Origin of the sequence: Pseudomonas sp. NIBRBAC000502773 (assembly GCF_006517195.1) — a bacterium.
GTDB lineage: Bacteria > Pseudomonadota > Gammaproteobacteria > Pseudomonadales > Pseudomonadaceae > Aquipseudomonas > Aquipseudomonas marginalis.
Genome location: NZ_CP041189.1, coordinates 4,262,227 through 4,319,897, shown reverse-complemented (window position 1 = coordinate 4,319,897; position 57,671 = coordinate 4,262,227). Strand labels below are relative to the sequence as shown.

General features: G+C 60.7%; 48 protein-coding genes and 1 pseudogene (2 of these 49 only partly in view). 23 read left to right on the top strand and 26 right to left on the bottom strand.

Annotation, left to right across the window (positions count from 1 at the left end):
* Both NIBR502773_RS19860 and kdgD read right to left on the bottom strand, forming a co-directional pair.
* Positions 1-1,183: the 5' portion of an aldehyde dehydrogenase family protein gene (locus tag NIBR502773_RS19860; protein WP_027604836.1), read on the bottom strand. The gene continues 263 nt to the left of window position 1, outside the view; only the first 1,183 of its 1,446 coding nucleotides appear in the window; the start codon lies at positions 1,181-1,183; the stop codon falls past the left edge of the window.
* Positions 1,184-1,237: 54 nt separating this feature from the next.
* A complete protein-coding gene (gene kdgD / locus NIBR502773_RS19855) occupies positions 1,238-2,149 on the bottom strand; it encodes a 5-dehydro-4-deoxyglucarate dehydratase (protein WP_027604837.1) in 912 nt (303 codons plus the stop codon).
* Positions 2,150-2,391: 242 nt separating this feature from the next.
* Between kdgD and NIBR502773_RS19850 the strand changes: the two genes are divergently transcribed.
* Both NIBR502773_RS19850 and NIBR502773_RS19845 read left to right on the top strand, forming a co-directional pair.
* On the top strand, positions 2,392-3,546 hold the full coding sequence (locus tag NIBR502773_RS19850) for a phospholipase (RefSeq protein WP_141156748.1): 1,155 nt from the start codon (positions 2,392-2,394) through the stop codon (positions 3,544-3,546).
* 134 nt (positions 3,547-3,680) lie between these two features.
* Positions 3,681-4,055, top strand: coding sequence for a hypothetical protein (locus tag NIBR502773_RS19845; RefSeq protein ID WP_141156747.1), 375 nt, complete (start codon positions 3,681-3,683; stop codon positions 4,053-4,055).
* A 1-nt stretch (position 4,056) separates the two neighbouring features.
* Here the strand turns inward: NIBR502773_RS19845 and NIBR502773_RS19840 are convergent, their stop codons facing one another.
* The gene (locus NIBR502773_RS19840; RefSeq protein ID WP_053131606.1) at positions 4,057-4,806 is read right to left on the bottom strand and encodes a FadR/GntR family transcriptional regulator; all 750 of its coding nucleotides are present in this window, start codon (positions 4,804-4,806) and stop codon (positions 4,057-4,059) included.
* Between the two features lie 520 nt (positions 4,807-5,326).
* On the opposite strand from NIBR502773_RS19840, the gene NIBR502773_RS19835 reads away from it, so the two are divergent.
* A complete protein-coding gene (locus tag NIBR502773_RS19835) occupies positions 5,327-6,673 on the top strand; it encodes a glucan 1,4-alpha-maltotetraohydrolase domain-containing protein (RefSeq protein WP_257228019.1) in 1,347 nt (448 codons plus the stop codon).
* A 61-nt stretch (positions 6,674-6,734) separates the two neighbouring features.
* Here the strand turns inward: NIBR502773_RS19835 and NIBR502773_RS19830 are convergent, their stop codons facing one another.
* From NIBR502773_RS19830 to rplM, 7 genes are all read right to left on the bottom strand, one after another.
* Positions 6,735-7,154, bottom strand: coding sequence for a ClpXP protease specificity-enhancing factor (locus tag NIBR502773_RS19830; RefSeq protein ID WP_065938513.1), 420 nt, complete (start codon positions 7,152-7,154; stop codon positions 6,735-6,737).
* Positions 7,155-7,171: 17 nt separating this feature from the next.
* The gene (locus tag NIBR502773_RS19825) at positions 7,172-7,789 is read right to left on the bottom strand and encodes a glutathione S-transferase N-terminal domain-containing protein (RefSeq protein ID WP_049710008.1); all 618 of its coding nucleotides are present in this window, start codon (positions 7,787-7,789) and stop codon (positions 7,172-7,174) included.
* A gap of 148 nt (positions 7,790-7,937) precedes the next feature.
* Complete coding sequence (locus NIBR502773_RS19820) at positions 7,938-8,717, bottom strand: cytochrome c1 (RefSeq protein ID WP_027604842.1); 780 nt, start codon at positions 8,715-8,717, stop codon at positions 7,938-7,940.
* On the bottom strand, positions 8,717-9,928 hold the full coding sequence (locus NIBR502773_RS19815; protein ID WP_003171746.1) for a cytochrome bc complex cytochrome b subunit: 1,212 nt from the start codon (positions 9,926-9,928) through the stop codon (positions 8,717-8,719). Before NIBR502773_RS19815 ends, NIBR502773_RS19820 begins: the two co-directional genes overlap by 1 nt.
* Positions 9,928-10,521, bottom strand: coding sequence for a ubiquinol-cytochrome c reductase iron-sulfur subunit (petA, locus tag NIBR502773_RS19810; RefSeq protein WP_027604843.1), 594 nt, complete (start codon positions 10,519-10,521; stop codon positions 9,928-9,930). The genes NIBR502773_RS19815 and petA overlap by 1 nt, the downstream gene beginning before the upstream one ends.
* 266 nt (positions 10,522-10,787) lie before the next feature.
* Entirely contained in the window at positions 10,788-11,180 is a 393-nt protein-coding gene (gene rpsI, locus NIBR502773_RS19805; protein ID WP_003171743.1) for a 30S ribosomal protein S9, read from the bottom strand.
* Positions 11,181-11,194: 14 nt separating this feature from the next.
* On the bottom strand, positions 11,195-11,623 hold the full coding sequence (gene rplM, locus NIBR502773_RS19800) for a 50S ribosomal protein L13 (RefSeq protein WP_003171742.1): 429 nt from the start codon (positions 11,621-11,623) through the stop codon (positions 11,195-11,197).
* Positions 11,624-11,871: 248 nt separating this feature from the next.
* On the opposite strand from rplM, the gene NIBR502773_RS19795 reads away from it, so the two are divergent.
* On the top strand, positions 11,872-12,912 hold the full coding sequence (locus NIBR502773_RS19795; RefSeq protein ID WP_141156746.1) for an NADP(H)-dependent aldo-keto reductase: 1,041 nt from the start codon (positions 11,872-11,874) through the stop codon (positions 12,910-12,912).
* A gap of 60 nt (positions 12,913-12,972) precedes the next feature.
* Here the strand turns inward: NIBR502773_RS19795 and NIBR502773_RS19790 are convergent, their stop codons facing one another.
* Positions 12,973-14,109: an acyl-CoA dehydrogenase family protein gene (locus tag NIBR502773_RS19790; protein WP_065938511.1), complete on the bottom strand. Its 1,137-nt coding sequence runs from the start codon at positions 14,107-14,109 to the stop codon at positions 12,973-12,975.
* 220 nt (positions 14,110-14,329) lie between these two features.
* On the opposite strand from NIBR502773_RS19790, the gene NIBR502773_RS19785 reads away from it, so the two are divergent.
* The gene (locus tag NIBR502773_RS19785) at positions 14,330-15,250 is read left to right on the top strand and encodes a GlxA family transcriptional regulator (RefSeq protein ID WP_177414171.1); all 921 of its coding nucleotides are present in this window, start codon (positions 14,330-14,332) and stop codon (positions 15,248-15,250) included.
* Positions 15,251-15,340: 90 nt separating this feature from the next.
* On the opposite strand, the gene zapE is transcribed toward NIBR502773_RS19785, so the two are convergent.
* The 3 genes from zapE to NIBR502773_RS19770 form a co-directional block, all read right to left on the bottom strand.
* Positions 15,341-16,435, bottom strand: a complete 1,095-nt coding sequence (gene zapE, locus NIBR502773_RS19780; RefSeq protein WP_027604847.1) for a cell division protein ZapE — start codon at positions 16,433-16,435, stop codon at positions 15,341-15,343.
* 79 nt (positions 16,436-16,514) lie between these two features.
* Positions 16,515-17,870, bottom strand: a complete 1,356-nt coding sequence (locus NIBR502773_RS19775; protein WP_141156744.1) for a tryptophan--tRNA ligase — start codon at positions 17,868-17,870, stop codon at positions 16,515-16,517.
* Between the two features lie 24 nt (positions 17,871-17,894).
* Positions 17,895-18,524: an alpha/beta hydrolase gene (locus NIBR502773_RS19770; protein WP_065924314.1), complete on the bottom strand. Its 630-nt coding sequence runs from the start codon at positions 18,522-18,524 to the stop codon at positions 17,895-17,897.
* 147 nt (positions 18,525-18,671) lie between these two features.
* Here NIBR502773_RS19770 and NIBR502773_RS19765 point away from each other — a divergent pair.
* Positions 18,672-19,108: pseudogene (locus NIBR502773_RS19765) on the top strand (YhcB family protein).
* Between the two features lie 84 nt (positions 19,109-19,192).
* Here the strand turns inward: NIBR502773_RS19765 and NIBR502773_RS19760 are convergent.
* The 3 genes from NIBR502773_RS19760 to NIBR502773_RS19750 all read right to left on the bottom strand — a co-directional run bounded on the left by NIBR502773_RS19760 (position 19,193) and on the right by NIBR502773_RS19750 (position 22,830).
* Positions 19,193-20,917 carry an ABC transporter ATP-binding protein/permease gene (locus NIBR502773_RS19760; RefSeq protein ID WP_115486623.1) on the bottom strand — a complete coding sequence of 575 codons (1,725 nt, stop codon included), beginning with the start codon at positions 20,915-20,917 and terminating at the stop codon, positions 19,193-19,195.
* A 97-nt stretch (positions 20,918-21,014) separates the two neighbouring features.
* The gene (locus NIBR502773_RS19755) at positions 21,015-21,575 is read right to left on the bottom strand and encodes a response regulator transcription factor (protein ID WP_010565532.1); all 561 of its coding nucleotides are present in this window, start codon (positions 21,573-21,575) and stop codon (positions 21,015-21,017) included.
* Positions 21,568-22,830 (bottom strand): ATP-binding protein, encoded by a 1,263-nt coding sequence (locus tag NIBR502773_RS19750; RefSeq protein ID WP_065938508.1) that lies wholly within the window; start codon positions 22,828-22,830, stop codon positions 21,568-21,570. Before NIBR502773_RS19750 ends, NIBR502773_RS19755 begins: the two co-directional genes overlap by 8 nt.
* Before the next feature lie 204 nt (positions 22,831-23,034).
* Here NIBR502773_RS19750 and NIBR502773_RS19745 point away from each other — a divergent pair, with 204 nt between their 5' ends.
* From NIBR502773_RS19745 to NIBR502773_RS19700, 10 genes are all read left to right on the top strand, one after another.
* Positions 23,035-23,748, top strand: coding sequence for an SIMPL domain-containing protein (locus NIBR502773_RS19745; protein WP_027604852.1), 714 nt, complete (start codon positions 23,035-23,037; stop codon positions 23,746-23,748).
* Positions 23,749-23,840: 92 nt separating this feature from the next.
* Complete coding sequence (locus NIBR502773_RS19740; RefSeq protein WP_141156743.1) at positions 23,841-25,442, top strand: ABC transporter substrate-binding protein; 1,602 nt, start codon at positions 23,841-23,843, stop codon at positions 25,440-25,442.
* Between the two features lie 258 nt (positions 25,443-25,700).
* Positions 25,701-27,329: an ABC transporter substrate-binding protein gene (locus tag NIBR502773_RS19735; RefSeq protein WP_141156742.1), complete on the top strand. Its 1,629-nt coding sequence runs from the start codon at positions 25,701-25,703 to the stop codon at positions 27,327-27,329.
* Between the two features lie 364 nt (positions 27,330-27,693).
* On the top strand, positions 27,694-29,238 hold the full coding sequence (locus NIBR502773_RS19730) for an ABC transporter substrate-binding protein (RefSeq protein ID WP_373682394.1): 1,545 nt from the start codon (positions 27,694-27,696) through the stop codon (positions 29,236-29,238).
* Between the two features lie 171 nt (positions 29,239-29,409).
* Positions 29,410-30,807 (top strand): OprD family porin, encoded by a 1,398-nt coding sequence (locus NIBR502773_RS19725; RefSeq protein WP_027604856.1) that lies wholly within the window; start codon positions 29,410-29,412, stop codon positions 30,805-30,807.
* Between the two features lie 80 nt (positions 30,808-30,887).
* A complete protein-coding gene (locus NIBR502773_RS19720; protein ID WP_027604857.1) occupies positions 30,888-32,483 on the top strand; it encodes an ABC transporter substrate-binding protein in 1,596 nt (531 codons plus the stop codon).
* A gap of 76 nt (positions 32,484-32,559) precedes the next feature.
* Entirely contained in the window at positions 32,560-33,570 is a 1,011-nt protein-coding gene (locus tag NIBR502773_RS19715; RefSeq protein WP_003215992.1) for an ABC transporter permease subunit, read from the top strand.
* A 10-nt stretch (positions 33,571-33,580) separates the two neighbouring features.
* On the top strand, positions 33,581-34,492 hold the full coding sequence (locus NIBR502773_RS19710; RefSeq protein WP_027604858.1) for an ABC transporter permease subunit: 912 nt from the start codon (positions 33,581-33,583) through the stop codon (positions 34,490-34,492).
* Positions 34,493-34,502: 10 nt separating this feature from the next.
* On the top strand, positions 34,503-35,471 hold the full coding sequence (locus NIBR502773_RS19705; protein WP_065938502.1) for an ABC transporter ATP-binding protein: 969 nt from the start codon (positions 34,503-34,505) through the stop codon (positions 35,469-35,471).
* A complete protein-coding gene (locus NIBR502773_RS19700; protein WP_016971590.1) occupies positions 35,471-36,442 on the top strand; it encodes a peptide ABC transporter ATP-binding protein in 972 nt (323 codons plus the stop codon). Before NIBR502773_RS19705 ends, NIBR502773_RS19700 begins: the two co-directional genes overlap by 1 nt.
* A gap of 112 nt (positions 36,443-36,554) precedes the next feature.
* On the opposite strand, the gene NIBR502773_RS19695 is transcribed toward NIBR502773_RS19700, so the two are convergent.
* The 3 genes from NIBR502773_RS19695 to NIBR502773_RS19685 form a co-directional block, all read right to left on the bottom strand.
* Positions 36,555-36,815 (bottom strand): hypothetical protein, encoded by a 261-nt coding sequence (locus tag NIBR502773_RS19695; protein WP_092488983.1) that lies wholly within the window; start codon positions 36,813-36,815, stop codon positions 36,555-36,557.
* 97 nt (positions 36,816-36,912) lie between these two features.
* Positions 36,913-37,158: a hypothetical protein gene (locus tag NIBR502773_RS19690; protein WP_141156740.1), complete on the bottom strand. Its 246-nt coding sequence runs from the start codon at positions 37,156-37,158 to the stop codon at positions 36,913-36,915.
* A gap of 194 nt (positions 37,159-37,352) precedes the next feature.
* Entirely contained in the window at positions 37,353-38,936 is a 1,584-nt protein-coding gene (locus NIBR502773_RS19685) for a peptide chain release factor 3 (protein WP_027604861.1), read from the bottom strand.
* Positions 38,937-39,267: 331 nt separating this feature from the next.
* Between NIBR502773_RS19685 and NIBR502773_RS19680 the strand changes: the two genes are divergently transcribed.
* From NIBR502773_RS19680 to NIBR502773_RS19660, 5 genes are all read left to right on the top strand, one after another.
* A complete protein-coding gene (locus NIBR502773_RS19680) occupies positions 39,268-39,984 on the top strand; it encodes an ABC transporter permease (RefSeq protein ID WP_027604862.1) in 717 nt (238 codons plus the stop codon).
* Between the two features lie 20 nt (positions 39,985-40,004).
* Positions 40,005-40,898 carry a glycine betaine ABC transporter substrate-binding protein gene (locus tag NIBR502773_RS19675; protein WP_141156739.1) on the top strand — a complete coding sequence of 298 codons (894 nt, stop codon included), beginning with the start codon at positions 40,005-40,007 and terminating at the stop codon, positions 40,896-40,898.
* A gap of 12 nt (positions 40,899-40,910) precedes the next feature.
* Positions 40,911-41,564 (top strand): ABC transporter permease, encoded by a 654-nt coding sequence (locus NIBR502773_RS19670; protein ID WP_027604864.1) that lies wholly within the window; start codon positions 40,911-40,913, stop codon positions 41,562-41,564.
* Positions 41,561-42,718, top strand: coding sequence for a betaine/proline/choline family ABC transporter ATP-binding protein (locus NIBR502773_RS19665; RefSeq protein WP_017138294.1), 1,158 nt, complete (start codon positions 41,561-41,563; stop codon positions 42,716-42,718). The genes NIBR502773_RS19670 and NIBR502773_RS19665 overlap by 4 nt, the downstream gene beginning before the upstream one ends.
* Before the next feature lie 459 nt (positions 42,719-43,177).
* Positions 43,178-44,341 carry a type III PLP-dependent enzyme gene (locus tag NIBR502773_RS19660; RefSeq protein ID WP_014716890.1) on the top strand — a complete coding sequence of 388 codons (1,164 nt, stop codon included), beginning with the start codon at positions 43,178-43,180 and terminating at the stop codon, positions 44,339-44,341.
* A gap of 49 nt (positions 44,342-44,390) precedes the next feature.
* Here NIBR502773_RS19660 and NIBR502773_RS19655 read toward each other — a convergent pair whose 3' ends face one another.
* Together NIBR502773_RS19655 and NIBR502773_RS19650 are read right to left on the bottom strand one after the other, a co-directional pair.
* The gene (locus tag NIBR502773_RS19655) at positions 44,391-45,140 is read right to left on the bottom strand and encodes a tetratricopeptide repeat protein (protein ID WP_141156738.1); all 750 of its coding nucleotides are present in this window, start codon (positions 45,138-45,140) and stop codon (positions 44,391-44,393) included.
* A gap of 1 nt (position 45,141) precedes the next feature.
* Positions 45,142-45,822 (bottom strand): Fe2+-dependent dioxygenase, encoded by a 681-nt coding sequence (locus NIBR502773_RS19650; RefSeq protein ID WP_141156737.1) that lies wholly within the window; start codon positions 45,820-45,822, stop codon positions 45,142-45,144.
* A gap of 206 nt (positions 45,823-46,028) precedes the next feature.
* Here NIBR502773_RS19650 and NIBR502773_RS19645 point away from each other — a divergent pair, with 206 nt between their 5' ends.
* Positions 46,029-48,332, top strand: a complete 2,304-nt coding sequence (locus NIBR502773_RS19645) for a TonB-dependent siderophore receptor (RefSeq protein WP_141156736.1) — start codon at positions 46,029-46,031, stop codon at positions 48,330-48,332.
* 132 nt (positions 48,333-48,464) lie between these two features.
* Complete coding sequence (locus tag NIBR502773_RS19640; protein WP_141156735.1) at positions 48,465-50,990, top strand: sulfite reductase flavoprotein subunit alpha; 2,526 nt, start codon at positions 48,465-48,467, stop codon at positions 50,988-50,990.
* 56 nt (positions 50,991-51,046) lie between these two features.
* Here the strand turns inward: NIBR502773_RS19640 and NIBR502773_RS19635 are convergent, their stop codons facing one another.
* The 4 genes in view from NIBR502773_RS19635 to ptsP are tightly spaced (at most 44 nt apart) and all read right to left on the bottom strand, a layout consistent with a single transcriptional unit that may run on beyond the window.
* Positions 51,047-52,588 carry an alkaline phosphatase gene (locus NIBR502773_RS19635; RefSeq protein WP_141156734.1) on the bottom strand — a complete coding sequence of 514 codons (1,542 nt, stop codon included), beginning with the start codon at positions 52,586-52,588 and terminating at the stop codon, positions 51,047-51,049.
* A gap of 44 nt (positions 52,589-52,632) precedes the next feature.
* Positions 52,633-54,342: a PTS fructose-like transporter subunit IIB gene (locus tag NIBR502773_RS19630; protein WP_141156733.1), complete on the bottom strand. Its 1,710-nt coding sequence runs from the start codon at positions 54,340-54,342 to the stop codon at positions 52,633-52,635.
* An 11-nt stretch (positions 54,343-54,353) separates the two neighbouring features.
* A complete protein-coding gene (pfkB, locus tag NIBR502773_RS19625; RefSeq protein WP_027604872.1) occupies positions 54,354-55,274 on the bottom strand; it encodes a 1-phosphofructokinase in 921 nt (306 codons plus the stop codon).
* Positions 55,275-57,671, bottom strand: the 3' portion of a protein-coding gene (gene ptsP / locus NIBR502773_RS19620) for a phosphoenolpyruvate--protein phosphotransferase (protein WP_141156732.1). Its footprint extends 462 nt past the window's final position; only the last 2,397 of its 2,859 coding nucleotides appear in the window; the start codon falls outside the window, past its right edge; its stop codon occupies positions 55,275-55,277.

Below are 57,671 nucleotides of genomic sequence, written 5' to 3'. Positions count from 1 at the left end.
CCACGCGCACGACGTTGGCGACCGGGCCGAAGATCTCTTCACGGCTGATACGCATGGCGGCTTCGCTGTCGGCAAACAGCGTCGGCGCCAGGTAGTAGCCTTCGGTGTCGCAGGTGACCAGGCCGCCACCGCTCACCAGCCGCGCACCTTCGCTTTGGCCGATGTCGATGTACTTCATGTCCTGGTCCAGTTGGGCCTGGGAAACCACCGGGCCGATGTCGGTGCCGCTTTTCAGCGCGTGGCCGACCTTGATCGACTTCATGCGCTCGGCCATGGCCGCGACGAACTGGTCGTGGATACCGGCGGTGACGATCAGGCGGCTGGACGCCGTGCAACGCTGGCCGGTGGAGTAGAACGCGCTCTGTACCGACAGCTCGACGGCCTGCTTGAGGTCAGCGTCGTCAAGAATGATCTGCGGGTTCTTGCCGCCCATTTCCAACTGCACTTTGGCTTGGCGCGATACGCAGCTGACAGCGATCTGGCGACCCACACCGACGGAACCGGTGAAGCTGATGCCGTCGACTTTCGGGCTGTTGACCAGCACATCGCCCACCACACGGCCGCTGCCCATCACCAGGTTGAACACACCGGCAGGGAAGCCGGCGCGGGAGATGATCTCCGCCAGGGCCCAGGCGCAGCCCGGTACCAGTTCAGCCGGCTTGATCACCACGCAGTTGCCGTAGGCCAGGGCCGGGGCGATTTTCCAGGCTGGAATGGCGATCGGGAAGTTCCACGGGGTGATCAGGCCGACCACACCCAGGGCTTCGCGGGTGACTTCCACGTTGACGCCCGGGCGTACCGACGGCACGTAGTCGCCGGACAACCGCAGGCATTCACCGGCGAAGAACTTGAAGATGTTACCGGCGCGGGTCACTTCGCCGATGGCTTCCGGCAGGGTCTTGCCTTCTTCACGGGCCAACAGGGTGCCAAGTTCTTCGCGACGGGCGAGGATTTCACTGCCGACTTTATCCAGGGCATCGTGGCGAGCCTGGATCCCGGAAGTGGACCAGGCCGGGAATGCGGCGCGGGCGGCGTCGATGGCGGCGTTGACCTGGGTGACGTCGGCCTTGGCGTATTCACCAATGACATCGGACAACTCCGACGGGTTGAGGTTGACGCAGTAGTCGGCGCCGGCAACCCATTCACCGTTGATGTAGTTCTCAAAACGCTTTACTTGGGACACGAATCTTCTCCTGACGCAAAAGGCCGCTGATTGCTCAGCGGCCTTGTGGATAATTTATTGCGGACCTTGCTTGTCGATCAGCGCGGCCAGGGCTTCGTATTCTTCCGGCAGCAGATCGGTCAGCGGCGTGCGCACAGGGCCTGCGTCATAGCCGACGATTTTTGCACCCGCCTTGACGATGCTCACGGCATAACCGGCCTTGCGGTTACGGATGTCCAGGTACGGCAGGAAGAAGTCGTCGATGATCTTGGCGACGGTAGCGTGATCGTCCTTGGCAATGGCGTGGTAGAAATCCATCGCGGTCTTCGGGATGAAGTTGAACACCGCCGAGGAGTACACCGGTACGCCCAGGGCCTTGTAGGCAGCGGCGTAGACCTCTGCGGTCGGCAGGCCGCCGAGGTAGCTGAAACGATCGCCCAGACGACGGCGGATCGACACCATCAACTCGATGTCACCCAGGCCATCCTTGTAGCCGATCAGGTTCGGGCAGCGCTCGGCCAGGCGTTCCAGCAGTGGAGCGGTCAGGCGGCACACATTGCGGTTGTAGACCACCACACCGATCTTGACCGATTTGCACACCGCCTCAACGTGGGCGGCAACCCCGTCCTGGCTGGCTTCGGTGAGGTAGTGCGGCAGCAGCAACAGGCCTTTGGCGCCCAGGCGCTCGGCTTCTTGCGCGTACTCGATGGCCTGGCGGGTCGAACCACCGACACCGGCGAGGATCGGCACGCTGGTGGCGCAGGTATCAACGGCGGTCTTGATCACTTGGGAATATTCGCTGGCGGCGAGGGAGAAAAACTCACCAGTGCCACCCGCTGCGAACAAAGCAGTGGCGCCGTAAGGGGCCAGCCATTCCAGGCGCTTGATGTAGCCCGCTTGGTGGAAGTCACCCTGGGCGTTGAAATCGGTCACCGGGAAAGACAGCAGACCGTGGGAGAGGATGGACTTCAGTTCTTGTGGATTCATTATTCGAACACCCTGGGCGAAGACTTTCTATTGAAAGGTTGTTGGTTTTGTTGATGTCGTACGTCATCGTACAACTATAAATAATTTCGTCAACTGCAATTCATCGGCGTTGTGCACTTGAGGGCGTTGAAAGGCTTGGGCAGCGCTGTTCTTGACGTAGGAAATTATTCCTCTATGCTCGGCATAGCTGTATATACATACAGCATCCAAGGAAGATTCCTACGACATAGCAAGGAGCTAACATGTCAGGTCCTGAACTCGCAGCACCCGCAAAAAAACCGCCTACCCTGCGCTTCGAAGGCGGTGAACACACCGCCATCGGCGACGATACGCTGTTGCGCTTCAGCAAGGACGCCCCGGCAATCCCCGCGCGGCAAGTCGAACTGCACCTGCCCAACGGGCTGGCACTCACCTACGGCCAAGTGATCGCCCTGGGCGGTGACTTTTATGGCATCCCCGGCCAGCCCATCAACGAAGGCACCTCACCTGCCGATCGCATGCAACGTTTCAGCGCCGCGTTCAACTCACTGGCCGTGCTGCCAGCCTCGCGGGACGAAGCGCCGAAGATCCTGGCGGTGATGCAAAAAGAGATCAACGCGGTCAACCAGGCGATCAAGGACGGCAAGCAAGCCCATGAAGCCTATGATGCCCTGGGTGATACGTTGTCCGAGGAATGGAACCGCATCACCGGTGGCGGCAGCGCGGTGTCGGCACTGATCCCACTGGGGCGTTACCTGAAACTGGCGGCGGACAACGCCGACCACTTCGGCGAATGGGCGCTGGCGGCCTACCTGGCGGGGCATGCAGCCGCCTTGCAACAGGCTGTAGTGGCCCACCAGACCGGTACCGATCAGGCATTGGAACTGGCCTACGCCATGAACGGCTTTGCCGATCACTTCTTGACCGATCTATTTTCTGCCGGCCACCTGCGCGTGCCGCGCAAACAGCTGGCGGCGGTCGTCACACCGGGCGAACTGGGCTCGCTGATCAGCCGCTTCATGCACGATGAAGACAGCAAATTCGGGCTCAAGGTGCGCAATGCGCTGGGGGATGAGTGGCATGCCTATGGGGATAAACGCTACTTCGACGCCATTGATGCGGCAAATCGGTTGCAGGTCAAACGTGCGGTGCAGGTTTCGGCGGATGAGATCTTCGAAACCTTTATCAGCGGCGCGGCGCGCTCCCCAGCCGACTTCAAGGCGCCACTGTATGTGCCGGATCTGAATGCCGCGCAGAACCCGGCGAATAACTTTTCGCCACTGTTCAAGATGGAGGGAGACAAAGTGCTGCGTCGCAAGGAGGTCAGTGACCTGAACGACAAGCACTGGACCAATGACTGGTGGGGGTGGAGTACGTATTTGTTGCTTAAGGACTACAAGCCGAATACGCCAGCTTGATCAACGCCGTTTGTCGCGACTGTGATTTCTAACAGTTTCGGACAATGCCGTAGCGGTGGATAAGTTTGCTCAGGAGCCAGAAACACGGCTCCTGAATTGATCCGCTACTGTGTGGCAGCCACGGAGGTTTCATCATGGAAAATCCAGTCCCCGGCCTAAACATTCCTGTTACAGAGCCTTTTTACCAAGCGGAGGTTAGCCTTTCCAAATTCACAGGGCCTCTGGTAGCCAGTATTCCAAACGATGCCAAGCTCTTTCCGGAGGGCACTGTATACGCGATTCTGGGTGCAGATCCGGAAGAGCCTGCCTGGAGGGGAGCCAAAGTCAATGCAGGCAGATGGCAGGCGAGCACGGGGCAATATCAACAATCTGCGAATCTGAAAGTCGAGATTCCAAAAGAAGCCTTAGAGCGATTCACGAACCAAACCACATTGCTACGCTATCAAACCATCGGTGAATCCAGCATGTCGGTCAGCTCTGAGCCAATTTCGCTGACCATCAGCAAATAGCTCAACCGCGCTGCGCCTCCGCCTCTTCATGAGCATGGCGCAGCCGCTCACGGCTATTGGTCAGGTGCAAACGCATCGCCGCCCGCGCCGCATCCGAATCCTGGCGGGCAATCGCCTCATAAATCTCTTCGTGTTCGCGGCTCAGGCGCCCCATGTAGTGCTGGTGATCATCATGGGCCAGCCGTGCCGAGTTCAGGCGCGTACGCGGGATGATGCTGGTGCCCAGGTGGGTCATGATGTCGGTGAAATAGCGGTTGCCGGTGGACAACGCAATTTCCAGGTGGAATGCGAAGTCCGAGGCCACCGCATCACCGGCGTGCGCCGCGCTTTCATTCAGGGCATCGAGGGCCGCGCGCATGGCGGCCAGCTGTTCATCGCTACGGCGCAGTGCGGCCAGCCCGGCGGATTCCACTTCCAGGCTGATCCGCAGTTCGAGAATCGCCAGCACGTCACGCAGGGTCACTACGGTGGCCGGGTCGATGCGAAAGCCGCTCGGGCTCGGCGTGTCGAGCACAAAGGTGCCGATACCATGACGGGTTTCCACCTGCCCCGCCGCCTGCAAGCGGGAGATGGCCTCGCGGACCACGGTGCGGCTGACGCCATGGGCGTCCATGATCGCCGATTCGGTGGGCAGCTTGTCGCCACGTTTGAGTTGACCATCACGGATCTGCTCGGACAGCACCGTGACCAATTCCTGGGCAAGGCTGCGGCGCTTGCGGGGAAGACGAGGGGCGGTGCTGGCGTTTTCCATGTGGAATCATCTATCTCGGTGGACTAAAACAGCATCATAGCCCATGGCGGTTGTACGATCACCGTTTGTACCGCACTTTCATGTACAAGCGGGCAGCTTTCAGCTCCCGCCGTATAGGGCTCCCGTGAAAAGGGGGGGCAAATTCGAACATAACGCGTGGCTACTTCACGCCTGGGTCTTAGTGCCAAACGTTCTCGCCCACCTGGCAATTATGACAGCAGACAGTTTTCCATCCCCGTAGCAGATTAAAGCCTGTTCCAGCAAACAGGTGACGGGTGATGAAACGCACAGGCTGGTATTGCACAACGATTGTCTGGCTGCTGGCATGCGCCGTCCACGCTGCGTCGCCGAGTGTGCGCAATGGCGGTGGCGAAGACATCCTGCTGCAGGGTTTCCACTGGAACTCCAGCCGCAATACTCCGCAGAAATGGTATGAGGTGCTGGCACAAATGGCCCCCACTATCGGCCAGGACGGCTTCACCAAAATCTGGCTGCCGCCCGCCTGGACCGATCAATCCAGTTGGAGCGACGTGCCATCGGGAACGTCCGGGGCGGTGAAGGTTACTTCTGGAGCGACTTCGACAAGAACAGCCAATACGGCAGTGACAGCCAGCTCAAACAAGCGGTCGCTGCCTTGGCAGGTGCCGGCGTGCAAGCGATATACGACGTGGTGCCCAACCATATGAACGACAAGCTGCCAAGTAAACAGATACGCTTTCCCAGGGGGCTCAAGCTGTGGCGCGATGACTGCACAGCCCCCGCGGTCTGTGATGAGGGCGACGCGTTCATGAGCGGCTCGGCCGACCTCAACACAAGCAACTCGGAAGTCTCGCAGCGCTTCATGCAGGAATTCAGGAACCTGCGGGACAACTACAGCGCCAAAGGCTTGCGCTTCGATTTTGTGCGCGGCTACGCGCCGGAGCGGGTCGATGTGTGGATGAAAAACTTTGGTGACCAAGCGTTCTGCGTCGGCGAGCTGTGGAAAGCCCCCGGCGAGTATCCGGCGAACGACTGGCGCAGCCAGGCCAGTTGGCAGGATGCGTTGAAGGACTGGTCGGATCGGTCCCACTGCAGCGTGTTCGATTTTGCCCTCAAGGAGCGCATGCAAAATGGCAGCTTGGCCGAGTGGCGTCATGGCTTGAATGGCAATCCCGAACCGGCATGGCGGCAAATCGCGGTGACCTTTGTCGACAACCACGACACCGGTTATTCGCCAGGGCAATACGGCGGCCAGCATCATTGGCCCCTTGCCGACCCGCAACGCAATATCGCCTATGCCTATATCCTGCTGAGCCCCGGTACGCCGACTGTGTATTGGCCCGACATGTACGACTGGGGCCGCGGCGACCTGATCCGCAAGCTGATCAGCCTGCGCAAGGACGCCGGCATCAGGGCCGATTCACCCATCAGTTTCCAGACCCACTATTCCGGATTGGTGGCCACCATCCAAGGCAGCCGCAAGCGCCTGCTGATCGCCTTGGACTCCGACCTTTCCAAGGTGCCTGACGGCTTCAGCCCGGCCCTGTTTGCGGACGGGCAGCGCGTCCGCTCGTGGCAGGCCGCCCCGGCACCTTCCGACACCACGACCACCTTGCACTGCGACAACGCCAGGCAGGAGCTCGGCCAGGCAGTCTACGCAGTGGGGTCGCCTATCGAACTCGGCGCCTGGGACCCGGCCCACGCCATCCCACTGCAATCCGGCGCATCCAATCGTTGGAGCGGCACTGTCGTATGGCCGACGCAGCAAGACATCAAATGGAAATGCCTGATCCGCAGCCTGAGCAATGTCAACGAGGTCTACTGGCAAGGCGGCTCCGACAATCAGTTCACCACGGGAGCCGCCAGCGAAACAGCGGGGAGTTTTTGACAAAAAAATGCCCCGGCAGAGCCGAGGCATTTTTTAACGCAGGCCCGAAGACTTACGCATTTTACTTCACCACTTTCAGACTCGGCCGACCGCTTGGACGCGGTGGCTCGGTATCCGGTGGCGGCACATCATCGCCGTCTTCGTTTTCAATCGCTTCGTCGTCCTCGAAAGGCGACTCCAGATCGAACACCATGCCTTGGCCGTTCTCCCGGGCATAGATGCCGAGGATAGCGCCAATCGGCACGAACAGCGTATGCGGCACACCGCCGAAACGCCCTTCGAAGCTGACCGCTTCATTGTCCATGTGCAGGTGGCGCACGGCGCTGGGTGATACGTTCAACACAATCTGCCCGTCACTGGCAAAACCCTGCGGTACCTGAACCGCAGGAAATTCGGAATTGACCAGCATGTGCGGGGTGCAATCGTTATCCACAATCCACTCATAGAGCGCGCGGACCAGGTAAGGTCGACTGGAGTTCATCAACGGCTCCTTAAGCCTTAGCGCATATCGCGTTCGACACCAGACAGACTTGCCTGGAAAGCCTCACGCGCAAACTGGCGCTCCATGTAATCAAGCAACGGCTTGGCCGGCCGTGGCAGTTCAATGCCCAGAATCGGCAAGCGCCAGAGTATGGGTAATAGGCAGCAATCCACCAAGCTTTGTTCCTCACTGAGGAAAAAAGGTTTATCGGCGAACAACGGCGAAACACCGGTCAGGCTCTCGCGCAATTCCTTGCGCGCCTGCACCCGAGCGGCTTCTTTGCTGCGGGTATCCAGGATCAAATCCACCAGCCCGCACCAATCTCGCTGGATCCGATGGATCAGCAGGCGGCTGTTGGCACGGGCCACCGGATATACCGGCAACAAAGGCGGATGCGGGTAACGCTCATCCAGATATTCCATCACCACGGTTGACTCCCACAACGCCAGGTCACGATCGACCAGGGTGGGCAAGCTGCCGTAAGGGTTCACTTCGATCAGTTTCGGCGGATGACGACCCGCCTCCACACTGATGATCTCGGCGCTGACACCCTTCTCTGCGAGTACGATGCGTACTCGGTGGGAATAGTGGTCGGCGGGGTCGGAGTAACAGGCCAACCGATTGGTCACGCCCATGGCGGTCCTCCTCGCTTGTTGAAATTATGGAAAGCTCAAAAACGAGCGCGCCCAGAAAGCATCTCTGCAGCCTCTGGAAAGTCCAGGTCGCTACGGGTTAGAGATGCCGCTGGGCGCGCAAGATTAACAGCAATTGCTTACGGTTGGATCAATGCACATCCTTCCAGTATTCGCGTTTAAGCAGATAAGCGAATACGAAGAAGAAAGCCAGGTACAGCAAGACATACGTCCCGATGCGCTGGTGTTGCAGTTTGACCGGGTTGGCCGAATAGGCCAGGAAGGTCACCAGATTCTTGACCTTCTCGTCAAACTGCTCGTCAGTCAACGAACCAGGGGTTTCTATCTTCAGTTGATCGCACGCTTCATGAGTCAAAGGCGTACCGGTCAACGGATCATATTGCTTCTTGCCGTCTTCGACGACCTGAACCTGCTTGCATCCTACCACTTGCTTGCCTTGCAGGCCGACCAGAACGTTAGGCATGCCGACGTTCGGGAACACACGGTTGTTCACGCCATAAGGGCGCGCCGGGTCCTCGTAGAAGGATTTCAGGTAGCCGTAGAGCCAGTCGGTGCCGCGTACACGTGCCACCAGAGTCAGGTCAGGCGGTGCTGCACCGAACCAGGTCTTGGCGTCGGCAGGCTTCATGCCGATATTCATGTGGTCGCCGATCTTGGCACCGGTGAACACCAGCTTCTCCAGCATCATTTCATGGGGGATACCGAGGTCATCGGCCACCCGCTCGTAACGCTGGAACTTGGCACTGTGGCAGCCCATGCAGTAGTTGGCGAACGTACGCGCGCCGTCTTGCATAGCCGCCTTGTCAGACACGTCGATATCGACTTTTTCCAGTTCCGGGCCGCCGTGCTCGGCAGCGAAGGACAGTAGCGGCAGCGCCGCAAGCATCAATGCAACGAATAATTTTTTCATCAGCCAGTCACCCTTTCCGGAACCGGTTTGGTCTTCTCGAGCCGGGTGTAGAACGGCATCAGAATGAAGTAGGCGAAGTACAGGAAGGTGCAGACCTGCGACAGCAGCGTACGCTCCGGGGTCGGCGCCAATACGCCCAACACGCCCAGAATCACGAATGCAATGCAGAACACCCACAGCCAGATTTTGCTCAGCCAGCCTTTGTAGCGCATGGACTTGACCGGGCTTCGGTCGAGCCACGGCAACACGAACAGCACCGCAATGGCCGCGCCCATGGCGATGACGCCCATGAGTTTGTCGGGGATCGCCCGCAAGATCGCGTAGAACGGCGTGAAGTACCAGACCGGGGCAATGTGCTCAGGTGTCTTGAAGGCGTTCGCCTGTTCGAAGTTAGGCTTCTCGAGGAAATAACCACCCATTTCCGGGAAAAAGAACACGATCGAGCAGAACACGAAGAGGAACACGACCACGCCGACAATGTCTTTCACGGTGTAGTACGGGTGGAACGGAATGCCATCCAGCGGGATACCGTTCTCGTCCTTGTGCTTCTTGATGTCCACGCCGTCAGGGTTGTTGGACCCCACTTCGTGCAGCGCCAGGATGTGCAGCACCACCAGGCCCAGGATCACGATCGGCAGCGCCACGACGTGCAAGGCGAAGAAGCGGTTCAGGGTGATGCCGGAGATGAGGTAGTCACCGCGGATCCACTGGGTCAGGTCGTTGCCGATGACCGGGATCGCACCGAACAGCGAGATGATCACCTGGGCGCCCCAGTACGACATCTGGCCCCATGGCAGCAGGTAGCCCATGAAGGCTTCCGCCATCAGCGCCAGGTAGATCAGCATGCCGAACACCCACACCAGCTCGCGGGGCTTCTGGTACGAACCGTAGAGCAAACCACGGAACATGTGCAGGTAGACCACGATAAAGAACGCTGAAGCGCCGGTGGAGTGCAGCAGGCGCAGGATCGAGCCGTACTCGACGTCACGCATGATGTATTCGACGGAAGCAAACGCCTCTTCCGCCGACGGGGTGTAGCTCATCGTCAGCCAGACACCAGTAACGATCTGGTTGACCAGCACCAGCAGTGCCAGGGAGCCAAAGAAGTAGAAGAAGTTGAAGTTCTTCGGGGCGTAATACTTGCTGAGATGGTCTTCCCACATTTTAGTAGCAGGGAAGCGTGCATCCACCCAATCCATGAACTTGCTCATCACGCGTTCTCCTTATCGAGGCCAATGACAATGAGGTCGTCAGTTTCGTAGGTATGCGGAGGCACGGGCAGGTTCAAGGGAGCGGGCTGGGACTTGTAGACGCGTCCCGCCAAATCGTAGTGGGAGCCGTGGCAGGGGCAGAAATAACCACCGACCCAGTCTTTACCCAGATCGACTGGGGCAACTTCCGGGCGGAAAGTGGGTGAGCATCCCAAGTGGGTACACAGGCCGACCAGCAGCAGAATCTCTGGCTTGATCGAACGTGCTTCGTTTTTGGCGTAGGCGGGTTGGTCGGATTTCTCAGATTTGGGGTCAGACAACTGGCCTTCGATCTTTTTCAGATTTCCCAGGATTTCCTCCGTACGACGAACAATGAATACCGGCTGGCCGCGCCACTCAGCAATCATCTGCTGGCCTGGTTCGATCTTGCTGATATTCACCTTCACCGGTGCACCTGCGGCTTTCGCCTTGGCACTGGGAAACCATGACCCCACGAACGGGACCGCAGCCCCCACCGCTCCTGCAGCACCCACCACGGATGTGGCTGCTACCAAGAAGCGACGCCGGCCTGCATTCACGCCGTCATTGCTCATTCAGTCCTCTCCCATCAGCTTTTTGGCCTGTTAAATCAGGCGTCTACTAAGTATTAAATCTGAACTTATAAAAATTTTGCCGAATGGTAATGAAAAGCCCCACGTCTGACAAGGGAATTGCCCGGGGCTCCGCCTCCAGGCCTTGTAGTATAGGGGGTCTACGGATGTGGCAAGTTGTCACGGTGAAAAATGTGCATAAATCGCAGGCAATAAAAAACGCCCAGCTCCGTAAGGAGGCTGGGCGTTTTTGTGGAACGTAAAGCGAATTAACGCTTCGAGTACTGCGGACGCTTACGCGCTTTACGCAGACCGACTTTCTTACGTTCAACTTCACGGGCATCGCGAGTCACGAAGCCAGCTTTGCGCAGAGCGCCACGCAGGGTTTCGTCGTACTGCATCAGAGCGCGAGTGATACCGTGGCGGATTGCGCCAGCTTGACCACTTACACCGCCACCGATAACGGTGACGTAGATGTCGAACTTTTCAACAGTCTCGGTCAATTCCAGCGGCTGACGAACTACCATGCGGGCAGTTTCGCGACCGAAGAAGTTATCCAGAGTGCGGTTGTTGATCGAGATGTTGCCAGTGCCCGGACGCAGGAAAACGCGTGCGGTTGCGGTTTTGCGACGGCCAGTGCCGTAATTTTGAGTCGCCGACATAATGAACTATTCCGTTAAAACTTCAGTTCTTGGGGCTGCTGAGCAGCATGAGGGTGTACAGCGCCCGCATAGACTTTCAGCTTGCGAAACATATCGCGACCCAGTGGGCCCTTCGGCAGCATGCCTTTGACCGCGATTTCGATCGGGGCTTCAGGCTTCTTGGAGATCAGGCCTTCAAAGTTGGAAGACTTGATACCGCCTGGGAAACCGGAGTGACGGTAGTACATTTTGTCTTGCGCTTTGTTGCCGGTAACACGTACCTGCTCAGCGTTGATGATCACGATGTAGTCACCGGTGTCAACGTGAGGGGTGTACTCAGGCTTGTGCTTGCCACGCAGACGGCTGGCGACTTCAGTGGCCAGACGACCCAGGGTCTGACCAGCGGCGTCGACGACAAACCAGTCGCGCTGAACTGTTTCCGGTTTTGCAGTAAAAGTTGTCATTCTTTAATAGCCTCAGGGGCCGCCCTGTAAATTAGACGGCGGATCTTACTGAATAGTGCTTACTTTGACAAGTCAAAGGCAGCCGGATACAGACGCTATCGGGGGCTCGGGTCGGCGCGTCCGTTCAACGGCAAGATTCTTCGGCAGACGGCGCATCACTTCCACTGCAGAAAGAGGTGGGCAATTATGCAGATTGCGAAAAAAAATTCAACCTGCTTTTATGATTGTTTTCCCTGAAGGAGTACCCGATGGATTATCGACAGCTGGGCCGTACGGATCTGAACGTGAGCGCGATAGCCCTGGGCACCATGACCTGGGGCGAGCAGAACAGCGAGGCAGAGGCCTTCGCGCAGATCGAAAGGGCCAAGGCGGCGGGGATCAACTTCCTCGACACCGCAGAAATGTACCCGGTGCCGCCCAAGGCCGACACCTATGCCACCACCGAGCGTTACATCGGTAATTACTTCAAAAGCCGCGGTGACCGTGCCGACTGGATCCTTGCCAGCAAGATCGCCGGCCCCGGCAACACCATCGACTACATCCGCGACGGCCACCTGCGCCACAACCGCAAGCACATCGTCGAGGCACTGGACGCCAGCCTCAAGCGCCTGCAAACCGACTGGATCGACCTCTACCAGTTGCACTGGCCGGAGCGCAGCACCAACTTCTTCGGCCAACTGAGCTACAAGCACAAGGACGAAGACGACCTCACCCCGCTGGAGGAAACCCTCGAAGCCCTGGACGAGCAGGTCAAGGCCGGCAAGATCCGCCATATCGGCCTGTCCAATGAAACCCCGTGGGGCACCATGAAATTCCTGGCCCTGGCCGAAGCCCGTGGCTGGCCCCGCGCGGCATCGATCCAGAACCCCTACAACCTGCTAAACCGCAGCTTTGAAGTGGGCCTGGCCGAAGTGGCCATCCGTGAGCAATGCGGCCTGCTGGCTTACTCACCCCTCGCGTTCGGCATGCTCAGTGGCAAGTACGAAGGTGGCGCACGCCCGGCCAAGGCGCGCCTGACCGAGTACAGCCGCTTCAGCCGCTACTTCAACCCGCAGTCGGAGGCGGCGTGCAGCCGTTATGTGGCACTGGCGCGGGAGCATGGCCTGGATCCGGCGCAGATGGCGTTGGCGTTTGTGACCCAACAACCGTTCGTGACCAGCAACATTATTGGCGCCACGAACCTGGAGCAACTGGACAGCAACATCGCCAGTGCTGATCTGAAGCTGTCGAAGGAAGTACTGGAAGGGATTGAGGCGATTCAGAAGGATCATCCGAATCCTGCGCCTTGATTGATCTGTAGAGCGCTATCGGGGGCTTGCCCCCGATGACGCATTCAAGACCCGCAAAAATCACAGCGCCCGCGCAATGATCTCCTTCATGATCTCGTTGGTCCCCGCATAAATCCGCTGCACCCGCGCATCCGCCCACGCCCGCGCAATCGGGTATTCCCACATGAAGCCGTAGCCGCCGTGCAACTGCACGCACTCATCCAGCACCTTGCATTGCAGGTCCGTGGCCCAGTACTTGGCCATCGCGGCAGTGGGCACATCCAGCTTGCCTTCCAGGTGCAACGCCATGCATTTGTCGACGAACACGCGGCCGATCTGAATCTCCGTGGCCATCTCCGCCAGCTTGAAACGGGTGTTCTGGAAGTCGGCAATCGCCTTGCCGAACGCCTTGCGCTCACGGGTGTATTCCAAGGTCCACTGCAACGCCGCCTCGGCAGATGACAGCGCGCCAATTGCCACCGTCAGCCGCTCCTGGGGCAACTCCTGCATCAAGTAGGCGAAGCCCATACCCGCCTGGCCCAGCAGGTTTTCCTTGGGCACCCGCACGTCCTGGAAAAACAGCTCCGAGGTGTCCTGGGCCTTCATGCCGACCTTCTCCAGGCGCTTGCCCTTGGCGAAGCCGGGCGTATCGGCTTCCACCAGAAACAGGCTGGTGCCCTTGGCACCGGCCTTGGGATCGGTCTTGGCGACCACGATCACCAGCTCAGCCAGGTACCCGTTGGTGATAAAGGTCTTGGAGCCATTGATCACGTACTCATCACCGTCCAACACGGCGGTGGTCTTGACCCCTTGCAAGTCGGACCCGGCACCCGGCTCGGTCATGGCGATGGCCGTGACCATCTCACCGGAGATCAACTTGGGCAGGTACTTGTGTTTCAGCGCTTCACTGCCGTAATGCAGGATGTAGGGCGCGACTATGTCCGAATGCAGGGAAAAGCCGATGCCAGTCAGGCCCAAGCGACTGATCTCTTCGATCACTACCGCGCTGTAGAGAAAGTCCGCGCCCAGCCCGCCGTACTCCTCCGGCAGATGGGAACACAACATCCCCGCCTCCCCCGCCTTGCTCCACAGGTTACGGTCGATGTAGCCCTGTTTCTCCCATTGCCCGTGAAACGGTGCAGCGTCTTTTTCAAGAAAGGTGCGCACGCTCTGGCGGAAGAGTTCGTGCTCCGGGCTGAACAAGGTTCTCGGAATCATGGGTCACCTGCGTGGATTGTCGGACAAGGACGAGCCCACAGAGCCTATGCCCCGATGGCGTCACAGGACACTGGACACATGCGACAAAAAATAAGACGATCCAGCCGTCTGGTGACCACTTTCCCCTATAAGAATAAATGAAATTATGTCTAACCAAATCTCCACGCCGTTGCGGCGCGTCAGCATTTTGGCCATTGATCGGGTATTCGCTTCAACCCTGATGCAAGCCAAGGACTTCTTCCATCTCGCCAGCCTGCGTTATGGCAAACAGCAAGGCCTGGGCCTGACCCCAGCGTTCGAAACACGCCTGGTGAGCCCCGACGGAAAATCGGTGCGCAGCTTCAGTGATGTGATCATGCCGGTGGACGGCGGCCTGGAAGACGCCGACATCATTGTGCTTCCTGCCTTCTGGGATGACTTCGATGCCCTGTGCGCGCGCTACCCGCAAGTGCTGCCATGGCTGCGCGAACAGCATGCACGGGGCGCGGTACTCTGCGGCGAAGCCACCGGGGTGTTCTGGCTGGCTGAAGCCGGCCTGCTCGACGGCAAGGAGGCGACCACCTACTGGCGTTTCTTCAACGCCTTCAGCGAACGCTTCCCCAAGGTCCAGCTCAACCAGGACAAGCACCTCACCGACGCCGACAACCTGTATTGCGCCGGCGGCACCACCTCGGCGTGCGACCTGTATATCTACCTGATCGAACGTTTCTGCGGCGCCAACATCGCCCAGGCCGTGGCCCGCGACATCCTCTACGAAGTGCAGCGCAGCTATTCACCCGGGCGTATCGGTTTTGGCGGCCAGAAGCTGCACCAGGACGTGATCATCCTGCAGATCCAGCATTGGCTCGAGGAGCACTTCGCCGACAAATTCCGCTTCGAAGACGTCGCCCGGGAACACGGCATGAGCATCCGCAACTTCATGCGCCGCTTCCAGACCGCCACCGGCGACAAGCCGCTGCACTACCTGCAACGGCTGCGTATCGAGACGGCCAAGGGCCTGCTCTCGGGCAGCCGCAAGAGCATCAAGACCATCAGTTATGAGGTGGGTTACGACGATGCGAGTTTCTTTGCGCGGTTGTTTCGCCAACACACCGAGTTATCGCCGAACCAATACCGCCAGCAATTCCAACAGGCTGCGTAAGCAAATGTGGGAGGGGGCTTGCTCCCGATAGCGGTGGATCAGTCAGTGCATCTGTTACTGAAAGACCGCTATCGGGGACCTACATCGGTCTCAGGGTTTGTGCCCGCGCGACAGGAACTCGTGGGACTGCATTTCGAGCAAGCGGCTCAATGTCCGTTGGAATTCGAAGTTCAAGCGCCCGCCGGTGTACAGGTCCTTGAGTTCAACTTCCGCCGAGATGATCAACTTGACGTTACGGTCGTAGAACTCGTCGACCATGTTGATAAACCGTCGGGCGATGTCGTCGGTGGTGACGCTCATCTGCTCCACGCCGCTGAGGATCACCGCGTGGAAGATCTTGCCCAGTTCGATGTAGTCGTTCTGGCTGCGCGGGCCGTCGCACAGTTGGCGGAATTCGAACCAGGCCACGTCATCGCAGGTACGCAGGGCGATGATTTCGCGGTTCTCGATCATCAGCTTGTCGTTTTCCACCGCCTGGGTGCATTCCGGCGTAAGGGCGCGGAAGCTTTTGCGCAGGCTTTCATGCGCCGCTTCGTTCAGCGGGAAGTGGAACAACTCCGCTTGCTCGAGGTGACGCAGGCGGTAGTCGACGCCGCTGTCGACGTTGACGATCTCGGTGTTCTGCTTGATCAGCGCGATGGCCGGCAGGAAGCGCGCGCGCTGCAGGCCGTCCTTGTACAAGCCGTCGGGCACGATGTTCGAGGTGGCGACCAGGGTCACGCCGTTCTTGAACAACTCTTCCATCAGGGTGCCGAGGATCATGGCATCGGTGATGTCGGAGACGAAGAATTCATCGAAGCAGATCACCCGCGCTTCATCGGAAAAACGCTTGGCGATGATGGTCAGCGGGTTTTTCTCACCCGGCAGGGTCTTCATCTCTTCGTGCACGCGCTTCATGAAGCGGTGGAAGTGTGTCCGTACCTTTTCCTTGAACGGCAGCGCTTCAAAGAAGGTATCGACCAGGTAGGTCTTGCCCCGGCCTACACCGCCCCAGAAATACAGGCCCTTGACCGGCACGTGGTCTTTCTTGCCGAACAGCTTGCTGAGCATCCCCGGCTTGCTCTGTGAGGCCGCGACCAGGTCGTCGTACAGGCGCTGCAAATGACGCACCGCCGTTTCCTGGGCCGCGTCATGGAAGAATTCAGGGCGTTTCAGATCAGCTTGATATCGTTCTAGGGGCGTCATAATTTCGTTAGCAAGGCAACAAAAACGGGCCGTCACTGTAACGACGGCCCTGGATAATGGCAATCAACCCTTGGTCGGGTTAATCCTCGATTGGGGTCAACGCGATGCGCAAGGCTTCGATGGCGGCATCACGGGATGCGGCATCGGCGAACTCGGCGCTGTCGGCCACTGCGGCGCCGTCCAGCCATACGCTGAAGCTCAGGGCTTCGCTGCGTACGTCCAGCGCAGCGCCACTTTGCAGTTGCTTGGTCACCGCGCCGGCCGCCTTGCCATCGGCAAAATTGCGCGACAGCAGCAGCTGCTCGCCATCGGCGGCCAACAGGCGGAAGCGGAAGCTGCCGTCGTCTTCACGGAAGCTCACGAAACGCGCGGCTTTCGCGGCTTTCTTCTTGGTCGCAACCGGCGCCGCAGCCTGGTTGACGAACGAACGCAGGCCCACCGCTTCACGCAACTCGGCCAGGAATGGCGCGGCCACGGCACGGGCTTTCCTGGCGCCGACCTGCAACAGGTCCTCCATGTCCGACGGGCGTGACATCAACTGGTGGTAACGCTCGCGCGCTTCGCCGAGCTGACCATCAAGCAGCTGGAACAGACGGTTCTTCGCCTCGCCCCAGCCCAGGCCTTGCAGCAGGTCGACGCGGAACGCTTCTTCCTGGGTCTTGCTGGCAAACGCCTGGTAGAGGGTGAACAGGTGCGAGTTGTCCGGATCCTTGGGTTCGCCGGGCGCGCGGGAGTCGGTGACGATCCGCGAGATGGCGTCTTTCATGTCCTTGGCGCTGGTGAACAACGGGATGGTGTTGTCGTAGCTCTTGGACATCTTGCGACCATCCAGGCCCGGCAAGGTGGCAACGCTTTCCTCGATCAACGCCTCGGGCATGGTGAAGAATTCTTTACCGTTGCCGAACAGGTGGTTGAAGCGCTGGCCGATGTCGCGGGCCATTTCCACGTGCTGGATCTGGTCGCGGCCCACCGGCACCTTGTGCGCGTTGAACATCAGGATGTCCGCCGCCATCAGCACCGGGTAGCTGTACAGGCCCATGGTGATGCCCGCATCCGGGTCCTCGCCGGTCTCCACGTTCTTGTCCACCGAGGCCTTGTAGGCATGGGCGCGGTTGAGCAGGCCCTTGGCGGCGACGCAGGTCAGCAGCCAGGTCAGCTCGGGGATTTCCGGGATGTCGGACTGACGATAGAAGGTCACCCGGTTCACATCCAGGCCACCGGCCAGCCAGGTCGCCGCGATTTCCATACGCGAACGCTGGATGCGCTGCGGGTCATCGCATTTGATCAGGGCGTGGTAGTCGGCCAGGAAGTAGAAGGAATCGGCATTGGCATCCTGGCTGGCCAGGATCGCCGGGCGGATCGCACCGGCGTAGTTGCCCAGGTGCGGCGTGCCGGTGGTGGTGATGCCGGTGAGGATACGGGTACGAGTCGTCATGGGTAATCGCTTATCAGACTGCTATCAATTCGAGAGGCGCGGCAGCACCAGATCCTTGAGATCGGTGAGCTTGCCATGAAAAAAGTGCCCGCATTCTGCCACTTTCAGCAGCTCATGGGGGCGTTTCAAGGCGGCGGACCAGTCGTAGACGGTTTGCGGGTCGACCACTTCGTCGGTTTCCGGCTGGATCAAGGTCAACGGGCAGCTGTGGGGCAGCACATCGGTATCGCGCAGGCGCATCACCGCCGCCGCGACCATGAACAGGTGCGCGAGCTTTTCGCCTTTGGCTTCCAGGCGGCCGCCGAGGCTGGCCGCCACGTAGCCGCCAAAGGAAAAACCGAGCAGGGTGATCGGCAGGTCGGGGTGCTTTTCACGCAGCCAGGTGGCAGCCGCTTCGGCATCGTCCACTTCACCGGTGCTCATGTCGTGGGTGCCAGCACTCGCGCCGACGCCGCGATAATTGAAACGCAAAGTAATCAACCCGGCATCGCGAGCCGTGCGTTGCAGGGTCGAAACGACTTTATTGAGCATGGTCCCGCCCTGCACCGGATTAGGGTGGCAGATCAGCGCCAGGCCACGTGGCTCGGGGTGATCCAGGTACAGGGCTTCCAATTGGCCTACCGGGCCATCGATCAAAACGGGGGTTTCACGCATGAGCAAGGAATGAACTCCGTGACCTCTCAAAGGGTCGACTCGTCTAGCTAAAAGTCTGTGCATGGCATCATTGCGAGCTTAATCGCGGTATACAGCGCAGGTTTGAGCCGTTAACGTAAAGCAAAGCCGTTTATAGAGGAAGGACTCGTGGAACACTCGCTCTTAGTTTGGTTGTTGCCGACTCTCGCCTTGGTTGCCGGTGTCGCCATTGGATTCCTGGTTGCCCGCCTGCTGCCGAATGCCGCGCCTAACCGCACGCAGCGTCAGTTGGATGACATTCAGGAACGTTTTGACAGTTATCAGAACGAGGTTGTTACCCACTTCAACAGCACCGCGACCCTGGTCAAGAAACTCACCCAGAGCTACCAGGAAGTACAGGATCACCTCGCCGATGGCGCAAACCGCCTGGCCCTCGACGACATCACCCGCCAGCGCCTGCTGGCCGCGCTGCATTCCGATGCACCGCAAACTCCACGGGAACGCCTGACTCCCCCCGGGAAAACCAGGAGCCGCCACGGGACTACGCGCCAAAAACGCCAAACGCCCCAGGCATGCTGGATGAGCATTACGGCTTGAAGAAGTAAGTTATTTTCAAGCAATAGAAAAGCCCGGTTGATCGCTGATCAACCGGGCTTTTTGTTGGGCACCATTCTCCAGAACAAGGGGCCTCAGGCCACAGGTTGCTCTTGAAGCCACCCACCCTCGATCCGCACATGCCGCCCATGGAAGCGCTTGAGGCTGCTGCGATGGCCGACGCTGACAATGCTCAACCCCGGCAATTCATCAATCAACGCCTGATACAACGTCGCCTCATCTTCTTCATCCATCGCCGACGTCGCCTCGTCCATGTACAGCCATTGCGGCGCGAACAACAAGGCACGGGCAAAGGCCAGGCGCTGTTGCTCGCCGGGCGAGAGCATGCGTTGCCAATGGTTGGCTTCGTCCAGGCGCTCCACCAGGTGCGGCAGGCGACAGGTTTCCAGGACCTGTGCATAACGTTCTGCCGAATAGACGCTGTCGTCCTGTGGGTAACTCAACACCGCCTTGAGTGTGCCGATCGGCAGGTAAGGCTTCTGCGGCAGGAACAGGTAACGCCTGGCCGGCAGGCGGATGCTGCCGTGACCAGCCGGCCACAGATGCCCCATGGCGCGCAGCAAGGTACTTTTGCCGCTGCCGGAACGGCCGCTGAGCATGACGCGCTGGCCCGGTTCAACGATCATGTTGGCGTCGGTCAGCAGGTGGCGACCATCCACCAGGTTCAAACCCAGGCCTTGCACCACAAGACGCTCGCCTTCAGCGCTGACGTCGATGGCAGCTGGGCGCTGCTCGTTTTCACGCATGGCCTGCTGAAAACTCAGTAGACGATCGCTGGTCGCGCGCCAGCCGGCCAGGTCGGCGTACGCGCTGATAAACCAGCTGAAGTTGCCCTGCACGTTGCCGAACGCCGAGTTGATTTGCATCAGCTCGCCCAGTTCGATCTTGCCGGAAAAGTAGCGCGGGGCAGCCACGATAAACGCAAAGACGATCGCAATCTGTTCGTAGCCGGCAGTGAAGAACGTCAGGCGCTTGGACACCTTCATGATGTCCCAGTAGTTATGCCAGACCTTCCCGAACCGCGCGCTCAAACGCTGATTCTCATTGGGTTCGCCGTTGTACAGGGCGATGCTCTCGGCATTCTCCCGCACTCGTACCATGGAGAAACGCAAGTCCGCTTCGAAGCGTTGCTGCTGGTTGCTCAAGCCGATCAAACGACGACCGATCAGATGGGTCAGCCAACTGCCGACACCGGCATAGACCAATGCACACCAGAACATGTAGCCGGGGATGGTGATACCGAACACTTCAATACTGCCGGACACGCCCCACAGGATGATGGAGAACGACACCAGGCTGACCACATTGCGCAACAGCCCAAGGCCAAGACTCAGGGTGTTCAGGGTAAAGCTGTTGAGGTCTTCGGAAATCCGCTGGTCCGGGTTATCGGTGTAGCCGCCCTGCTCGAGCTGGTAGTAGTTCTTGTTGCCAAGCCAGCGGGCAAAATACTTTTCGGTGAGCCATGCACGCCAGCGAATGGTCAGCATCTGGGTGAGGTAGAGACGGTAGACCGCGCCGAGAATCGCCACCGTGGCGATACCGCAGAAGTAAACGATCTGTTGCCAGAAGGCCGCGGTGTCCTTGTTTTCCAGGGCGTTGTAGAAGTCCTTGTACCAGTGGTTGAGCCACACGGAAATGGCCACGCTGAACAGCGACAGGCCAATCACCACGGCGAGCAACAACCAGGCCTTGCCCTTCTCTTCACTTCGCCAATAAGGCGTGATCATCCCCCAGGTTCGGCGAAAAAATTGCCCACGCACAGCGTCATTGACCGCAGAGTACTCAGCGTTCTGATTCATCGTTCAGGCTCGTAGGGAGGAAGGCAGGCGTTTGAACCGATCATAGGTGATCGGTTCAGGGTTCCGTGCGGCCTGAAGCAGGCTGTTCAGCTTAGGTTCAGCGTCGTACCGGACGCTTCTGCAGCTTGCGTTGCAGGGTGCGCCGGTGCATGCCCAGGGCGCGGGCAGTGGCGGAGATATTGCCTTCGTGTTCGGTGAGGACGCGCTGGATGTGTTCCCACTGCAGGCGGTCCACCGACATCGGGTTTTCCGGCACCAGGGTGTCGAGGTCGGCGTGCTCGGACAGCAACGCAGCCAACACATCGTCGGCATCCGCCGGTTTGCACAGGTAGTTGCAGGCACCGCGCTTGATGGCTTCGACAGCCGTGGCAATGCTGGAGTAACCGGTGAGGATCACCACGCGCATTTCCGGGTCGAGTTCCAGCAGCTTGGGCAACAGCACCAGGCCGGAATCGCCGTCCATTTTCAGGTCGAGCGCGGCGTAGTCCGGCAAGTCGGCCTGGGCGATGGCCAGGCCTTCTTCGGCGGAGCCGGCGGTGCTCACGCGAAAGCCGCGACGGCTCATGGCGCGCGCCATCACGCGGGTAAACGTGGCGTCATCATCTACCAGCAACAGGTGCGGCAGTTCTTCGCCTTCGACTTGGATCTCGTCACTCATCGATATCTCCTCGTGCGACACGGGGCAGGCGCAGCTCGGTGAGCGTACCGCCTTCCTCATGACTATAGAGCTTCACTGAGCCGCCCGCGCGGGTCACGCTGGCCTTGCTCAAAAACAGGCCCAGGCCGAAGCCTTTGCCCTTGGTGGTAAAGAAAGGTTTGCCGATCTGCTCGGCGATGGCCAGCGGCACGCCTGCGCCGTGGTCGCGAATGCTGATCGTCAAGTCATCCACATCCCAATCCAGCCGGACTTCCAGGCCTTCGGGGCAGGCGTCGGCGGCGTTGTTCAGTAGATTGAGCAAGGCTTGGGTCAGGTCCGGCGGAGGCGCCAGGCGCGGCACGGCCCCCTGCCCCAGCAGATGGAAACGGTAGCTGGCTTCGGGGCGCATCAGGTGCCAGCGGTTCAGGGCTTCGTCGAGCCACTGGGTCACGTCCTGCATCTCGACCGCCAGGCGGCGATTGGCTTCAGCCGCGCGTACCAGTTGCTGCAAGGTTTGCTTGCATTGCTTGACCTGTTCGCGCAGCACGCCGAGATCCTCTTGCAGCGCCGGGTCGTGATGGTCCTGGGTCATTTCGTTGAGCAGCACGCTCATGGTCGCCAGCGGCGTGCCCAATTCGTGAGCCGCGCCGGCGGCCTGGGTGGCGACGGCGAGCAGTTGCTGGTCACGCAGGCCTTCTTCGCGGCGAATGGCGCGCAGTTCTTCCTGGCGGCGCAGCTCTTCGGCCATGCGCGCAGCAAAAAAAGTGATCACGGCGGCAGACAGGGCAAAGCTCAGCCACATCCCGTAGATCTGCAGGTTTTCGCGGGCGATGGGGAATGTCTGCAACGGATAGAACCGTGCCAGCAGCAGGGTGTACAGGGTCAGGGCGATACCCGACAGCACCACCGAGTAGCGCCACGGCAAGGTCACCGCAGCGATGGTCAGTGGCACCAGGTAATAAGACACGAACGGGTTGGTGGAACCGCCGGAGAAATACAGCAACACACTGTGGATAAACAGGTCGCAGGCCAATTGCAGGGCGTATTCCAGCTCGGTCACCGGCCAGGTGGTGCGCAACCGAATGGCGGTAAACACACACAGCACGATGGAGAAACCCAAGGTCACGCCCAATTGCAGCCACGGCAGCGGCAGCAGGTCGAACCAATAGGCGAGCCCGACCGAACCAGCCTGCGCGGCCAGTACCAGGGTACGAATGAACGTCAGGCGCCAGAGGTTCTGGCGAGTGGCGGAAGTCAGTTTTACGGCGGCGAGCATGAGCTCTCCCGATGAGCGCTGCAGGCGGATCGGCAGGAGTATAAACGAAGCGGGCACGCTGGCATGGCGCGTGTGGCTCTTTGCCGCAGGCCGGGCGAACGACCGTTCGTCGGCGGCCGCACAATGTGTAGCGAATATGTAAACCCGAAGAACCCGACACCACCGTCTACAGTCATACCGATACGAACACCCTAAGGAGCTTCCATGTCTCGTTTCACTCGCAGTGCAGTTGTTCTCACCCTCAGCGCAAGCGCCCTGGCCAGCCTTCCGGCACTGGCCGCCGATGCACTGAATTACAACCAGATTTCCCTGCGCGCCGAGGTCAGCCAGGAAGTGGCCCGCGACAAAATGATCGTCACCCTCTACACCGAGTCCCAGAACGCCGACCCGGCCAAGCTCGCCGCCGAAATCACCACCACCATGAACAAGGCCCTGGGCCAGGCGCGCGAAGTCCAAGGCGTGACTTTGCGCCAGGGCAGCCGTAACAGCTACCCGATCTACGACAACAAGAACCAGAAGATCACCGGCTGGCGCGAGCGCGCCGAACTGCGCCTGGAAAGCGCGGACTTCCCGGCGCTGTCCAAACTCACCGGCGAGTTGCTCAATACCCTGAAAATGGAAAACATGGACTTCGCCATCGCCGACACCACGCGCAAGACCAGCGAAGACGCCCTGCTCAAGGACGCGGTCGCCGCCTTTAAAGCACGCGCACAACTGGCCACCGATGCGCTGGGCGGCAAGGGTTACAAGATCGTCAACTTGAACTTCAACACCAATGGCTACCCACAACCTTATGCCCGTGGCGGAATGATGATGAAGGCGGCCATGATGGATTCAGCACCGACGCCGGAAGTGGAGGCAGGTACCAGCCAGGTCAGCATGAGCGCCGATGGGGTGATCGAAGTGCAGATGCCGTAACCCCTACCCGGCAAACCTGAACGGCGGTAACCTCGGTGACCGCCGTTTTCGTTTGGGCAGCGTTTATATGCCTGCCACTTCTAGGGGTCTCCATGGAAAGAACCACCTTCAAACCGCTCCTCCTTGCCGCAAGCCTGCTGGCCTTTATGCCGATGGCCCATGCAGCCAGCACCCTGGTCTACTGCTCCGAAGCCAGCCCCGCCGGTTTCGACCCCAGCCAGTACACCAGCGGCACCGATTTCGATGCATCCGCCGAAACCGTGTTCAACCGCTTGACCCAATTCAAGCGTGGCGGCACCGAAGTCGAACCGGGCCTGGCCACACGCTGGGAGGTGTCCAAGGATGGCCTGGCCTACACCTTCCACCTGCGCGAAGGCGTCAAGTTCCACACCACTGACTTCTTCAAACCCAGCCGCGATTTCAACGCGGATGACGTGCTGTTTACCTTCAATCGCCTGCTGGATGCCGAGAGCCCGTTCCGCAAGGCCTACCCTTCCGAATCACCGTACTTCACCGACATGGGCCTGAACACCACGATCAAGAGCGTCGACAAACTCGACGAGCACACCGTGCGTTTCAACCTGAACAACGTCGATGCCTCGTTCGTGCAGAACCTGGCCATGAGTTTTGCCTCCGTGCAATCGGCCGAGTACGCCGCCCAGCTAATGAAGGAAGGCAAGGCCGAAGACATCAACCAGAAGCCGGTAGGCACCGGGCCATTTGTGTTCAAGCGCTACCAGAAAGACTCGCAGATTCGCTACGTGGCGAATAAGCAATACTGGAAACCCGAGGATGTGAAACTCGACAACCTGGTGTTCGCCATCACCCCAGACGCTGCGTCACGCCTGCAAAAACTCAAGGCCGGCGAATGCCAGGTCAGCGGCTACCCGCGCCCGTCGGACATCGAGGTGATGAAGCAGGACCCCAACTTGCGCGTGCTGCAGCAAGCCGGTTTCAACCTGGGCTTCCTGGCTTATAACGTGACCCACCCCCCGCTGGACCAACTCAAGGTGCGCCAGGCCCTGGACATGGCCATCGACAAGCCGGCGATCATCAAGGCGGTGTACCAGGGCGCCGGACAATTGGCGCAGAACGCACTGCCACCGGCGCAGTGGTCTTATGACCCGACCATCAAGGATGCCCCGCACGATCCGACCAAGGCCCGCGCGCTACTAAAAGAAGCAGGGGTTGCACCGGGCACCACCATCAACCTGTGGGCAATGACCGTCCAGCGCGCTTCCAACCCGAACGCGCGCATGTCGGCCCAGATGATCCAGCAGGATTGGGAGAAAGTCGGCATCAAGGCCAATATCGTCAGCTATGAGTGGGGCGAATACATCAAGCGCGCCAAAAATGGCGAGCACGATGCGATGATTTATGGCTGGACCGGCGACAACGGCGACCCGGATAACTGGCTCGGCGTGCTCTACAGTTGTGCTGCGGTCAAGGGCAGCAACTACGCCAAATGGTGTAACCCGGCCTACGACAAACTGGTGCAGCAAGCCAAGGTCAGCAGTGACCGCGAGCAGCGCATCAAGTGGTATCAACAGGCACAAAAAATTCTTAAAGAACAAGTACCTATAACGCCCATTGCAAACTCGACGGTTTTCCAACCCCTGCGCAAGGAAGTGAAGGACTTCAAGATCAGCCCCTTTGGGCTGACACCGTTCTACGGCGTGAGTCTAGATAAGTAACAGCAATGCCCCAACCGAGTGCGCCAGACGCCTCGGTTGACCCTCTCTGGTGCACCTTATGCACCGAAAAAAACCCATAAATACGTTCAAATATGTCAAAACTTTCATAATTGCGACATTCCTGTACGTTCGTACCACTCTTTCCGCCTTGCGACGGTTCAGCATCTTGCAATGGGTATGGCGCCTGCATAAGTATCCGCAGGCCGACTCACGAGGTCGCCCTCACCACCAAAAATGACAACAAATCATGAGGCCAACATGCTTAAACACGCAGTCCTTCCGTTATTAGTGAGCGCTGGCCTTATGGCCGCGGCCCCATTCGCCCAAGCGGCGACTAACCTGGTGTTCTGCTCCGAAGGGAGCCCGGCCGGTTTCGATCCAGGCCAGTACACCACCGGAACAGACTTCGATGCTTCGGCCGAAACCATGTTCAACCGTCTGAGCCAGTTCGAACGAGGCGGCACCGCCGTTGTTCCTGGCCTGGCCACCAGCTGGGACGTGTCCCCGGATGGCCTGACCTACACCTTCCACCTGCGCGAAGGCGTCAAGTTCCATACCACCCCATACTTCAAGCCGACTCGTGAATTCTCGGCTGACGACGTCCTGTTCACCTTCAACCGGATGATCAACAAAGACGATCCATTCCGTAAGGCCTACCCCACCGAGTTCCCGTACTTCACGGACATGGGGATGGACACCAATATCAAGAACATCGAGAAGGTCGATGCCCACACCGTCAAGTTCACCCTTGGCACCGTGGACGCCGCATTCATCCAGAACCTGGCCATGAGCTTCGCTTCCATCCAGTCGGCTGAATACGCAGCCCAGCTGTTGAAAAACGGCACGCCCCAGGACATCAACCAGAAGCCGGTCGGTACTGGCCCGTTCGTATTCAAGAGCTACCAGAAAGACTCGAACATTCGCTACACCGGCAACAAGGACTACTGGAAACCTGAGGACGTGAAGATCGATAACCTGATCTTCGCCATCACCACCGATCCGTCGGTGCGTATCCAGAAGCTGAAGAAAAACGAGTGCCAGATCACCTTGTTCCCACGTCCGGCCGACCTCAAGGCGCTGGGTGAAGACAAGGACCTGAAACTGCCGCACCAGGCCGGTTTCAACCTGGGCTATGTCGCCTACAACGTCATGGACAAGGTCAAGGGCAGCGACCAGCCCAACCCACTGGCTGACCTGCGCGTGCGCCAGGCGCTGGACATGTCGGTGAACAAGCAGCAGATCATCGACTCCGTCTACCAGGGCGCAGGCCAACTGGCGGTCAACGCCATGCCGCCAACCCAATGGTCCTACGACACCACCATCAAGGACGCCAAGTACGATCCCGAGAAAGCCAAGGCGCTGCTCAAGGAAGCGGGTGTCAAGGAAGGTACCGAGATCGTTCTGTGGGCGATGCCGGTTCAGCGTCCGTACAACCCGAACGCCAAGCTGATGGCTGAAATGCTGCAAAACGACTGGTCCAAGATCGGCCTGAAGGTCAAGATCACCAGCTACGAGTGGGGCGAGTACATCAAACGCTCCAAAGGCGGCGAGAACCAGGCCATGATCATTGGCTGGAGCGGCGACAATGGTGACCCGGACAACTGGCTGAACGTGCTGTTCGGCTGCGACTCCCTGGCCGGTAACAACTTCTCCAAGTGGTGCGACAAGAAATTCGACGGCGTCGTGAAAGAAGCCAAGGCTACGTCGGACGTCGCCAAACGCACCGAGCTGTATAAGCAGGCGCAACATATCCTCAAAGATGCAGTCCCGATGACACCTATCGCGCACTCGACGGTGTATCAACCCATGCGCAACACCGTACAGGACTTCAAGATCAGCCCGTTTGGCCTGAACTCCTTCTATGGCGTGAGCGTAAGCGGCAAGTAAGGACCAATGACGGCGACGTTTAATAACGTCGCCGTCATTGCATCCGCCTGGACCGTAGGCAATAGACCACGCTCGTAATCGCCGCTTCCTACAGCTGCGAACTGCGACAAGTAGCTCTTTTGCCTACAAGGTCAGTCCAATTTGGCGCATTTACTGCGCAGTCCGCGACCCATACCGTCGTAGGACAGCAGAGGCTCCAACCTGGGAAAGGCACTTGCTGTGTGTGGGATCAGTAATGTCCCCCTGGCCGTACGCCAGGGTGATTGCTTGCTGATGACAACTACAAACAAGGATCGGGATCGTCATGCGCCATACCACCGTTCTATCCGCAATTTTTGGCACCAGCCTGCTGGCCGTAGCCACGATGGGCCAGGCGGCCGACAAGAAGAGCCTGGTGTTCTGCTCCGAAGGCAGCCCGGCAGGGTTCGACACCGCGCAGTACACCACCGCCACCGATAACGATGTGGCCGAGCCGCTGTACAACCGCCTGGTTGAGTTTGAAAAGGGAGCGACCAACGTCGTACCTGGGCTGGCGACCAAGTGGGACATTTCCGAAGACGGCCTGACCTACACCTTTCACCTGCGTGAAGGAGTGAAGTTCCACAGCAACAAGGAATTCAAGCCGACGCGGGATTTCAACGCCGACGACGTGCTGTTCACCTTCAATCGCATGCTTGACCCCGACCATCCATTTCGCAAGGCCTACCCCACCGAGTTTCCGTATTTCAACGGGATGAGCCTGAACAAGAACATCGCCAAGGTCGAGAAAACCGACCCGCATACCGTGGTGATGACGCTGAACTCGGTCGATGCTGCGTTCGTGCAGAACATCGCCATGAGCTTTGCCGCCATCCTGTCGGCCGAATACGCCGAGCAGTTGCTCAAGGAAGGCAAGCCCAGCGACATCAACCAGAAGCCGATCGGCACTGGCCCCTTTGTCTTCCAGCGCTATCAGAAGGACTCGCAGATCCGCTATGTGGGCAACAAACAGTACTGGGACCCGAGCAAGGTCAAGCTGGACCAGCTGATTTTTGCCATCAACACCGACGCTTCGGTGCGCGTGCAAAAACTCAAGGCCGGCGAATGCCAGGTCACCCTGCACCCGCGCCCGGCCGACGTCGACGCGCTCAAGGCCGACCCGAACCTGCAACTGCTGACCAAGCCGGGCTTCAACTTGGGCTACATCGCCTACAACGTGCGCCACAAGCCCTTCGACCAGCTCGAAGTGCGCCAGGCGCTGGACATGGCGGTGAACAAGCAGAGCATCCTCAACGCCGTGTACCAGGGCGCGGGGCAGTTGGCAGTCAATGCCATGCCGCCGACCCAGTGGTCCTACGACGACAGCATCAAGGACGCCGCCTACAACCCGGAAAAAGCCAAGGAACTGCTCAAGGCCGCCGGCGTGAAGGAAGGTACCGAGATCACCCTGTGGGCGATGCCGGTGCAACGGCCGTACAACCCCAACGCCAAGCTGATGGCCGAGATGCTGCAAAGCGACTGGGCCAGGATCGGACTGAAGGTCAAGATCGTCAGCTACGAGTGGGGCGAATACATCAAGCGCACCAAGAACGGTGAGCACGATGTCAGCCTGATCGGGTGGACCGGCGACAACGGCGATCCGGACAACTGGCTGGGCACCCTCTACAGCTGCGACGCCATCGGCGGGAACAACTACTCCATGTGGTGTGACCCGGCGTACGACAAGCTGATCAAGCAAGCCAAGGTCGTGACCGACCGCGAACAAAGGACTGTTCTGTACAAACAGGCACAGCAACTGCTCAAGCAGCAGGTGCCAATCACACCCGTCGCCCACTCGACGGTCAACCAGCCGTTAAGCACCAAAGTCGAAGGCTTCAAAGTAAGCCCCTTCGGCCGCAACGTGTTCTCGGGCGTCAGCATTAACCCATAAGAAAATAACCGGATTGCAGGGAGCGAAGTTGGCTCTCTCGCAAACGTGCAGCCTTTTATTGGGAAATTTCCTACGGCAAACGTTTGCAACAGCTTGATCGAGTTACACACCCAATAGCCGGATCACCAAAAAAGACCGGCATTAAAAAGAGAACCAAAGGAGCTTCAACCCATGAAACTGAGCAGCAAAGCGCTTCTGGCCTTGGCCATCAGCAGCATCACGGCCACCGCCTATGCTGAGCCCGCCAGCCAGGACTTCGTTCCGACCACATTGGCCGGCGCCAGCGCCCAAAGCGAGGCCAAAGGCTTTATTGACGGTCAAAGCCTGGGCGGTACAACCCGTAACTGGTACTCCAGCGAGAAGAAATTCCGTGGCCAGCGTTTCTCCTATGAGAAACACAATCAGACGCGCACCGACGCAAACCGCACAAACTGGGTACAAGGCACCATCCTCAATTACTCCTCGGGCTTCACCCAAGGCACCGTGGGGGTGGCGACCGAAGTCGCGGCTTACAACGCCGTGGTCCTGGACCGCAGCAAGCGTGATATCAAGGGCGGTTCCAACCGTACCCTGGCTGACTCCGACGGCGATGCAGTAGGCCAGTGGAGCAAACTGGGCCTGGCGAACGTCAAGTTCCGCGTGTCCAACACCACCTTGACCGCCGGTCGCCAGAACTTCAGCAGCGGAATCGTCGATACCATCGGCAACCGTGCCCTGCCTTCGAGCTTCGAGGGTGTGAGCTTCAACAGCGAAGAGTTCAGCAACTTGTCGTTCCAGGGCGGCATCTTTGATCGCGTTTCGCCGCGTACCGAACAAAGCCTGTCGAAATTCCGTTCCGAGTACGGCAATGGCCAGGAAACCGACAAGGTCAAGACCCTGGGCTTCAACTACCAGCCGTTCAAGAGCCTGAAAACCAGCGTGTTCGCCGCTAACGTCGAAGACTTCTGGAACCAGTACTACTTCGGTGCCACCCACGAATTGGGTGATGCACAGACCCTGGCACTGACCACCGGCCTGAACTACTACAAAACCACCGACACCGGCAGCAAGAAGATGGGCAACATCGACAACGACACTTACTCGTTGTCCCTGGGGCTGACCCACCAGGCCCACAGCCTGACCTTCTCGTACCAGGAAGTTAACGGTGACGAGTACTTCGACTACCTGCACGAAACCAACGGCATCTACCTGGCCAACTCCCTGACCTCCGACTTCAACAGCCCGAACGAGAAGTCCTTCCAGATCGCCTACGGCATCAACATGGCTGAATACGGCGTGCCGGGCCTGAAGTTCAACGTCTACTCGGCGCGCGGCTGGGGCATCGACGGTACTCACTACAACGGTACCGCCTACGGTGAAGCCGGCGCTTCGCGTAGCGACCTGCGCCTGATGGACGGCGAGAAACACCAGGAATACGGGGTTGGCACGTCCTACGCGATTCAGAGCGGCCCACTCAAGGCCACCACCATCCGTGGCACCTACGTGACTCACCGCGCCAGCGCACAACAGGCTGACGGCAACATCAAAGAGTTCCGCCTGGTTACCACCATCCCGTTCAACATTCTTTAACTAGCACCAGGTAGACGGCAGGCTCAGGACGAGCCTGCCGTCTACGCTTGTCTGGTCCCATCGATTGCAGAGGGCTCTGAATGAAAATGCTCCCGCTACAAGCTGCCGTTGCCGCTGCGCTGTTAAGCGTGGCTATCGGCGTATCGGCCAAACCCCTGGTGGTCTGCACCGAAGCCAGCCCGGAGGGTTTTGACCCGGTCCTGTACACCACGGCCGTCACCGCCGATGCCGCCGCCGAAACCATGTTCAACCGCCTGGTGGACTTCAAGCCCGGCACCACCGAGATCGTGCCAGCGCTCGCCACTTCCTGGGAAATCAGTGACGACGGCCTGACCTATACCTTTCATCTGCGCGACGACGTCAAGTTCCACACCACCGACTACTTCAAACCCACGCGCAACATGAATGCCGACGACGTGCTCTGGAGCTTCCAGCGTCAACTGGACCCGAAACACCCGTGGCACAACAAATCCAGCGTGGGCTACCCGTACTTTGAAAGCATGGGCTTCAAGGAACTGCTCAAGAGCGTGGAGAAGACCGATGACCATACCGTGGTCTTCACCCTGACCCGCCCTGAGGCACCGTTCCTGGCCGATGTCGCGATGCCGTTCACCGCCATCCACTCCGCCGAGTACGCCGACAAGCTACTTGCCGCCGGCAAGACCGAAGAGCTCAACAGCAAGCCGATCGGCACCGGCCCGTTCATTTTCACGCGCTACCAGAAGGACGCTCAGGTGCGCTTCAAGGCCAACCCGGAGTACTTCCGTGGCAAGCCTCCGGCCGATCCGTTGATCCTGGCCATTGCGGTCGACAACAACGTGCGCCTGCAGAAGCTCAAGGCCAACGAATGCCAGATCGCGCTGTATCCCAAGCCCGACGACCTTCCCAGCATCAAGAAAGACCCGAACCTGAAGGTCGCCGAACTGGCGGCGATGACCACCGCATACACCGCCCTGAACACCACCCACAAATACATGAGCGACGCGCGGGTGCGTCACGCGATCAACATCGCGTTCGACAAGAAAGGCTACAACGAATCCCTGTATGGCAAAGGCAACGCAGTGGATGCCACCGGGCCGTATCCGCCGACCCTGCTGGGCTTCAACGACAAGCTGAAAAACCCTGAACGCGACCTGGACAAGGCTCGTGCCCTGCTCAAGGAAGCCGGTGTACCGGAAGGCACCGAGTTCACCCTGTTCACCCGTAACGGCGGCGGCCCGACCAACCCGAACCCGATGCTCGGCGCCCAGCGCATGCAGGCGGATTTGGCGCAGATCGGCCTGAAGGTCAATATCAAGGTCATGGAATGGGGCGAAATGCTCAAGCGCGCCAAAGCCGGCGAGCACGACATGGTTTCCGCCGGCTGGGCCGGTGACAACGGCGATCCGGATAACTTCCTTACGCCGAACCTGAGTTGCGATGCAGCGAAAAACGGCGAAAACTACGCCCGCTGGTGTAACAAAGAGTTTCAGGACTTGATCGATAAGGCCCGCGCCGACGCTGAACCCCAGCAGCGGGCCGCACTCTATCAACAAGCCCTGGAGGTTTTCGACAAGGACCAACCGTGGATTCCCATGGCGTACCCGAAAATGTTCACCGCCATGCGCAAGAACGTCGAGGGTTATACCCAAAGCCCTCTGACGAACAATAACTTCGCCACCACCCAGGTGAAGTAAATAAGAGAAACGCTCGGCACCGCCCACCAGGACGGTGCCGAACCTGCCTAACCGGCTGATTGAGGTACACCACAAGATGTTTAGTTTTATTGCCCGCCGACTGGGGTTATTGATCCCCACGTTTTTCGGCATCACGTTGCTCACGTTTGCGTTGATACGCATGATCCCTGGCGACCCTGTCGAAGTCATGATGGGCGAGCGGCGCGTCGACCCCGAGATGCACGCACAGGCAATGGAACGCCTTGGCCTTAACAAGCCGCTGTACGCGCAATACCTGGACTACGTCGGCAAGCTCGCCCACGGCGACCTTGGCGAATCCCTGCGTACCCGTACCAGCGTGTGGACCGAGTTCACCGCCCTCTTCCCGGCGACCCTGGAACTGTCCATGGCCGCCCTGTTGTTCGCCGGCATCCTGGGCCTGTTGGCCGGGGTGATCGCGGCACTCAAGCGAGGATCCCTGTTCGACCACGGGGTGATGGGCATCTCCCTGGCGGGCTATTCGATGCCGATCTTCTGGTGGGGCCTGATCCTGATCATGTTCTTCTCCGTGAGCCTGGGCTGGACCCCGGTGTCCGGGCGCATCGACCTGCTCTACGACATCGAGCCGCGCACCGGCTTCATGCTGATCGACACCCTGCTGGCCGACGAGCCGGACGCGTTCTGGGATGCGCTGCACCACCTGATCCTGCCGGCCATCGTGCTCGGTACCATCCCGTTGGCAGTGATCGCGCGGATGACCCGTTCATCCATGCTCGAAGTGCTGCGTGAAGACTACATCCGCACCGCCAAGGCCAAGGGCCTGTCGCCGGCGCGCGTGGTGTTCGTGCACGGCCTGCGTAACGCGCTGATCCCGGTACTCACCGTGGTCGGCCTGCAAGTCGGCACCCTGCTGGCCGGTGCGGTGCTGACCGAAACCATCTTCTCGTGGCCCGGCATCGGCAAATGGCTGATCGAAGCCATCGGCGCGCGGGACTACCCGGTGGTGCAAAACGGCATCCTGCTGATCGCCTGTCTGGTGATCCTGGTGAATTTCGTGGTGGACATCCTCTACGGCTTCGCCAACCCACGCATCCGTCACCAGCGCTGAGATCATGACCATGACCACACCTACTCAAGTGTCAGCAGTCGATCAAAGCCTGCTGTACCCGTCGCCGTACAAAGAATTCTGGCAAGCCTTTTCCAAGAACAAGGGCGCGGTTGCCGGCCTGCTGTTCATGTTGCTGATCGTGTTCTGCGCGATCTTCGCCCCCTGGGTAGCGCCGCATAACCCCAGCGAGCAATACCGCGATTTCCTGCTGACCCCGCCGTCATGGCTGGAAGGCGGGCAGATCCAGTTCCTGCTCGGCACCGACGAACTGGGCCGCGACCTGCTCTCGCGCCTGATCCAGGGCTCGCGCCTGTCCTTGCTGATCGGCTTGTCGTCGGTGGTGATGTCGCTGATCCCGGGCATCCTGCTGGGTCTGTTCGCCGGGTTCTTCCCGCGCCTGCTCGGCCCGACCATCATGCGCCTGATGGACATCATGCTGGCCCTGCCCTCGCTGCTGCTGGCGGTTGCCATTGTCGCGATCCTCGGCCCTGGCCTGATCAACACCGTGATCGCTATCGCCATCGTGTCGCTGCCGTCCTACGTACGTCTGACCCGCGCTGCGGTGATGGGCGAGCTGAACCGTGACTACGTGACTGCCGCCCGCCTCGCCGGCGCCGGCCTGCCGCGCCTGATGTTCATCACCGTGCTGCCCAACTGCATGGCCCCGCTGATCGTACAGGCCACCCTGAGTTTCTCCTCGGCGATCCTCGATGCCGCGGCCCTGGGCTTCCTTGGCCTTGGCGTACAACCGCCAACCCCCGAGTGGGGCACCATGCTGGCTTCGGCCCGTGACTACATCGAACGCGCCTGGTGGGTGGTGAGCCTGCCTGGCCTGACCATTTTGCTCAGCGTGCTGGCAATCAACTTGATGGGTGACGGCCTGCGCGACGCGCTGGACCCGAAACTCAAGAACGCCGCCTGAGGAGATTCCCATGTCACTGTTAGAAATCAAGAATCTCAACGTCCGCTTCGGCGACAAGACCGCCGTGCCGGTGGTCGATGGCCTCGACATTGCCGTCGACAAGGGCGAAGTCCTGGCGATCGTTGGCGAGTCGGGCTCGGGTAAATCCGTGACCATGATGGCGCTGATGGGGCTGATCGAGCACCCTGGCATCGTCACCGCCGACGCCCTGAACTTCGACGGCAAGGACATGCTCAAGCTGAGCAACCGCCAGCGCCGCCAGATCGTCGGTAAAGACCTGGCGATGGTGTTCCAGGACCCGATGACCGCGCTGAACCCCAGCTACACCGTGGGTTTCCAGATCGAAGAAGTGCTGCGCCTGCACCTGAAAATGTCCGGCAAGCAAGCCCGCAAGCGCGCCATCGAGTTGTTGGAAAAAGTCGAGATCCCCGGCGCCGCCAGCCGTATGGACGCCTACCCGCACCAGTTGTCCGGCGGTATGAGCCAGCGTGTGGCCATCGCCATGGCGATTGCCGGCGAGCCGAAACTGCTGATCGCCGACGAACCGACCACGGCATTGGACGTCACCATTCAAGCGCAGATCATGGACCTGCTCCTGGCCCTGCAAAAAGAGCAGAACATGGGCCTGGTGCTGATCACCCACGACCTGGCAGTGGTGGCTGAAACCGCCCAGCGCGTGTGCGTGATGTACGCCGGCCAAGCCGTGGAAGTCGGCCAGGTGCCGCAGTTGTTCGATATCCCGGCGCACCCGTACAGCGAAGCGCTGCTCAAGGCGATCCCCGAGCACAGCCTCGGCGCCACGCGCCTGGCCACGCTGCCGGGTATCGTGCCCGGCCGCTATGACCGCCCGCAGGGTTGCCTGCTGTCGCCACGCTGCCCGTATGTGCAGGAAAGCTGCCGTGCCCAGCGGCCCGGCCTTGATCCGAAAAGCAACAGCCTTGCGCGCTGCTTCTACCCCTTGAACCAGGAGGTGGCGTAATGGCCGTCGTTCTTACCGCCCGCGACCTGACCCGTCATTACGAAGTGTCCCGTGGCCTGTTCAAGGGCCACGCCACCGTGCGTGCCCTCAACGGCGTGTCCTTCGAACTGGAAGCCGGCAAGACCCTCGCGGTTGTAGGCGAGTCAGGTTGCGGCAAATCCACCCTGGCCCGTGCGCTGACGCTGATTGAAGAGCCATCCTCGGGCTCGTTGAAAATCGCCGGCCAGGAAGTCGCCGGTGCCGACAAGGCCCAGCGCAAGCAATTGCGCAAAGACGTGCAGATGGTGTTCCAGAGCCCGTATGCCTCGTTGAACCCACGCCAGAAGGTCGGTGATCAACTGGGCGAGCCGCTGCTGATCAACACCAACCTGTCCGCCGCCGAACGCCGCGAGAAAGTGCAGGCGATGATGAAGCAAGTGGGCCTGCGCCCTGAGCATTACCAGCGCTACCCGCACATGTTCTCCGGTGGCCAGCGCCAGCGGATCGCCCTGGCCCGCGCGATGATGCTGCAACCGAAAGTGCTGGTGGCGGATGAACCTACCTCGGCGCTGGACGTGTCGATCCAGGCCCAGGTGCTCAACCTCTTCATGGACCTGCAACAGGAATTCAACACCGCCTACGTGTTCATCTCCCACAACCTGGCGGTGGTGCAGCACGTTGCCGACGATGTGATGGTGATGTACCTCGGTCGCCCGGTGGAAGTTGGCCCCAAGGAAGACATCTACGCGCGCCCCCTGCATCCGTACACCCAGGCGCTCCTCTCGGCCACCCCGACCATTCATCCGGATCCGAACAAACCGAAGATCAAAATCGTGGGCGAGTTGCCCAACCCACTGAACCCGCCGCCGGGCTGCGCTTTCCACAAGCGCTGCCCGTATGCGACGGCACGTTGCAGCAGCGAGGAACCGCAACTGCGCGCCTTGGATAACCGCCAGGTGGCGTGCCACTACGCGGAACAGTTTGTGGCCTGACCCAGCAATAAAAATGCCCTGGAGGTTCAGTCCAGGGCATGACATGAGTTCTACCGCCCCACCCGTCGGATTGCGCATCAGTCCGGTAGGTGGGGCTTTTTTTCAGCTCGACTCAGGTATCGCTGTCACCCTCAGTGTCATCATCGTCCGCAGGGGCCTGTTGGTCATCGTCATCCTTGGAGCCGCCCTGGTCCTCATCACCGGGCTCCGACTCGCTCTTGGCCAGTTGTAAACCGCCCGCCTGCGCCGTTTTCGCCGCCACAAACCCTGGGACCTGGCTCTGCACTGCGGTATTGGCCCATGCAGAGGAGATCCCCAGCGATAACATCACCAGCACTTTTAGCAACATCACTAAACGTTGAAAAATACTCATGGTCAATTTCCGTCCAGTCAGTGAATCACTCGCGCCGGCGTTCGACCGTCGCTGTGAATTAAGCTAGTTCCGATCCTGGTTTTATGCCACTCGCGCGTCAGGTGTCACCATCGTCATAGGTTTCGCTGTCTTCCCCTTCGTTATAAGGGTTTTCTGCATCCTCCTTGGGCGCAGGCTGGGCCTGGGGTTGCCAACTGCCGGAGTTGACCTCGTTCTGCTTTTTCTTGGTGACCGGCCCCGTGTCCTTCCACTGCGGCGCTCCTGCGCCCGCCAGTGCCGGAAGGGACGTCAGCCCCAGGACGGCCAGCAACACCAGAGGGATGGCGCGTTGAGCATTTCGCACGGTGATCTCCTTTGCAGTCGGTGGTTAAACGCTAGACCCGATGCCGGATTCTCGCCAATCCCATGCCTGGAGGAGAAAAAAATGTGGGAGGGGGCTTGCTCCCGATAGCGTACTGTCTGCCCCGAATATATTGGCTGACACACTGCTATCGGGGGCAAGCCCCCTCCCACATTTTGTTTTGCAGCGCTCAGACCTTAGTGGTGCTCGCGGGTCGCGCGGAATTTCACATCAGGCCAGCGCTCTTCCATCAGCGCCAGGTTGACCCGGGTCGGGGCCAGGTAGGTCAGGTGACCACCGCCGTCGAGCGCGAGGTTTTCCACGGCCTTGTTGGAGAACTCTTCCAGCTTCTTCTTATCGGCGCATTCAATCCAGCGCGCGGAGTACACGGTGATCGGCTCGTAGGAGCATTCGACCTTGTATTCCTCTTTCAAGCGGCTGGCGACCACATCGAACTGCAGCACACCCACGGCGCCGAGGATGATGTCGTTGCTGCGCTCGGGGAAGAACACCTGGGTAGCGCCCTCTTCCGCCAGTTGCTGCAGGCCTTGACGCAGTTGCTTGGATTTCAGCGGATCGCGCAGGCGCACGCGACGGAACAGTTCCGGGGCGAAGTGCGGGATACCGGTGAAGCCCAGCGTTTCACCTTCGGTGAAGGTGTCGCCGATCTGGATGGTGCCGTGGTTGTGCAGGCCGATGATGTCGCCGGCGTAGGCCTCTTCGAGCTGTTCACGCTCGGAGGAGAAGAACGTCAGGGCGTCGCCGATGCGCACGTCCTTGCCGGTGCGCACGTGGCGCATCTTCATGCCTTTTTCGTACTTGCCCGAGCAGATGCGCATGAAGGCAATACGGTCGCGGTGCTTGGGGTCCATGTTCGCCTGGATCTTGAACACGAAGCCGGTGAATTTCTCTTCCACCGGTTCCACGGTGCGCTCGTTGGCGACACGGGCCAGCGGCTTCGGTGCCCAGTTCACGACGGCGTCGAGCACGTGGTCGACGCCGAAGTTGCCCAGGGCGGTGCCGAAGAACACCGGGGTGAGTTGGCCGTCGAGGAATTCCTGCTGGTTGAACTCATGGCAGGCGCCCTGCACCAGTTCCAACTGGTCGACAAAGCGGTCGTACTCGTCACCCAGGTGGGCGCGGGCTTCGTCGGAGTCGAGCTTTTCGATGATTTTCACATCGGTGCGCTCGTGGCCATGGCCGGCGGTGTAGACAATGATGTAGTCGTCGGCCAGGTGGTACACGCCCTTGAAGTCGCGGTAGCAACCGATCGGCCAGGTGATCGGCGCAGCCTTGATCTTCAGGACGGCTTCGATTTCATCCAGCAATTCGATCGGGTCGCGGATATCACGGTCGAGTTTGTTGATGAAGCTGACAATCGGCGTATCACGCAGCCGGCATACGTCCATCAGCGCGATGGTACGCGGCTCGACGCCCTTACCGCCGTCGAGGACCATCAGTGCCGAGTCCACCGCGGTCAGGGTGCGGTAGGTGTCTTCGGAGAAGTCTTCGTGGCCCGGGGTGTCGAGCAGGTTGACCATGTGGTCGCGATACGGGAACTGCATGACCGACGTGGTAATGGAAATACCCCGTTGTTTTTCCATTTCCATCCAGTCGGAGGTGGCATGGCGGTCGGATTTGCGCGACTTCACCGTGCCGGCCACTGCGATCGCCTTGCCCATCAGCAGGAGCTTCTCGGTGATGGTGGTTTTACCGGCATCGGGGTGGGAAATAATGGCGAAAGTGCGGCGTTTCGCGACTTCGGCGGCCTGGTGGGTCATGGGAAATCGCCTGGCAGGTGAGTCAAAAAAGGGCGGCGAGTATAGCGCAAACCGCAGGTGCCGGACCACCGTTCACCCCATTGGGGGTGGCTAAATGCTGCCAAGTATGGAACCTTTTAAAAGGTAGAGACGTCCACTCCCCTGCTACCGCACTCGTAACAGGGGCTGAAAAATCAGCAAGTTAGCCTGACGAGGCTGCGCTCATGGCTCGATTTGATACCGCGTTGCCGGTATTGGCGAGCTGCTTTTCGCGACCCTATTCGCCGACAGCCAGGAATGGCATTGCCGCTCGGGAATGTGGTCGCCGACAAAAGAAAAAAGGAGTCCGCCTGTGGCTATTCGCTATGGCAAAGGGCTGATAGGAGGAGTGGTTGTCGTCGCTCTCCTGGCCCTGCTGGTCCACTGGATCGGCATCAACACGATCGAACTGTACCGCGACGATTTGTTGTTTTACCTGCAAGCTCATTTGATCCTGGTTCTAGTCTCCATGCTGGCCGCCCTCGTTGTGGGCATCCCCGCCGGTATCCTGCTCAGCCGACCGAACATGGTCGGGCGCGCAGAACGCTTCATGCAGATCTTCAACATCGGCAACACCGTCCCACCCCTGGCCGTACTGGCCATCGCCCTCGGCGTCCTCGGCATCGGCAGTGGCCCGGCCATCTTCGCGCTGTTCCTCGCCTCCTTGTTGCCCATCGTGCGCAACACCTACGAAGGCCTCAAAAACGTTCAAGGCTCGCTGAAAGAAGCCGCCACCGGCATCGGCATGACCCCGCGCCAGGTGCTGTTTCGCGTCGAATTGCCGAACGCCGTGCCGATCATCATCGGCGGTGTGCGCGTGGCCCTGGCGATCAACGTCGGTACCGCGCCGCTGGCGTTCCTGATTGGTGCCAATAGCCTGGGCAGCCTGATTTTCCCCGGCATCGCCCTGAACAACCAGCCGCAACTGCTGCTCGGCGCCGCGTGCACCGCGTTGCTGGCGTTGCTGCTCGACGGCCTGGTGACCATGGCCAGCCGCCTCTGGCTGGAACGCGGGTTGCGTCCGTCTTAAGGCTTGGCAAAGGAATACACATGAAAAAATTCACCTTGATACTGAGCTGCGTCCTGCTGTTTGCAGGTTTTGCGCAAGCTGCCGAAAAACCCGTGATCCGCATTGGCGCGCGGGTGTTCACCGAACAGACCCTGCTGGCCGAAATCACCTCCCAGTACCTGCGCACCAAGGGCTATGACGCCCGCGTGACCGGCGGCCTGGGCAGCAACCTGGCGCGCAGTGCCCAGGAAAGCGGGCAACTGGACCTGATCTGGGAATACACCGGCGTGTCGCTGGTGGCCTACAACCATGTGGATGAGAAGCTCGACAGCGAACAGTCCTACGCCCGAGTGAAAGAACTCGACGCGAAAAAAGGCCTGGTCTGGCTGTCGCCGTCGCGCTTCAGCAACACCTACGCCCTGGCACTGCCCGAGAAAGTGGCCGAGGAGCATCCAGAGATCAACAGCATCAGCGACCTCACCAACGCCATGGCAGACGACACCAAGGAACACCGCCTGGTGGCCCTGGACACCGAGTTCGCCAACCGCTCCGACGGCTTGGCCGGCATGGTCAAGCTGTATGACATGAACCTGACGCGCAAAAACACCCGGCAGATGGACGCGGGCCTGGTCTACACCGCCCTGCGTAACGGCCAGGTGTTTGCCGGCCTGGTCTACACCACCGACGGTCGCCTCAACGCGTTCAAATTGAAGCTGCTGGCCGACGACAAGCACTATTTCCCGGACTACACCGCCGCCCCCGTGGTGCGCCAGGTTTACCTCGACGCGCACCCGCAGCTGGCCGCAGACCTTGCGCCTCTGGCCGCGCTGTTCGACGACAAGACCATGCGCGAGTTGAACGCGCGGGTCGACGTCGACCATGAAAGCCCATCCGCTGTTGCCGCCGATTTCCTGCGCCAACATCCGATCAACTAAGAAGGAGAAGACATGGAATTCCTGAACGCCTTTTCCCATCTTGATTGGGCCCAGGTCCTGCACCTGACCTGGCAGCACATCACCCTGGTCGGTATCGCGGTGATCCTGGCGATTGTCGTCGGCGTGCCCCTCGGCGTGCTGATGACCCGCTTCCCGACCCTCGCCGGCCCGTTGCAAGCCAGCGCCACGGTGCTGCTGACCGTGCCGTCCATCGCCCTGTTCGGCCTGCTGCTGCCGTTCTACTCCAAATTCGGCCAGGGCCTGGGGCCGATGCCGGCGATCACCGCCGTGTTCCTCTACTCCCTGCTGCCGATCATGCGTAACACCTACCTGGCCCTCACCGGCGTCGAACCGGGCATCCGCGAAGCCGCCAAAGGCATCGGCATGACCTTCGGCCAGCGCCTGCGCATGGTCGAACTGCCCATCGCCGTGCCGGTGATCCTCGCCGGCGTGCGTACCGCCGTGGTGATGAACATTGGCGTCATGACCATCGCCGCCACCATCGGCGCCGGTGGCCTGGGTGTACTTATTCTGGCTTCCATCAGCCGCAGCGACATGTCGATGCTGATCGTCGGCGCCGTGCTGGTCAGTCTCCTGGCCATCTTCGCCGACCTGCTTCTGCAATGGCTGCAACGCTCGCTGACTCCAAAAGGACTGCTCAAATGATCGAACTTCAAAACCTGACCAAGACTTTTCAAAGCAACGGCAAAACTGTTTCGGCCGTGAACGACGTAAGCCTGACCGTCAATGAAGGCGAGATTTGCGTATTCCTCGGCCCTTCGGGCTGCGGCAAGAGCACCACGCTGAAAATGATCAACCGCCTGATCAAGCCGACCTCGGGCAAGATCCTGATCAACGGCGAAGACACCACCGACCTCGATGAAGTGACCCTGCGTCGCAACATCGGCTACGTGATCCAGCAGATCGGCCTGTTCCCGAACATGACCATCGAGGAAAACATCGTGGTCGTGCCCAAGCTGCTGGGCTGGGACAAGCAGAAATGCCACGACCGCGCCCGCGAGTTGATGAGCATGATCAAGCTGGAACCCAAGCAGTACCTGCATCGCTACCCGCGTGAACTGTCGGGCGGCCAGCAACAGCGCATCGGCGTGATTCGCGCACTGGCGGCCGATGCCCCGCTGCTGCTGATGGATGAGCCGTTCGGCGCGGTCGACCCGATCAACCGCGAGATGATCCAGAACGAGTTCTTCGAGATGCAACGGGCGCTGAACAAGACCGTGATCATGGTCAGCCACGATATCGACGAAGCCATCAAGCTGGGTGACAAGATCGCCATCTTCCGCGCCGGCAAGCTGCTGCAGATCGATCATCCGGACACCCTGCTGGCCCATCCGGCCGACGAGTTCGTCAGCAACTTCGTGGGCCAGGACAGCACCCTCAAACGCCTGTTGCTGGTGAAGGCTGAAGACGCGGCGGACAACGCCCCGTCGGTGAGCCCGGAAACCCCGGTGGCCGATGCCCTGGAGCTGATGGACGAAACTGACCGCCGCTATGTGGTAGTCACGTGCGCCGAGAACAAGGCGCTCGGCTATGTACGCCGTCGCGACCTGCACCGTCAGACCGGTACCTGCGGCCAGTACCTGCGCGAGTTCAACGCCACGGCGGCGTATGACGAGCATTTGCGCATCCTGTTGTCGCGCATGTACGAGTTCAACCGCTCGTGGTTGCCGGTGATGGATGCGGAACGGGTGTTCCTGGGTGAAGTGACCCAGGAGTCGATTGCCGAGTACCTGAGTTCCGGTAAGTCCCGTGGGGGCAAGACCAGTATTGTCTCCCCCGCCGAGACCGCCCTGGCCTGATCTTATGTGGGAGGGGGCTTGCTCCCGATGGCGGTGTGTCAGTCACTTCATCTGTCACTGATCCACCGCTATCGGGAGCAAGCCCCCTCCCACATTTCCCTTCGGTGAGTCAGGGAAATCGCCTCGATTACCACTCAGCGGGGAACATCATTCCGTCACACGTGTCGGTTACATAAGTAGCTGCGCGCGGTCCCGCGACGAACGCGTGCAAAAACGCGACATTTTTAGTTGATCTATGGCCCCTCACGTCCTAAAGTTCGCGCCGAACGTCCATGCTGGAAACGATCCATCCGGCTCAAGTACTGACGACGAGACAGCAAGGCCAAGGGAAGCGACTATTCCCATGGCCTTTTTGCTTTCGGCGACATGCCTTGGGAAGTAGGCGAACCAAAGTGGGGATACGGAGGACGTTCATTTGCACCCATTGATCAATTTAGTTTGCCCTTAGGAGTTCCCAGCATGTCGATCAACGTCGAAGATTATTTCGCGCGCGCCACTTTTGACAAAATGAAGGCGTTCGCCGACAAACAGGAAACCCCGTTCGTGGTGATCGACACCGCGATGATCAGCCAGGCCTACGATGACCTGCGCGCCGGTTTCGAATTCGCCAAGGTGTATTACGCGGTCAAGGCCAACCCGGCCGTGGAGATCATCGACCTGTTGAAAGACAAGGGCTCGAGCTTCGACATCGCCTCGATCTACGAGCTGGACAAGGTCATGGACCGCGGCGTCAGCGCCGACCGTATCAGCTACGGCAACACCATCAAGAAATCCAAGGACATCCGCTACTTCTACGAGAAGGGCGTGCGCCTGTTCTCCACCGACTCCGAAGCCGACCTGCGCAACATCGCCAAGGCCGCGCCGGGTTCGAAAGTGTATGTACGTATCCTCACCGAAGGCTCGACCACCGCTGACTGGCCTTTGTCGCGCAAATTCGGCTGCCAGACCGACATGGCCATGGACCTGCTGATCCTCGCTCGTGACCTGGGCCTGGTGCCCTACGGCATTTCGTTCCACGTTGGCTCGCAGCAACGCGACATCAGCGTGTGGGACGCGGCAATCGCCAAGGTCAAGGTGATCTTCGAACGCCTGAAGGAAGAAGACGGCATCCACCTCAAGCTGATCAACATGGGCGGCGGCTTCCCGGCCAACTACATCACCCGCACCAACAGCCTGGAAACCTACGCCGAAGAAATCATCCGCTTCCTCAAGGAAGACTTCGGCGATGACCTGCCGGAAATCATCCTCGAGCCAGGCCGTTCGCTGATCGCCAACGCCGGCATCCTGGTCAGTGAAGTGGTATTGGTTGCCCGTAAATCCCGTACCGCCGTCGAGCGCTGGGTGTACACGGATGTGGGCAAGTTCTCCGGCCTGATCGAAACCATGGACGAAGCCATCAAGTTCCCGATCTGGACCGAGAAGAAAGGCGAGATGGAAGAAGTGGTCATCGCCGGCCCGACCTGCGACAGCGCCGACATCATGTACGAAAACTACAAGTACGGCCTGCCGCTGAACCTGGCGATCGGTGATCGCTTGTACTGGCTGTCGACCGGTGCCTACACCACCAGCTACAGCGCGGTTGAGTTCAATGGCTTTCCGCCGTTGAAGTCGTTCTACGTGTAAGACGCCCACGCACAAAAAACCCATGACATGTCATGGGTTTTTTTATGCCTCAGGCAAGGCTCACGGCCCGTTGGCGGAAGGCCTCGGCCAGCGCTCGAACCCGCGGATCACTCGCCGCCGCCAAGGCCGTGTGCGCTGTTAGCAGGAACTTCAGATTTCCGCCCGCCAGCGCCTTGCGCAACCACTCCAGCGCCGCCTCGACCTGGCCCCTGTCGGCCAACACCGCCGCGTAACTGAACTGCCCGCGAAAATCCCCGGCCTCGGCTGAAAGTCGATACCACTCCACAGCCGCCTCCAGGTCCCTCGGGCAAACCTGAGCGTCTTCCAGGTAGCGCCCCAGCAGGTTCATCGACTTGGCATGCCCCTGCTCTGCGGCTTGCCGATACAAGGCCAGCGCGTGCTGCGGGTTCTCGGCAACACCCCGGCCCGTCGCCAGCAGATTGGCATAGTTGTACTGGCCCCAATCCAATCCCGCGTCTGCCGCCAAACGATATTCCCGCGCAGCCGCCGCTTCGTCGATGGCACACCCCCAGCCATGCTCCAGGCAACGCCCGGCCATATTGCGCGCCATTAAATGCCCGCCCTGCGCCGCAATCTGGAACCAACGCAGCGCCAGCGCTTCATCGCGCGCAATACCGCGGCCTTCCAACAGGATTTGCCCGAGCAAGGCCTGGGCATCCACCAAGCCCTCCTTGGCCGCGATCAGAATCGCCTGGGCCGCACGCACCGGCGAGTCGTCGAGCATGCCCTGCAGTTGCTCAACGTTGAGCACTTCTTCGCGGCGCAATAAAAAGCCCATGTCAGACCTCGACCCAGCGACGCAACAGGTTGTGATAGGTGCCGGTGAGCTGGATCAACCCAGGGTGGTCGGGCACATCACGGCTCAATTGCTGGATGGCGCCGTCCATCTCGAACAGCAGGGTGCGCTGGCTGTCTTCACGCACCAGGCTTTGGGTCCAGAAAAACGCGGCATAGCGCGCACCTTGGGTCACGGCGTTGACTTTGTGCAGGCTGGAGCCTGGGTACAGCACCATATCGCCGGCCGGCAACTTCACGCGCTGCAGGCCGAAAGTGTCCTGGATCTCCAGTTCGCCGCCGTCATAGTCATCCGGATCGCTGAAGAACAGCGTGGACGACAGGTCCGTACGCACCCGCTCATGACTGCCCCTGGCCTGGCGCACGGCATTGTCGATATGGAAATCGAAGCTGCCACCGGCCGTGTAGCAATTGAGCAGCGGCGGGAAGACCTTGTGCGGTAAGGCCGCTGACATAAACAGAGGATTTTTCCACAGCCTTTCGAGCATTGCCGCGCCGATCTCCTTGGCCAGCGGGTGGCCTTCGGGCAATTGCAGGTTGTGCTTGGCTTTGGCGGACTGGTGCCCGGCGGTGATTTTGCCATCGGCCCAATCGGCGGTTTCCAGGGCGTGGCGGATGCGCTGCACTTCCTCGCGAGAGAACAGGCCGGGAATGTGCAGCAGCATGGGGCAATACCTGTAGGCAAAGAGGCGCCAATGGTATTGATTCTTATCCGCCCTGTAAAACGCCGGAGACGAACGAGAACGTAAAAACCGTAAGGCAAAAGTGTAAAGAATGTAAATTCAGTGCGAATAGTAATGTATCGCAATTGATAGAAAGTCTTGTTCGCCCTATATTCCGCGGCCTCACCTCCTTGGGGAAAGGACACGTCATGTCGCGCACCACCACAAAAACACCTGTTGGCTCACCCCGTATGCTGGCTTCGGCCATCGGCGTTGCGCTCAGCGCCAGCTCTGTCGCCCATCTGGCGCAGGCGGCCGAAGACACTGAACAAAAAGGCCAGCGCAACAGCATCGCCCTCGGCGCCACCAGCATCACCGGCGAAGAACAGGACAACACCGCGTACCAGGTCGAAAAAGCCTCGTCGCAAAAATACACCGCGCCGCTGGTGGACACGCCGCGCTCGGTGACCGTGGTGCCACAACAAGTCCTCAAGGACACCGCCGCCACCTCGTTGCAGGATGCCCTGCGCACCGTACCGGGGATTACCTTCGGCGCCGGCGAAGGCGGCAACCCACAGGGCGACCGTCCATTCATCCGTGGTTTCGACGCCCAGGGCGACACCTACCTGGACGGCGTGCGCGACACCGGCGGCCAGAGCCGTGAGATTTTCGACATCGAGTCCATCGAAGTCAGCAAAGGCCCGAACTCCTCCTTCGGCGGTCGTGGCTCGGCCGGTGGCAGCCTCAACCTGGTGAGCAAGACCCCGCAAGCCCGGGACTTCACCAACGGCGGCTTCACTTACGGTTCCGACCAGACTCGTCGTTATGTACTCGACGTGAACCGTCAGTTCCTCGACGACAGCGCCGCGTTCCGCCTGAACCTGATGAGCCACGAACAGAACGTGGCTGGCCGTGACGCAGTCAATTACGACCGCTGGGGCGTGGCCCCATCGCTGACCTTCGGCCTGGGCACGCCGACCCGCGTCAACCTCAGCTACTACCATATGGAAAGCAATGACCTGCCGGATTCAGGCATTCCGTATGGCTACAGCTCTTCGACCGCCACCACTCACGCGCACGACAAACCCACCGACGGCGGCGACAGCAATAACTTCTACGGTCTCAAGGACCGCGACTTCCGCAAGACCCGCGCGGACATCAGCACGTTCTCCATCGAGCACGACCTGAACGACGACATGACGCTGAAAAACACCCTGCGCCATGGCAGCACCGGCCAGGACTACGTGCTCACGCAGCCGGACGATAGCCAACGCAACGTCAACCGTTTCGGCACCGTGTGGCGTCGCGCGAACACTCGCGTTTCCACCACCACGACCACCACCAACCAGACAGATCTGTTCGGCAATTTCCAGGCGCTTGGCTTCAAGCACAGCTACTCCACCGGCCTGGAATTCACCGGCGAAGAAACCCGCGTCAGCGGTTACACCGTCACACCGAACAGCAACCCGACGTGCACCGTGGCCGGCGGCGGCCGGGGTGGACAGTGCACCTCGCTGAGCAACCCGAATCCGGACGACGCCTGGACCGGCAGCATCGCGCGCAATTACAACGGCACCAACACCAAGGCCACCAGCCGTGCCGCCTATGTGTTCGACACCATCGAACTCGATCCGAAATGGCTGCTGAACGTCGGCCTGCGCTACGACACCTTCGACACCGAAGCCAACACCAACGCCGTACCGACCTCGACGGTCAAGGCGCGCAGCAAGGTCAAGGACGACAGCCAGTTCTTCAACTGGCAGGCCGGCCTGGTCTGGAAGCCTTTGGAAAACGGCAGCATCTACACCTCCTACGCGACCTCGGCCTCACCGGCAGGTGGACTGGTGGGCGAAGGGGTCGACAACAATGCGATTCCTACCGGCATCAACACCAGCGACCTCAAGCCCGAAGAAACCGTCAACTACGAACTGGGCACCAAGTGGGACCTGTTCCACAACCGCCTGTCCCTGTCTGCCGCAGTGTTCCGTACCGAGAAGAAAAACACCCGCATCCTGGTGGACTCCAACACCTACGAAACGGCGGGCGAGTCGCGGGTCGATGGCCTGGAACTGTCCGCCAGCGGCAAGATCACCGAACAGTGGCAAGTCTTCGCCGGCTACAGCTACCTGAAAGCCGAACTGGTTGACCCAGGCAAAAACGGCAACCGCCAGGGCGTCGTCCAGGCCGGTTCCAACAAAGGCAACCAAATGCCCAACACGCCGGAGCACTCGTTCAGCCTGTGGACCACCTATAACGTGACCCCGAAGCTGACCATCGGCGGTGGCGCGTTCTACGTCGATCAGGTTTACGGCGATGCGGCCAACACCGTGTATGTGCCCTCCTACACTCGCTACGACGCCATGGCCAGCTATAAGCTGAGCAAAAACGTCGACCTGCAATTGAACGTGCAGAACCTGACAGACAAGACCTACTACGACAAAGCCTACGCCTCGCACTTCGCCAACCAGGCGGCGGGCCGCACGGCGCTGCTGTCCACGAGTTTCCACTTCTAAACGGTCAGCAGCCCACAAAGCCCCACGCATCGGATGCGTGGGGCTTTTGCGTGTCAAACAGAATGTTTCTCGACAACCCACGGCATAATGCGCGCCGTGCCCTACATATTCAGATAGACGAGGCGGTCCGACGTGTTGAAGAAAACCCTGTTCCAGTTGCACTGGTTCTTCGGCATCACTGCCGGGCTGGTGCTGGCCTTGATGGGGATCACCGGGGCTGCGGTCTCGTTTCAGGATGAGATCCTGCGGGCGCTCAACCCGAGCGTGTTGAGCGTGGAGAAACGCGAAGCCGGCGTGCTGCCGCCCGCCGAGCTGGTGCGCAAGCTGGAAGCCACCGAAGGCAAGGCCGTGTCCATGCTGTGGGTGGAAAGCGAAAGCGGCAACGCCGCCCGCGTGTTCTTCACCCCGCCGCCGGGCGAGCGCCGTGGCCAGATGCGCTATTTCGACCCCTACACCGGCGACTACATGGGCGACGCGGTCGGCCAGGATGTACTCGGCTTTATCCTGCAACTGCACCGATTCCTGGCCATGGGCGAAACCGGCCGGCAGATCACCGGCGCCTGCACGCTGATCCTGGTGTTCTTCTGCCTGTCCGGCCTGTACCTGCGCTGGCCGCGCCAGGTTGCCAACTGGCGTGCCTGGCTGACGCTGGACTGGCGCAAAAAGGGCCGCAGCTTCAACTGGGATTTGCATTCGGTGTTCGGCACCTGGTGCCTGCTGGCCTACCTGCTGGCGGCACTGACCGGCCTGTCCTGGTCCTACGACTGGTACAGCCAGGGCCTGACCAAACTGCTGTCCGACGCGCCGCAGAATGAACGGATGCGCAAGCGCGGCCCACCGCCCGAAGGCCCAACACCGGTGGCCAACTACGACGCGATCTGGAGCAGCATCTACAGCAACGCCGGCCCAGGCTTGAGTGCCTATAACATCCGCATGCCAGCCGTCGCCGGGCAACCCGCCATCGTCTATTACCTGCTCAAAGACTCCCCCCACGACCGCGCACTGAACCAGATCAACCTGGACCCGGCCACCGGCGAGGTCAAATCCCATGACACGTACGCCGGCAAAACCTTCAAGTCGCAGTTACTCACCAGCATCTACGCGCTGCACACCGGCAGTTATTTCGGCCTGGCGGGGCGCATTATCCTCACCGTCAGCTCGCTGCTCATGCCGTTGTTCTTCATCACCGGCTGGCTGCTGTACCTGGACCGTCGGCGCAAAAAACGCCAGGTACGCGACGCACGCAAAGGCCTCAGTGCCAACCGCAGTGATGCCCCGGCCTGGCTGATCGGCTTTGCCAGCCAGAGCGGGTTTGCCGAGCAACTGGCCTGGCAGACCGCCGGACAATTGCAGGCGGCTGGCCTGCCGGTGAAGGTGCAGCCTCTGGGCAGTGTCAGCCAGGACGACTTGCGCCAGTCGGAAAATGCGCTGTTCGTAGTCAGCACCTTCGGCGACGGCGAAGCCCCCGACAGCGCCCGCGGTTTCGAGCGCAGCGTGCTCGGCCAGGATCTGTCACTCAAAGGCCTGAACTACTCGGTACTGGCCCTGGGTGATCGCCAGTACCAACACTTCTGTGGCTTTGCCCGGCGCCTGCATTTCTGGCTGACCCACCAGGGCGGTAACCCACTGTTCGCCCCGGTGGAAGTGGACAGCGGCGACAGTGCCGCCCTGCTGCACTGGCAACAACAGCTTGGACAACTGACGGGCCAGGCCCCCGTCGCCGCCTGGCCGACCGCCCAGTATGAAAACTGGACGCTGAGCCAGCGCACCCTGCTCAACCCCGGCAGCGCCAGCTCGGACGTCTACCTGCTGGGCCTCACATCGCCATCGAAACAAAACTGGCTGGCCGGCGACCTGGTGGAAATCCTGCCGCGCAATTGCCCGTGGGCCATCGAGCACTTCCTCGAAGGCCTGGGGCTGATCGGCACTGACGGCGTGCTGATCGACGGCCTGCCACACACCCTCAACCAGGCCCTTGCGACCCGCCAACTGCCGGACAACCGGGCGCACCTGGTCGGCCTGCACGCTCAAGCGCTGGTGAGCGCGCTCGCGCCCCTGGGCATGCGCGAATACTCCATCGCCTCGATCGCCAGCGACGGCGTGCTGGAATTGATCGTGCGCCAGGAACGCCACCCCGACGGCAGCCTGGGTGTGGGCTCGGGCTGGCTCACCGAACATGCGGCCATTGGCTCGGCAATCAGCCTGCGCCTGCGCCGCAACAGTGGCTTCCACCTGCCGGAGGCGCCGGTGCCATTGATCCTGCTGGGTAACGGCACCGGCCTGGCCGGTTTGCGCAGCTTGCTCAAGGCGCGCATTGCCGATGGCCAGCAGCGCAACTGGCTGCTGTTCGGCGAACGCACCCTCGCCCACGACTACCTGTGCCGGGACGAGCTGCAAGGCTGGCTGGCCAGTGGTGACCTGGCCCTGCTGGACCTGGCGTTTTCCCGGGATCAGGAGGAGAAAATCTACGTGCAGGACCGCCTGCGTGAATCCGCCGATGTCCTGCGTAAATGGCTCGCGGACGGCGCGGCGATTTATGTGTGCGGCAGCTTGCAGGGGATGGCGACGGGCGTGGACCAGGCACTGGTCGACATCCTCGGGAGTGAGGCAGTGGAGCGCTTGATCGAACAGGGGCGCTACCGCCGGGATGTCTACTGATGTGATCCAATGTGAGAGGGGGCTTGCCCCCTCCCACATTTAGATTGCATTTCAAGTCAGACCGGTTGCAGCTTCTGTTCGAATACCGAGACCCCATCCAGGTCGCGCAAAATCACGGTCAACTCCGCTGTCTGCCCGTCAATCTGCACTTCGCCAAAAAACTGAAACCCGGCAAACGGCGAGGTGTTCTGCGCAGGCGGGGCCTTCTCGAACACCACCTCAGGGCCAAAGGTTTTATCCAAGGGATTCGGACCGAAGCTGCCCGCATTCAGAGGCCCGGCGACAAACTCCCAGAACGGCTCGAAATCCTGGAACGCCGCCCGATCCGGGTGGTAGTGATGGGCCGCGCAGTAATGCACATCCGCCGTCAGCCACACATGGTTGCGCACTTTCTGCGCGCGCAGAAAGCCGAGTAATTCGGCGATTTCCAGCTCGCGGCCCTGCGCCGGGCCAGGGTCATTGTTGGCGATGGCTTCCCAACGCGGTACGCCGGGGCTGACTTCGCCGTCGGGTACACCGAGGCCGATAGGCATGTCGGCGGCGACCACCTTCCACTGGGCCTGGGAGGCCTTGAGTTCGCGCTTGAGCCAGTCCAACTGCTCGCGGCCGAGGAAGGGTTTTTCACCGCCCAGGTTGTCATCGTTGGGGCCGCGATAGCTGCGCATGTCGAGCACGAATACATCCAGCAACGGGCCATAACTGAGCTTGCGATAAATCCGCCCGCCGCCGTCTGCGCTTTGCCGGCGCATGGGTGAATACTCCAGCCAAGCCTGGCGTGCACGACCCACCAAGGTGTTGATGTCCTTGGTCTGGTAGCGCTCGTCGAGTTGCTTGCCGGGCGACCAGTTATTCACCACTTCATGGTCATCCCACTGCCAGATCTGCGGCACTTCGGCATTGAAGCGACGCACGTTTTCGTCCAGCAGGTTGTAGCGGTAGTTGCCGCGATATTCGTCGAGGGTTTCGGCGACCTTGCTCTTGGCTTCGGTGGTGATATTGCGCCAGATGCGCCCGCCCTCGGTAGGCAATTGCGCGGGCACCGGGCCGTCGGCGTAGATGGTGTCGCCGCTGTGGATAAAGAAGTCCGGCAGGCGCAGGCGCATGGCTTCGTAGATGCGCATACCACCGATGTCCGGGTTGATGCCAAAGCCTTGGCCGACAGTGTCGCCGCTCCACACAAAACGGATGTCGCGGCGTTGGTGCGGCACGCTGCGCAGGTGGCCGAACCACGGCTCGCTGGCGACGCCGGTCTGGGCGTCTTCAAAGTGCACGCGGTAGAAAATCGCCTGGTCGGCGGGCAGTCCGGTGAGTTCGACACGGGCGGTAAAGTCGGTGCGGTTGTCGGCCAGGGGCGAGACGAATTTGCGCGGGTTGCTGAACACGCTGCGGGTGTCCCACTCCACCACCATCTTCGCCGGGCGGTCGCTGCGGCTCCAGATCATCGCGCGATCACCGAGCAGGTCGCCGGACTGCACGCCGTCAGTGAGTTGCGGCCGGTCCTTGACCGACGCGATCACCGCCGGGGCCAGGCCCGGTAGCAACAGGCCGGCGCCGACGGCTTGCATCACACGGCGACGGCCGAGATCGAAGTGGCTCATGCAGGTGCCCTCTTGAGTATCAAAAGGGCCACTAAAGCATGCGCTTATGACACCGGTGCGACAGCCAGCTCCACCGCTTCCGGACGCTTGATCAGCGCATACACCAAACCGGTCAGCAGGCTGCCGGCAACGATTGCCAGCAGGTACAGCAGCGCGTGGTTCATCGCATTCGGGATCACCAGAACAAACAGGCCGCCGTGGGGCGCCGCCAGTTTGCAGCCGAAGTACATCGACAGCGCCCCGGTCAACGCGCCACCGGCGATGCTGGCCGGGATCACGCGCAACGGGTCCTTGGCGGCAAACGGGATCGCGCCTTCGGAGATAAAGCACATGCCCAGGATCATCGCGGCCTTGCCGGCCTCGCGTTCGGTCTGGGCGAACTTGCGTCGCGCCAGGAACGTGGCGATGCCCATGCCGATTGGCGGCACCATGCCCGCCGCCATGGTCGCGGCCATCGGTGCGCCGCTCTGTGCCGCCAGCAAGCCGACGGAAAACGCATACGCCGCCTTGTTGATCGGCCCGCCCAGATCGACACACATCATGCCGCCCAACAGGATGCCCAGCAGCACCGCATTGGTGGTGCCCATGGTCGCGAGAAAATCGGTCAGGCCTGTGAGCATGCGCGCCACCGGCGGCCCCACCAGGTAGATCATCGCCAGGCCCGTGAACAGGCTCGCCAGCAACGGGATGATCAGGATCGGCTTGAGTGCTTCCAGGCTTTGCGGCAACTTCACCGCACGGGTGATCAGCTTGACGCAATAACCGGCGAGAAACCCGGCGAAAATCCCGCCGATAAAACCGGCTCCCAAAGTGCCCGCCAACAGACCACCAATCATGCCGGGGGCAATGCCTGGGCGGTCGGCAATCGAGTAGGCGATATAACCCGCCAGCAGCGGCACCATCAGCATAAAGGCGCGGTCGCCGACGGTTTTCAGCGCGGCCGCCAACGTGCCTTCCTGCTCAAACGCATGGATGCCGAACACGAACGACAAGGCGATCAGCAAACCGCCTGCCACCACCATCGGCAACATGAACGACACACCGGTCAGCAGGTGTTTGTAGACGCCGGTTTTTTCCTTTTTGGCCACTGTGCTGCTGCCCGCACTTTCCACCGCGCCTTCGGCCAGGGCCTTGTTGAGGGTCGCCTCGGATTGCTTGAGCGCAATACCGGTGCCGCAACGGTAGATCTTCTTGCCGGCGAAACGCTCGGTGGCCACTTCGATGTCGGCCGCCAGCAGTACCACATCGGCGTTGGCGATGGCCTCGGGGCTCAACGGCGTACGCGCACCGACCGAGCCTTGGGTCTCGACCTGCAAGTCATAGCCCAGGCGCTTGGCGGTCTGCTGCAGGGCTTCGGCGGCCATAAAGGTATGGGCCACGCCGGTGGGACAGGCCGTGACGGCCACGATACGCGGCGCATTTTGAGCCGCCTGTGCGGTCGCAATGTAGACCTCGGCCTCCTGCGCGCCCCGGCGCAACACCGCCTCGACATCCGCCAGCGCCTGGGCCGGTGTGCTCTGGAACACCCGCTTGCCGACAAACCGCTGCATATCCACCACCGTGCTGCTGACCAGCAACACCCATTCGGCGTCGTCGATGGTGGCCTGGGACAACTGGCGCTCCGGGCGCTGTACATCCACCACCTCGACGCTGGTGCTCCAGCCCTGGCGTTGCGCGGCAGCGTCCAACAAGCGGGCGCACAGCACACTGGTGACCATGCCGTTGGGGCAGGCAGTAACAATGGCTAACTTCATGACAATCCCTCTTATTGTTCTGTCAGCGGGCGTACAGCGACGCCGCTTTCAAGACGCGCCAGCTGCGCGGCGTCGCGGATGCCGAAACCGATCTGTGTCACCGCCATGGCGGCAATTGCCGTGGCGCGACGCAGGGTTTGTTCAGGCGCTTCAGACTCAAGCAAACCATGGAGCATCCCGGCCAGCAGCGAATCGCCGGCACCTACCGTACTGGCCACCGTCACCTTGGGCGGCGTGGCATGCAGAGTGGTGGCCCGGCTGTACCAGCTCACGCCCGCGGCACCGTCGGAGACGACCACATGCTCAACACCCTGCTGATGCAGTTGGCTGATGACGTTCGTGGCATCGCCCAGGGCATCGGCGAGCTCTTCGGTATTGGGTTTGATCAACCATGGGGCCGCCTTGAGACCGGCACGCAGCGCCTCGCCGCTGGTGTCCAGGGCGACTTTCAAGCCCAGACGCTTCAGGTGTTCCAACAGCCCCTGCAACCACTGCGGGCTGACGCCACACGGCAAGCTGCCGGCGACGACCACCGCATCATGGCCCGGCGCAATGCGCGTCAATTGGTCGAGCAACGCTTGCTGCGCCTGCTCACTGACCAACGGCCCTGGCGCATTGATATCGGTGACGCGGCCGTCCTGCTCGGCAATCTTGATATTGCTGCGGGTTTCGCCGGGCACGCGGATAAACGCGTCGGCAAAACCACGTTGTGCAATCAGCGCCTCGAAGGCTTGGGGGTTGTCCTCGCCGAGAAAACCGCCCACGGTCACTTGATGGCCCAGGTCGGCCAGGACTTGCGCCACATTCACGCCCTTGCCGGCGGCATGGGTGAGCAGGGTTTCGCTGCGGTTGACTTCACCCGGTTCCAGGTGCGCCAGGCGTACCGTCAGGTCTAACGCCGGGTTCAGCGTCAGGGTCAGAATCCTTGCCATCTACACGGCCTCCACAAGGGCACGCACCTCGGCGGGCGAACCCACCGCCAGTGCTTTTTGCGCCAGGCCCTGGGCCTCGCTCAGACTGAATTCACGCACCCGCGCCTTCACTTCGGGAATGCTGCGGGCCGACACGCTCAACTCATCCACACCCAGGCCGACCAGCACCGGCACCGCCAGCGGGTCCGCCGCCAGTTCGCCGCACACGCCGACCCATTTGCCATGGGCATGGGCCGCACGCACGGTGATGTCGATCAGTTGCAGCACAGCCGGGTGCAGGCCATCGGCCTGGGCCGACAAGGTCGGGTGGCCGCGGTCGATAGCCAGGGTGTACTGGGTCAGGTCGTTGGTGCCGACACTGAAGAAGTCCACTTCCTTGGCCAGCACCGGCGCCAACAGCGCGGCGGACGGCACTTCGATCATGATCCCCAGTTGCAGGTCGGCCACCGGGATTTCCAGGCGCAGGCGTTCGGTCATATCCCGGGCCGCACGCCACTCATCCACGCTGCCGACCATCGGGAACATGATGCGCAACGGGCGGTTATCCGCCGAGCGCAGCAGTGCGCGTAATTGCGCTTCCATGATCTGCGGGCGCTGCAGGGTCAGGCGAATACCGCGTACGCCGAGGAAGGGGTTTTCTTCCTCGGCAATCGGCCAATACGGCAGCGGTTTGTCGCCGCCCACATCGAGGGTGCGCACCACCAGCGGGCGACCACCGAGGCCGTCGAGCACACGGCGGTACTCGGCTTCCTGGGTGGCTTCGTCCGGGGCTTGGGGGTGGGCCATGAAAATCAGTTCGGTGCGCAGCAAACCAATGCCTTCGGCGCCCTGCTCCACGGCGCTGGCCACACCGGCGCTTTCGCCGATATTGGCGAACACTTCCACGGCGTGACCATCACGGGTCAGCGCCGGTTCGTGGCGCTGGGCCGAGGCGGCCTGCAAGCGTTGCTCACGGGTATCGCGCTCGATGGTGGCGCGTTGCAGGGTGGCTGCGTCGGGGTCTACATGCAGGCGGCCACGCTGGCCATCCAGCAACAACGGCGTGCCGGCGGCCAGCAGCAACACCGCCGGGCCGGCACCGACCAACGCGGGAATACCGAGGGCCCGCGCGACAATTGCGCTGTGGGCGGTTGCGCCGCCACGGGCGGTGAGGATGCCGGCGACGCGGGCCGGGTCCAGGCGCGCGACGTCGGAAGGGCCGACTTCGTCCATTACCAGGATGTAGGGTTCGCTCGGCTCCTGGGCGGTTTCAACACCGCACAGTTGCGCCAGCACCCGGCGACCGATGTCGCGCAGGTCGGCGGCGCGCTCGGCGAGCAAGGCGTCCTGCAACGATTCCTGCTGCCTGGCGGCGGCTTCGATCACGCTCATCCACGCCGCTTGTGCGCTTTCACCTTGCTTGAGACGAGTGTCGACTTCGTCGGTGAGTTCCGGGTCGTCGAGCATTTCCTGGTGGGTGATGAAAATCTCGCGGATGGCTTTGGCCTGGCTGCGTTCGATCAGGCCCTGGATATCCCGGCGCACCTCGGCCAGGGCATCTTGCAGGCGCTGGCGCTCAATGGCCGAGGACTCACCGCGCAAGGGGTAATCGAACACCTGTTGAATCTGGATATGTGCAGGACCAATGGCAATGCCCGGCGCCGCGGCGATGGCCTGGAGCTGGCTGCCGGCCTGTGGCGCGCTGATCACTGGCGCAATATCAAGGGCTTCGGGCTGTGCGCTCATGGTCGGCAGTGGCTCGACCTCTTCGCCCAGGCCCTCTTCGACGGCGGCCAGCAGCGCGGGCAACGCATCGCCGGCAATCGTCGGTTCAGCAACAAATTCCAACACCTGGCCACGCCGGGCGCCAAGGCTCAGCAGCTTGCTCAGGCTCTTCACCGACACGGCGCCCACCGGGCCGTCAACGATGCGCACGCGGATGTCGCCTTCAAAACTTTTGGCCAATTGCGCGAGGATCTTCGCCGGCCGTGCGTGCAGGCCGTGGGCGTTGGCCAGGGTGATGCGGGCGCTGGGCCAGTCAGGTGGCAGCTCGCCGCCGAGCACTTCGAGCACCGCGCGGCTGCTGGTGGCGCGGCCCAATTCCTGGCCGCGACCTTCAATCAACAAGGCGCACAAGCGTTCAAGCAAGGCCTGATGGGCTTCACCCAGGCTGGCCAGGCAGAACAGACCGTTAAGGGGCTGGCCGAGATAGCGCATGGGCTTATCGGGCGTGACAAACGCCAGGCCCGGGCGCTTGACCGTCTGTTCACTGTGCAGCCACCACAGGCCGTCACCCAGGGGCAGCGCATCGACCTGTTGCAACACAGCGGCAAACCCATTGCTGACGCAATCGGCCTGGCGCAACAGGCGTGCGCCTCTCCAGACAAGCTCTTCGAAGTCATCGGCAGACACGCCCAG

Coding starts and splice junctions, on each gene's coding strand:
- kdgD (WP_027604837.1), bottom strand. CDS start 2,149: ATGAATCCACAAGAACTGAAGTCCATCCTCTCCCACGGTCTGCTGTCT.
- NIBR502773_RS19850 (WP_141156748.1), top strand. CDS start 2,392: ATGTCAGGTCCTGAACTCGCAGCACCCGCAAAAAAACCGCCTACCCTG.
- NIBR502773_RS19845 (WP_141156747.1), top strand. CDS start 3,681: ATGGAAAATCCAGTCCCCGGCCTAAACATTCCTGTTACAGAGCCTTTT.
- NIBR502773_RS19840 (WP_053131606.1), bottom strand. CDS start 4,806: ATGGAAAACGCCAGCACCGCCCCTCGTCTTCCCCGCAAGCGCCGCAGC.
- NIBR502773_RS19830 (WP_065938513.1), bottom strand. CDS start 7,154: ATGAACTCCAGTCGACCTTACCTGGTCCGCGCGCTCTATGAGTGGATT.
- NIBR502773_RS19825 (WP_049710008.1), bottom strand. CDS start 7,789: ATGGGCGTGACCAATCGGTTGGCCTGTTACTCCGACCCCGCCGACCAC.
- NIBR502773_RS19820 (WP_027604842.1), bottom strand. CDS start 8,717: ATGAAAAAATTATTCGTTGCATTGATGCTTGCGGCGCTGCCGCTACTG.
- NIBR502773_RS19815 (WP_003171746.1), bottom strand. CDS start 9,928: ATGAGCAAGTTCATGGATTGGGTGGATGCACGCTTCCCTGCTACTAAA.
- petA (WP_027604843.1), bottom strand. CDS start 10,521: ATGAGCAATGACGGCGTGAATGCAGGCCGGCGTCGCTTCTTGGTAGCA.
- rpsI (WP_003171743.1), bottom strand. CDS start 11,180: ATGTCGGCGACTCAAAATTACGGCACTGGCCGTCGCAAAACCGCAACC.
- rplM (WP_003171742.1), bottom strand. CDS start 11,623: ATGACAACTTTTACTGCAAAACCGGAAACAGTTCAGCGCGACTGGTTT.
- NIBR502773_RS19795 (WP_141156746.1), top strand. CDS start 11,872: ATGGATTATCGACAGCTGGGCCGTACGGATCTGAACGTGAGCGCGATA.
- NIBR502773_RS19790 (WP_065938511.1), bottom strand. CDS start 14,109: ATGATTCCGAGAACCTTGTTCAGCCCGGAGCACGAACTCTTCCGCCAG.
- NIBR502773_RS19785 (WP_177414171.1), top strand. CDS start 14,330: ATGCAAGCCAAGGACTTCTTCCATCTCGCCAGCCTGCGTTATGGCAAA.
- zapE (WP_027604847.1), bottom strand. CDS start 16,435: ATGACGCCCCTAGAACGATATCAAGCTGATCTGAAACGCCCTGAATTC.
- NIBR502773_RS19775 (WP_141156744.1), bottom strand. CDS start 17,870: ATGACGACTCGTACCCGTATCCTCACCGGCATCACCACCACCGGCACG.
- NIBR502773_RS19770 (WP_065924314.1), bottom strand. CDS start 18,524: ATGCGTGAAACCCCCGTTTTGATCGATGGCCCGGTAGGCCAATTGGAA.
- NIBR502773_RS19760 (WP_115486623.1), bottom strand. CDS start 20,917: ATGAATCAGAACGCTGAGTACTCTGCGGTCAATGACGCTGTGCGTGGG.
- NIBR502773_RS19755 (WP_010565532.1), bottom strand. CDS start 21,575: ATGAGTGACGAGATCCAAGTCGAAGGCGAAGAACTGCCGCACCTGTTG.
- NIBR502773_RS19750 (WP_065938508.1), bottom strand. CDS start 22,830: ATGCTCGCCGCCGTAAAACTGACTTCCGCCACTCGCCAGAACCTCTGG.
- NIBR502773_RS19745 (WP_027604852.1), top strand. CDS start 23,035: ATGTCTCGTTTCACTCGCAGTGCAGTTGTTCTCACCCTCAGCGCAAGC.
- NIBR502773_RS19740 (WP_141156743.1), top strand. CDS start 23,841: ATGGAAAGAACCACCTTCAAACCGCTCCTCCTTGCCGCAAGCCTGCTG.
- NIBR502773_RS19735 (WP_141156742.1), top strand. CDS start 25,701: ATGCTTAAACACGCAGTCCTTCCGTTATTAGTGAGCGCTGGCCTTATG.
- NIBR502773_RS19730 (WP_373682394.1), top strand. CDS start 27,694: ATGGGCCAGGCGGCCGACAAGAAGAGCCTGGTGTTCTGCTCCGAAGGC.
- NIBR502773_RS19725 (WP_027604856.1), top strand. CDS start 29,410: ATGAAACTGAGCAGCAAAGCGCTTCTGGCCTTGGCCATCAGCAGCATC.
- NIBR502773_RS19720 (WP_027604857.1), top strand. CDS start 30,888: ATGAAAATGCTCCCGCTACAAGCTGCCGTTGCCGCTGCGCTGTTAAGC.
- NIBR502773_RS19715 (WP_003215992.1), top strand. CDS start 32,560: ATGTTTAGTTTTATTGCCCGCCGACTGGGGTTATTGATCCCCACGTTT.
- NIBR502773_RS19710 (WP_027604858.1), top strand. CDS start 33,581: ATGACCACACCTACTCAAGTGTCAGCAGTCGATCAAAGCCTGCTGTAC.
- NIBR502773_RS19705 (WP_065938502.1), top strand. CDS start 34,503: ATGTCACTGTTAGAAATCAAGAATCTCAACGTCCGCTTCGGCGACAAG.
- NIBR502773_RS19700 (WP_016971590.1), top strand. CDS start 35,471: ATGGCCGTCGTTCTTACCGCCCGCGACCTGACCCGTCATTACGAAGTG.
- NIBR502773_RS19695 (WP_092488983.1), bottom strand. CDS start 36,815: ATGAGTATTTTTCAACGTTTAGTGATGTTGCTAAAAGTGCTGGTGATG.
- NIBR502773_RS19685 (WP_027604861.1), bottom strand. CDS start 38,936: ATGACCCACCAGGCCGCCGAAGTCGCGAAACGCCGCACTTTCGCCATT.
- NIBR502773_RS19675 (WP_141156739.1), top strand. CDS start 40,005: ATGAAAAAATTCACCTTGATACTGAGCTGCGTCCTGCTGTTTGCAGGT.
- NIBR502773_RS19670 (WP_027604864.1), top strand. CDS start 40,911: ATGGAATTCCTGAACGCCTTTTCCCATCTTGATTGGGCCCAGGTCCTG.
- NIBR502773_RS19665 (WP_017138294.1), top strand. CDS start 41,561: ATGATCGAACTTCAAAACCTGACCAAGACTTTTCAAAGCAACGGCAAA.
- NIBR502773_RS19660 (WP_014716890.1), top strand. CDS start 43,178: ATGTCGATCAACGTCGAAGATTATTTCGCGCGCGCCACTTTTGACAAA.
- NIBR502773_RS19655 (WP_141156738.1), bottom strand. CDS start 45,140: ATGGGCTTTTTATTGCGCCGCGAAGAAGTGCTCAACGTTGAGCAACTG.
- NIBR502773_RS19650 (WP_141156737.1), bottom strand. CDS start 45,822: ATGCTGCTGCACATTCCCGGCCTGTTCTCTCGCGAGGAAGTGCAGCGC.
- NIBR502773_RS19645 (WP_141156736.1), top strand. CDS start 46,029: ATGTCGCGCACCACCACAAAAACACCTGTTGGCTCACCCCGTATGCTG.
- NIBR502773_RS19635 (WP_141156734.1), bottom strand. CDS start 52,588: ATGAGCCACTTCGATCTCGGCCGTCGCCGTGTGATGCAAGCCGTCGGC.
- NIBR502773_RS19630 (WP_141156733.1), bottom strand. CDS start 54,342: ATGAAGTTAGCCATTGTTACTGCCTGCCCCAACGGCATGGTCACCAGT.
- pfkB (WP_027604872.1), bottom strand. CDS start 55,274: ATGGCAAGGATTCTGACCCTGACGCTGAACCCGGCGTTAGACCTGACG.